The 56,116-nt window shown below is 68.5% G+C and carries 55 protein-coding genes; 18 read left to right on the top strand and 37 right to left on the bottom strand.

The features are described from left to right. Positions 1–421: 421 nt before the first annotated feature. The 3 genes from ACFTZC_RS38620 to ACFTZC_RS38610 form a co-directional block, all read right to left on the bottom strand. Positions 422–1,453 carry a DUF6292 family protein gene (locus ACFTZC_RS38620; protein ID WP_382898364.1) on the bottom strand — a complete coding sequence of 344 codons (1,032 nt, stop codon included), beginning with the start codon at positions 1,451–1,453 and terminating at the stop codon, positions 422–424. A gap of 184 nt (positions 1,454–1,637) precedes the next feature. After that, complete coding sequence (locus ACFTZC_RS38615; protein ID WP_382898363.1) at positions 1,638–2,546, bottom strand: hypothetical protein; 909 nt, start codon at positions 2,544–2,546, stop codon at positions 1,638–1,640. Between the two features lie 32 nt (positions 2,547–2,578). Further along, on the bottom strand, positions 2,579–3,385 hold the full coding sequence (locus tag ACFTZC_RS38610) for a hypothetical protein (RefSeq protein WP_382898361.1): 807 nt from the start codon (positions 3,383–3,385) through the stop codon (positions 2,579–2,581). Positions 3,386–3,493: 108 nt separating this feature from the next. Here ACFTZC_RS38610 and ACFTZC_RS38605 point away from each other — a divergent pair, with 108 nt between their 5' ends. Next, complete coding sequence (locus ACFTZC_RS38605; RefSeq protein ID WP_382898359.1) at positions 3,494–3,823, top strand: hypothetical protein; 330 nt, start codon at positions 3,494–3,496, stop codon at positions 3,821–3,823. Between the two features lie 597 nt (positions 3,824–4,420). Here the strand turns inward: ACFTZC_RS38605 and ACFTZC_RS38600 are convergent. Continuing rightward, on the bottom strand, positions 4,421–4,792 hold the full coding sequence (locus tag ACFTZC_RS38600; protein ID WP_382898357.1) for a DUF6233 domain-containing protein: 372 nt from the start codon (positions 4,790–4,792) through the stop codon (positions 4,421–4,423). Positions 4,793–4,929: 137 nt separating this feature from the next. Between ACFTZC_RS38600 and ACFTZC_RS38595 the strand changes: the two genes are divergently transcribed. Further along, a complete protein-coding gene (locus ACFTZC_RS38595) occupies positions 4,930–5,085 on the top strand; it encodes a hypothetical protein (protein ID WP_382898356.1) in 156 nt (51 codons plus the stop codon). Between the two features lie 73 nt (positions 5,086–5,158). On the opposite strand, the gene ACFTZC_RS38590 is transcribed toward ACFTZC_RS38595, so the two are convergent. The 3 genes from ACFTZC_RS38590 to ACFTZC_RS38580 all read right to left on the bottom strand — a co-directional run bounded on the left by ACFTZC_RS38590 (position 5,159) and on the right by ACFTZC_RS38580 (position 11,345). Further along, complete coding sequence (locus ACFTZC_RS38590; RefSeq protein WP_382898355.1) at positions 5,159–5,908, bottom strand: hypothetical protein; 750 nt, start codon at positions 5,906–5,908, stop codon at positions 5,159–5,161. After that, on the bottom strand, positions 5,908–10,455 hold the full coding sequence (locus tag ACFTZC_RS38585) for a hypothetical protein (RefSeq protein ID WP_382898353.1): 4,548 nt from the start codon (positions 10,453–10,455) through the stop codon (positions 5,908–5,910). The genes ACFTZC_RS38590 and ACFTZC_RS38585 overlap by 1 nt, the downstream gene beginning before the upstream one ends. Positions 10,456–11,072: 617 nt before the next feature. Further along, positions 11,073–11,345 (bottom strand): hypothetical protein, encoded by a 273-nt coding sequence (locus ACFTZC_RS38580; RefSeq protein WP_382898352.1) that lies wholly within the window; start codon positions 11,343–11,345, stop codon positions 11,073–11,075. A 230-nt stretch (positions 11,346–11,575) separates the two neighbouring features. On the opposite strand from ACFTZC_RS38580, the gene ACFTZC_RS38575 reads away from it, so the two are divergent. Beyond that, on the top strand, positions 11,576–12,283 hold the full coding sequence (locus ACFTZC_RS38575) for a hypothetical protein (RefSeq protein ID WP_382898350.1): 708 nt from the start codon (positions 11,576–11,578) through the stop codon (positions 12,281–12,283). A 70-nt stretch (positions 12,284–12,353) separates the two neighbouring features. Here ACFTZC_RS38575 and ACFTZC_RS38570 read toward each other — a convergent pair whose 3' ends face one another. The 4 genes from ACFTZC_RS38570 to ACFTZC_RS38555 form a co-directional block, all read right to left on the bottom strand. Continuing rightward, positions 12,354–12,479, bottom strand: a complete 126-nt coding sequence (locus ACFTZC_RS38570; protein ID WP_382898349.1) for a hypothetical protein — start codon at positions 12,477–12,479, stop codon at positions 12,354–12,356. A gap of 378 nt (positions 12,480–12,857) precedes the next feature. Beyond that, positions 12,858–13,166, bottom strand: coding sequence for a hypothetical protein (locus tag ACFTZC_RS38565; RefSeq protein WP_382898347.1), 309 nt, complete (start codon positions 13,164–13,166; stop codon positions 12,858–12,860). Between the two features lie 29 nt (positions 13,167–13,195). Next, entirely contained in the window at positions 13,196–13,636 is a 441-nt protein-coding gene (locus ACFTZC_RS38560; RefSeq protein ID WP_382898345.1) for a hypothetical protein, read from the bottom strand. Continuing rightward, positions 13,636–14,046, bottom strand: coding sequence for an ATP-binding protein (locus ACFTZC_RS38555; RefSeq protein WP_382898343.1), 411 nt, complete (start codon positions 14,044–14,046; stop codon positions 13,636–13,638). The genes ACFTZC_RS38560 and ACFTZC_RS38555 overlap by 1 nt, the downstream gene beginning before the upstream one ends. A 531-nt stretch (positions 14,047–14,577) precedes the next feature. Between ACFTZC_RS38555 and ACFTZC_RS38550 the strand changes: the two genes are divergently transcribed. After that, positions 14,578–15,453 carry a helix-turn-helix domain-containing protein gene (locus ACFTZC_RS38550; RefSeq protein WP_382898342.1) on the top strand — a complete coding sequence of 292 codons (876 nt, stop codon included), beginning with the start codon at positions 14,578–14,580 and terminating at the stop codon, positions 15,451–15,453. Then, positions 15,450–15,680, top strand: coding sequence for a DUF397 domain-containing protein (locus tag ACFTZC_RS38545; RefSeq protein ID WP_382898340.1), 231 nt, complete (start codon positions 15,450–15,452; stop codon positions 15,678–15,680). Before ACFTZC_RS38550 ends, ACFTZC_RS38545 begins: the two co-directional genes overlap by 4 nt. 96 nt (positions 15,681–15,776) lie before the next feature. On the opposite strand, the gene ACFTZC_RS38540 is transcribed toward ACFTZC_RS38545, so the two are convergent. The 5 genes from ACFTZC_RS38540 to ACFTZC_RS38520 form a co-directional block, all read right to left on the bottom strand. Continuing rightward, positions 15,777–16,664: a hypothetical protein gene (locus ACFTZC_RS38540; RefSeq protein WP_382898338.1), complete on the bottom strand. Its 888-nt coding sequence runs from the start codon at positions 16,662–16,664 to the stop codon at positions 15,777–15,779. 254 nt (positions 16,665–16,918) lie between these two features. Further along, positions 16,919–17,839, bottom strand: coding sequence for a hypothetical protein (locus ACFTZC_RS38535; RefSeq protein ID WP_382898337.1), 921 nt, complete (start codon positions 17,837–17,839; stop codon positions 16,919–16,921). After that, positions 17,836–18,465, bottom strand: a complete 630-nt coding sequence (locus tag ACFTZC_RS38530; RefSeq protein ID WP_382898335.1) for a plasmid partition protein — start codon at positions 18,463–18,465, stop codon at positions 17,836–17,838. Before ACFTZC_RS38530 ends, ACFTZC_RS38535 begins: the two co-directional genes overlap by 4 nt. A 25-nt stretch (positions 18,466–18,490) precedes the next feature. Beyond that, on the bottom strand, positions 18,491–19,117 hold the full coding sequence (locus tag ACFTZC_RS38525) for a hypothetical protein (protein ID WP_382898333.1): 627 nt from the start codon (positions 19,115–19,117) through the stop codon (positions 18,491–18,493). Between the two features lie 73 nt (positions 19,118–19,190). After that, complete coding sequence (locus ACFTZC_RS38520; protein ID WP_382898332.1) at positions 19,191–20,474, bottom strand: transcriptional regulator; 1,284 nt, start codon at positions 20,472–20,474, stop codon at positions 19,191–19,193. Positions 20,475–20,819: 345 nt separating this feature from the next. On the opposite strand from ACFTZC_RS38520, the gene dapF reads away from it, so the two are divergent. From dapF to ACFTZC_RS38495, 5 genes are all read left to right on the top strand, one after another. Next, the gene (gene dapF / locus ACFTZC_RS38515) at positions 20,820–21,623 is read left to right on the top strand and encodes a diaminopimelate epimerase (RefSeq protein WP_382898330.1); all 804 of its coding nucleotides are present in this window, start codon (positions 20,820–20,822) and stop codon (positions 21,621–21,623) included. A 5-nt stretch (positions 21,624–21,628) separates the two neighbouring features. After that, entirely contained in the window at positions 21,629–22,696 is a 1,068-nt protein-coding gene (locus tag ACFTZC_RS38510) for an ATP-grasp domain-containing protein (protein WP_382898328.1), read from the top strand. A 23-nt stretch (positions 22,697–22,719) separates the two neighbouring features. Next, entirely contained in the window at positions 22,720–23,265 is a 546-nt protein-coding gene (locus tag ACFTZC_RS38505) for a hypothetical protein (RefSeq protein ID WP_382898326.1), read from the top strand. A 100-nt stretch (positions 23,266–23,365) separates the two neighbouring features. After that, positions 23,366–24,751 carry a UDP-N-acetylmuramoyl-tripeptide--D-alanyl-D-alanine ligase gene (murF, locus tag ACFTZC_RS38500; RefSeq protein WP_382898324.1) on the top strand — a complete coding sequence of 462 codons (1,386 nt, stop codon included), beginning with the start codon at positions 23,366–23,368 and terminating at the stop codon, positions 24,749–24,751. Positions 24,752–24,759: 8 nt separating this feature from the next. Next, positions 24,760–25,623, top strand: coding sequence for a phosphotransferase (locus ACFTZC_RS38495; protein WP_382898322.1), 864 nt, complete (start codon positions 24,760–24,762; stop codon positions 25,621–25,623). A gap of 319 nt (positions 25,624–25,942) precedes the next feature. On the opposite strand, the gene ACFTZC_RS38490 is transcribed toward ACFTZC_RS38495, so the two are convergent. The 6 genes from ACFTZC_RS38490 to ACFTZC_RS38465 all read right to left on the bottom strand — a co-directional run bounded on the left by ACFTZC_RS38490 (position 25,943) and on the right by ACFTZC_RS38465 (position 28,963). Further along, positions 25,943–26,710, bottom strand: coding sequence for an NERD domain-containing protein (locus tag ACFTZC_RS38490; protein WP_382898320.1), 768 nt, complete (start codon positions 26,708–26,710; stop codon positions 25,943–25,945). Between the two features lie 158 nt (positions 26,711–26,868). After that, positions 26,869–27,315 (bottom strand): Pycsar system effector family protein, encoded by a 447-nt coding sequence (locus tag ACFTZC_RS38485; RefSeq protein WP_382898318.1) that lies wholly within the window; start codon positions 27,313–27,315, stop codon positions 26,869–26,871. Beyond that, positions 27,312–27,650, bottom strand: a complete 339-nt coding sequence (locus ACFTZC_RS38480) for a hypothetical protein (RefSeq protein WP_382898316.1) — start codon at positions 27,648–27,650, stop codon at positions 27,312–27,314. The genes ACFTZC_RS38485 and ACFTZC_RS38480 overlap by 4 nt, the downstream gene beginning before the upstream one ends. A gap of 11 nt (positions 27,651–27,661) precedes the next feature. After that, the gene (locus ACFTZC_RS38475; RefSeq protein WP_382898314.1) at positions 27,662–28,222 is read right to left on the bottom strand and encodes a hypothetical protein; all 561 of its coding nucleotides are present in this window, start codon (positions 28,220–28,222) and stop codon (positions 27,662–27,664) included. Between the two features lie 104 nt (positions 28,223–28,326). Then, positions 28,327–28,725 carry a hypothetical protein gene (locus ACFTZC_RS38470; protein ID WP_382898312.1) on the bottom strand — a complete coding sequence of 133 codons (399 nt, stop codon included), beginning with the start codon at positions 28,723–28,725 and terminating at the stop codon, positions 28,327–28,329. Between the two features lie 4 nt (positions 28,726–28,729). Next, positions 28,730–28,963, bottom strand: a complete 234-nt coding sequence (locus ACFTZC_RS38465; protein ID WP_382898310.1) for a hypothetical protein — start codon at positions 28,961–28,963, stop codon at positions 28,730–28,732. Positions 28,964–29,131: 168 nt separating this feature from the next. Here ACFTZC_RS38465 and ACFTZC_RS38460 point away from each other — a divergent pair, with 168 nt between their 5' ends. Then, a complete protein-coding gene (locus ACFTZC_RS38460) occupies positions 29,132–29,527 on the top strand; it encodes a hypothetical protein (RefSeq protein WP_382898308.1) in 396 nt (131 codons plus the stop codon). Between the two features lie 86 nt (positions 29,528–29,613). Here the strand turns inward: ACFTZC_RS38460 and ACFTZC_RS38455 are convergent, their stop codons facing one another. The 6 genes from ACFTZC_RS38455 to ACFTZC_RS38430 are packed head-to-tail and all read right to left on the bottom strand — an operon-like array spanning position 29,614 to position 37,241. Beyond that, complete coding sequence (locus ACFTZC_RS38455; RefSeq protein WP_382898307.1) at positions 29,614–30,654, bottom strand: C40 family peptidase; 1,041 nt, start codon at positions 30,652–30,654, stop codon at positions 29,614–29,616. Next, complete coding sequence (locus ACFTZC_RS38450; RefSeq protein ID WP_382898305.1) at positions 30,654–31,208, bottom strand: hypothetical protein; 555 nt, start codon at positions 31,206–31,208, stop codon at positions 30,654–30,656. Before ACFTZC_RS38450 ends, ACFTZC_RS38455 begins: the two co-directional genes overlap by 1 nt. Next, complete coding sequence (locus ACFTZC_RS38445; protein WP_382898303.1) at positions 31,205–33,817, bottom strand: hypothetical protein; 2,613 nt, start codon at positions 33,815–33,817, stop codon at positions 31,205–31,207. Before ACFTZC_RS38445 ends, ACFTZC_RS38450 begins: the two co-directional genes overlap by 4 nt. Beyond that, positions 33,814–36,462 carry an ATP-binding protein gene (locus tag ACFTZC_RS38440; protein ID WP_382898301.1) on the bottom strand — a complete coding sequence of 883 codons (2,649 nt, stop codon included), beginning with the start codon at positions 36,460–36,462 and terminating at the stop codon, positions 33,814–33,816. Before ACFTZC_RS38440 ends, ACFTZC_RS38445 begins: the two co-directional genes overlap by 4 nt. A gap of 48 nt (positions 36,463–36,510) precedes the next feature. After that, positions 36,511–36,873 carry a hypothetical protein gene (locus tag ACFTZC_RS38435; protein WP_382898299.1) on the bottom strand — a complete coding sequence of 121 codons (363 nt, stop codon included), beginning with the start codon at positions 36,871–36,873 and terminating at the stop codon, positions 36,511–36,513. Positions 36,874–36,875: 2 nt separating this feature from the next. Then, on the bottom strand, positions 36,876–37,241 hold the full coding sequence (locus ACFTZC_RS38430) for a hypothetical protein (protein ID WP_382898297.1): 366 nt from the start codon (positions 37,239–37,241) through the stop codon (positions 36,876–36,878). Between the two features lie 60 nt (positions 37,242–37,301). Between ACFTZC_RS38430 and ACFTZC_RS38425 the strand changes: the two genes are divergently transcribed. From ACFTZC_RS38425 to ACFTZC_RS38415, 3 genes are all read left to right on the top strand, one after another. After that, positions 37,302–38,270: a ParA family protein gene (locus tag ACFTZC_RS38425; RefSeq protein WP_382898295.1), complete on the top strand. Its 969-nt coding sequence runs from the start codon at positions 37,302–37,304 to the stop codon at positions 38,268–38,270. Continuing rightward, on the top strand, positions 38,267–39,085 hold the full coding sequence (locus tag ACFTZC_RS38420) for a hypothetical protein (RefSeq protein WP_382898293.1): 819 nt from the start codon (positions 38,267–38,269) through the stop codon (positions 39,083–39,085). Before ACFTZC_RS38425 ends, ACFTZC_RS38420 begins: the two co-directional genes overlap by 4 nt. A 154-nt stretch (positions 39,086–39,239) precedes the next feature. Then, complete coding sequence (locus ACFTZC_RS38415) at positions 39,240–41,237, top strand: FtsK/SpoIIIE domain-containing protein (protein ID WP_382898291.1); 1,998 nt, start codon at positions 39,240–39,242, stop codon at positions 41,235–41,237. Positions 41,238–41,376: 139 nt separating this feature from the next. Here the strand turns inward: ACFTZC_RS38415 and ACFTZC_RS38410 are convergent, their stop codons facing one another. The 6 genes from ACFTZC_RS38410 to ACFTZC_RS38385 form a co-directional block, all read right to left on the bottom strand. After that, complete coding sequence (locus ACFTZC_RS38410) at positions 41,377–42,552, bottom strand: hypothetical protein (protein WP_382898289.1); 1,176 nt, start codon at positions 42,550–42,552, stop codon at positions 41,377–41,379. A 976-nt stretch (positions 42,553–43,528) separates the two neighbouring features. Beyond that, entirely contained in the window at positions 43,529–43,873 is a 345-nt protein-coding gene (locus ACFTZC_RS38405; RefSeq protein ID WP_382898287.1) for a hypothetical protein, read from the bottom strand. A 77-nt stretch (positions 43,874–43,950) separates the two neighbouring features. Further along, positions 43,951–45,663 carry a dihydroxyacetone kinase subunit DhaK gene (locus ACFTZC_RS38400; RefSeq protein WP_382898285.1) on the bottom strand — a complete coding sequence of 571 codons (1,713 nt, stop codon included), beginning with the start codon at positions 45,661–45,663 and terminating at the stop codon, positions 43,951–43,953. 170 nt (positions 45,664–45,833) lie between these two features. Beyond that, entirely contained in the window at positions 45,834–46,157 is a 324-nt protein-coding gene (locus tag ACFTZC_RS38395) for a hypothetical protein (RefSeq protein WP_382898283.1), read from the bottom strand. Positions 46,158–46,190: 33 nt separating this feature from the next. Further along, on the bottom strand, positions 46,191–46,568 hold the full coding sequence (locus tag ACFTZC_RS38390; RefSeq protein WP_382898281.1) for a hypothetical protein: 378 nt from the start codon (positions 46,566–46,568) through the stop codon (positions 46,191–46,193). Positions 46,569–46,594: 26 nt separating this feature from the next. Next, complete coding sequence (locus ACFTZC_RS38385) at positions 46,595–47,008, bottom strand: ATP-binding protein (RefSeq protein ID WP_382898279.1); 414 nt, start codon at positions 47,006–47,008, stop codon at positions 46,595–46,597. A 189-nt stretch (positions 47,009–47,197) separates the two neighbouring features. Here ACFTZC_RS38385 and ACFTZC_RS38380 point away from each other — a divergent pair, with 189 nt between their 5' ends. The 3 genes from ACFTZC_RS38380 (at position 47,198) to ACFTZC_RS38370 (ending at position 50,370) form a co-directional block, all read left to right on the top strand. Then, positions 47,198–48,061 carry a helix-turn-helix domain-containing protein gene (locus ACFTZC_RS38380; protein WP_382898277.1) on the top strand — a complete coding sequence of 288 codons (864 nt, stop codon included), beginning with the start codon at positions 47,198–47,200 and terminating at the stop codon, positions 48,059–48,061. Further along, positions 48,051–48,854 carry an SAM-dependent methyltransferase gene (locus ACFTZC_RS38375; RefSeq protein WP_382898275.1) on the top strand — a complete coding sequence of 268 codons (804 nt, stop codon included), beginning with the start codon at positions 48,051–48,053 and terminating at the stop codon, positions 48,852–48,854. Before ACFTZC_RS38380 ends, ACFTZC_RS38375 begins: the two co-directional genes overlap by 11 nt. 115 nt (positions 48,855–48,969) lie before the next feature. Then, positions 48,970–50,370 carry a helix-turn-helix domain-containing protein gene (locus tag ACFTZC_RS38370; RefSeq protein WP_382898274.1) on the top strand — a complete coding sequence of 467 codons (1,401 nt, stop codon included), beginning with the start codon at positions 48,970–48,972 and terminating at the stop codon, positions 50,368–50,370. A gap of 287 nt (positions 50,371–50,657) precedes the next feature. Here ACFTZC_RS38370 and ACFTZC_RS38365 read toward each other — a convergent pair whose 3' ends face one another. The 3 genes from ACFTZC_RS38365 to ACFTZC_RS38355 form a co-directional block, all read right to left on the bottom strand. Then, positions 50,658–52,109, bottom strand: coding sequence for an exonuclease domain-containing protein (locus ACFTZC_RS38365; protein WP_382898272.1), 1,452 nt, complete (start codon positions 52,107–52,109; stop codon positions 50,658–50,660). Positions 52,110–52,270: 161 nt separating this feature from the next. Continuing rightward, complete coding sequence (locus ACFTZC_RS38360; RefSeq protein ID WP_382898270.1) at positions 52,271–52,828, bottom strand: hypothetical protein; 558 nt, start codon at positions 52,826–52,828, stop codon at positions 52,271–52,273. An 82-nt stretch (positions 52,829–52,910) separates the two neighbouring features. Further along, positions 52,911–54,230, bottom strand: a complete 1,320-nt coding sequence (locus ACFTZC_RS38355; RefSeq protein WP_382898268.1) for a hypothetical protein — start codon at positions 54,228–54,230, stop codon at positions 52,911–52,913. 512 nt (positions 54,231–54,742) lie between these two features. Between ACFTZC_RS38355 and ACFTZC_RS38350 the strand changes: the two genes are divergently transcribed. Further along, a complete protein-coding gene (locus ACFTZC_RS38350) occupies positions 54,743–55,966 on the top strand; it encodes a hypothetical protein (RefSeq protein ID WP_382898267.1) in 1,224 nt (407 codons plus the stop codon). Positions 55,967–56,116 lie beyond the last annotated feature (150 nt).

Here is a 56,116-nt window from a genome sequence, read left to right as displayed (position 1 = left end):
GCCTACTGGCCTACCGGGGGTGGCTGGGGTATGGCTGTGCCGGGGTGTCCGGGCCCCCCGGCGCGGAGCGCTGGGGGCAAGGTACCGGCTGCGCGGAGCGAGGGGTGCCCGTGCGGAGCACGGGTGGCCCGTCAGCCGGTACCGCTGCGCGTGAGGGCGCGGAGCGCCCGGTGCGGGTGGAGCGGAGCGGAGCCCGTACACGCGGCAAGGGGGTGGTGGAGCGCAGCGGAGCCACCCCCGTCGGGCGGCGCGGTGCGGCCCTACCCCAGCCACCCCCGGTAGAAAAGGCGCCGCTGCGCCCCGTTACGGCTGTGTGCGGCGGTCGCACGCGTAGGGCGCGCCAGTCACTGACTGGGGCGCCAGTGAGCGAACCGTGTTCGCCGGCTTCCGGCGAACACGGTCACGGTCGTGGGAGTGCTTCTCAGTCGGTGCGAGGGCGTTTGGTGCCGATGCGCCGGTCGCGGAGTGCGCTGACGACGTCGGCCGGCTCGGGGCGAACGCCGCGGGCCAGGTACCGGATTCCCGGGCCCGCGGGCGGCTCCGGCTCGGCGGTGATGCGGGTGTCCGGGGCAGTGCGCCAGCCGTAGCGCTCGTCCCACAGCAGGGAGTCGAGTCCCTCGTCCAGGACGACGACGAGCGCGGCGCAGACGGCACCCGGCCGTACGGTCACCTCCGCTGTGCCGGGCGTGGAGAGGCCGGCCGCGTGGAGGGCGTCGGTGATCCCTGCGACGTAGGGCGCTGCCGAGACGGCCCGCTGCTGCGCCTGAGCCGTCGCCAGCGCGCGCCTGGCGGCACGCAGGGGGTAGCCGGTTGTATCGGCCACCTCCTCTGCGGTGAGGCTGGCCCTGCTGGTGAGGAGCGTGGCGACGCGTTCGGTACGTAGCGCCATGAGCGCGCGCTGCGCGGTGTCCTCGTGCACTCCGAGGGACTCCCCGACCTGCTCGGCCGTGATGGCGGGATCGGCGGCCAGGAGCTGCGCCGTGCGCGGCTTCAGTTCTTCGCGAGGCATGAGGTCACCGGTGCCCACGGGGCGCCCGCCGCCGTGCCCCTCCCCTACTCGGTCGCGGTCCCACTCGATGATCGTTTTGCGGCGGTGGTGATCGACGCCGGCGCAGACGACCACGTGCTTGGAGAGTTTGGGGTCCGCTCTCTTGTACTCCTTCCAGGAGAGGGCCGATACGGGGCGGCGCAGGATGAGCGGTGCCTCGGACCGGTCGAGGAGGTCGTCCGGATCGTCGTGGGACGGGAGCGGTGGAATGGGCTTGCCGGCGAGATACGCGTCGTGCTGCTCGCCGTCCCAGAGCAGGACGCGGGCTGAGGGGGAGCTGATGGGCGCGGGGAATCCCGGTCGGCGGTGGAGTTTCTTGTTCTTGTACGTCCCCAGACTGACGCCTTCGGCGCGGGCTAGGTCGGCCAGGGTGCGGACGAGGTGCTGACGGCCGGCGCGGATCACGGCTTGTCCTTGAGAGTGAGGGATACGGGCATCAAAACAGTATCGCAGTTCTGTCACATGGCGCGGGGTGGCGGCGGGCACGAGGTGACCGGAGAGCTACAGTCGTCAGGGCGTCCGGGGCCGGCTCCAACGGCCGCGGACGCCCTTCGTGGTCAGCGTGCGGGGCACGCCGAGTGGCGGGTCGTCACCCGCGAGTTAGACCGGCTCGGTGGCTGTACAGGTGGGTGATCAGGGTGTCGAGCAGCTGGTAGAGGTCGGTGTGCTCGGTGATGGTCGGGTCGGCCAGGTCCAGGTGCCCGAGGGGCCGGTAGCGGGCGGTGAGGCCAGCGGAGACGAACCGGAAGCCGTAGGGCTGGTCCTCGAACGTCTCATGCTGCGGGTCGTAGGCGAAGGTGGCGAGGATGCCGATGCTGCGGCGCTGGCGCTCGGCGCGGGCCTCGATGGTGAGGTTGATGGTGTCGCGGCTGTCGCCGTGGGTCTGCATGGAGACCTGGGTGAAGCCGGGCAGGCGGGAGATGCCCTCTGCGAAGAGGCCGGCCTCGCCGGTGCTGTAGGTGCGCGTCTCGCCGTCCTTGTACTCGACGGTGATCGCGCTCTCGCCCCCGTTCCGCTCCTCGCCCATCAGGCCGGGGAAGACGAATTCGCTGTGGCTCCAGGCGCGCCACTGCGGGCGGGCGGTCTCCAGGTTGCCGTTCTCGCGGGCGCAGCGGTTGCACACGGCGTCGTGGCGGTCGATGACGACGGAGGTGAAGGCGCCGCCGCAGTAGACGCACAGGAATCCGTGGATGTCTCGCGTCCAGCCGCCCATCGGCTTGATGTTGAGGACCAGTTGGTCCCAGGCGCCGATGGACTCGGTGACGGTCTTCTGTCGTTTGGCCACGTACTCGGTGTAGACGGAGGCGGTTCGGTCGTGACCGTGTACGGCGATCAGGGTGTGGGCCCACGCCGTCTGGAGGTCCTTGGCGTCTTCCGGGAGGTCGGGGCGGCCGTTGTACGGCACGAGGGCCCCCAGTCCGGAGTCGTCGGCGAACAGTCGCCCCATCTGGGTGAGTAAGCGGGCGCGGGCGGTCTGCTGGGTCTGGGTGCTGGGCATGGTGGTGTCCTTCTGCGGGTTGGCGGTCGTGGTCACTGGGTGGCGGGCTGGGCGTGGCGCAGGGTGTGGGCGGCGAGTTCGGTCCGGCGCCGGTGGGCCTGGTCGAGGTTGGCGTGCAGCTGCTCGGCGGTCTGCGCCGACGTCCGGTCGAGGTCGGCCAGCGCCTCCTCCAGCGCGGGGTGCCCGGCCTCCTGGATCTGCCGGTAGGCGGCCTCATCCCGGGGGGAGGAGCAGAAGAACGGACGGGCGGCGGCGGTCTCGGCGCGCTCCCGCCACATGTCGATGGCGATGCCCGCCTCGTCGACCGCGAGGACGTAGGCGTGGTGGGCGGCGAGCCACGCGGGCGCGGTGCTCAGTGCCTCCCAGCGGAGTTCGACCTGGTGGAGCAGGCGGTCCCGTTCGGCGCGGGCGACCTGCTCGTGGGCCAGGCGGTCGCGGACGTCGGCGTACCGGTAGGTGGCGTCCATCAGACTCACCAGCCGCATGCCCTCCGTGTGCGCCTCGGGGCCGCGCGGGTCGACGTCGGGATGTTCAGCGGCCCAGCGCCGCAGCGCCGCGTCGTACTCGGCGTCCATGGTCTCGGCGACGCCGGTGAAGCCGTCGATATCGAGGGGGGAGAGGTTGGTGATCACGCTGGTGCCCTTCGGTCGGTGGTCGGGGTCGATGCCCCGGGATCGCAGATCCGCGTACACGGTCGGCCGGCTGATCCGCGCGGCCTCGGCGAGCGCGGCGATCGTGGTCTCGCCCGCCTGCCAGGCGCTGGCGAGCAGGTCGGCCCGGCGGCCGGGCCTTGACCAGTCCCGCAGTGCGGCCATCGCGTTGTCTCGTCTGGTACTCACCCAACGACGGTGCTGTAAAACGCTTTTACATGTCAAATAGCTTTACAGTGCTCGTCTGGAAAGCGTCACCGACCGTCCTGAATGCATCGTCCCGTGGGTCTGTGGTCAGTGAGCAGGGGTGAGGAGATCAGCGCCGATCAGCCCTGCCTCCAGGCGTCGGGATGCGGCTGCGCACAGGGCGTCAGCCATGGTGAGCACGTAACCGGCCTGGGCGGCGGTCTGGATCAGCTCCAGCGCGACGGCGGCGTCCTCCGGGAGCGTGGCGCGGTGCTTGGCCGGCCCGGGAAGGCGGACACCGAGCACCCCGAGATCGGCAAGCAGAGCGTCGGCGTGCTGGTGCGCGCCGACCTGGGCCATGGTGGTGATGAGGTCGGTGACGGCGGCCTCGGGCAGTACCGCGTACGGCAGCGCGTGCTCAACGAGATCTCCGGGGCCTGAGGTGAACCAGGCGAGTACCGCGCGGGCGGTGAGGACCAGGCGCTGGTCGTCCCTGTACGCCCGGCGGCCGGAGCCGTGCTCTCGGTCGGGCAGCGGTTGCAGGACCGGGCCGAGGTCGGACCAGCAGCGTCAGCGCGGCATCCTGGCACGAGGCGCAGCCTTCGAACGCGGCACCGGTGACGTCCTCGAACAAGGCGCTGTCCGCCTGCCATCCACCAGGCTGCGGGACGGCGTCCAGACTCCAGCCGCGGTGGGCATGAGTCTCCGGCGGGCGCGGCCGGCGCGGCTTTCCAGACTTCTCTCGGCCCATGGCAGCTCCCCTTCAGCGCACTGATAGACCTCATTGAGACCGTAGTCCGCCGTGCTCCATGGCGGGGCACAAAGCCCGAATGCTCACGCGATCGAGCTTCCATCTGGTACTGGTCCCCAGGCGGAGCCTGCTTCACCGACTTGGCCCCGGAGATCTTGCTTCTCTGCCGGCCGTGAGTGGCTACACTGTCGGGCGGTCCCTTGTTGGGGGGCCTTTGGCCGGTGCCCGTGCCACCCGCTTCGGCGGACTGAGGGCGCCGGCCTTCTTCGTGTGCTTAGTGCTGCGGCTCAGGCGGGATGGCAGGCTTCGCAGGCTGTGGCCCAGCTCTCGCGCAGGAAGACCGGCACCTGGTGGGGCGGCACCGGAGTGAGTCGGCCGCGTGCGGCCCAGCAGTCCTCCCCGGTGTGGAGCAGGAGGGCGCGGTGGCCGGGCTGGTCGTGCCGCAGGGCCTCCAGGACCGGTTGCCGGTGGGCCCGCTCGGTGGGGACCCGGCCGTAGTCTTCGCCCGCGACAGGCGTGACGGCCGAGGCCGGGACGGCGACGCAGACCCGGTAGACCCATTGGCCGTCCGCCTGCTGCCGACGGGCCTGTAGGCGGCCCTCGACGCGGCGCCCGCCGGGCAGGGTCACCTCGACAAGCGGATCCACATCATCGTTCACGCGTTCGAATATACAACCGCGCTGTCAGGCGGCGGCTCGCCGATGCGCGCCTACTTCACATCGTGACGAAAGAGCGATACTGTTTTCTTGTCGGTGGCAGTGGCAGTCACCGGCGCCCCCCAATAGAGAGGTCAGTCATGGCGAAGAAGAAGGAGTCTCCCCCGCAGAAGCCGGTGGCCTGCGGCCGTTGCTCCAACGGGCAGCGCATGGTGACGGTCAACCAGTGCGGTGCTGACGGCACGCCCTACAAGGCGGTACGGATGGAGAGGTGCGACTGCCAGAACAGCCGCTAACGCCCTCAGCCCGCTGCCCCGGTACCCGTGTCAGGGTGCCGGGGCAGCGGGCATTTCGAGCAGCTGCTGATCCCTACTCTCCGGAGTCCGGGAAGACACCGCCGTTCCCCGGGTTGAACTCCCCGAGGGTCATCGAGCGGATCTCTCCGAACTGCCAGCCGGTGCCGGGCGCGTAGTTGGTGCCGAACGCTTCTGAGAGCTTGTCCTTGGCCTCGTCGTCGTTGCCGCTGAGGAATGCGCGCGTCGGCTCGGCCATCACGTCACCCCGGAAGTTGCAGTTGATCTCACGCCACCGCTCGTCCTTACGGCGGCCGGTATCGATGATCACACGGGCGGACATCGAGACGTGCACCCCGCTGGTCGACATCCGGCTGGCCCGGCGAGAACTCATCGCGGCTTTGCGCGCGACGGGCGAGCGCAGCGTGGCCCGGTGGAGCTTCTGCTGATTTCCGTGCGGGCGCTGCTCGGCGATGTGCTTCTTCTGCGCGGCACCGGTCAGCTTGGCGATGTGCGCAGCCTGCCGCTTGCCCGGCTCCTGGCCCCGACGCTCGCGACGCATCCACTCCTTGATGGTGCGCGGCTTGACGCCCGCGGTACGGGCAGCCTCCTCCACGCCGCCCATCTTCTGGACGGCCTTGTCGACCGTACGGGGCACCGCCTTGTCCTCCTCGCGCATCCACCGGCGGACCGTGCCCGGCGTGACGCCAGCGGCGCGTGCCGCCGCGTCGGCGCCGCCCAGCAGCCCGACCCGCTCGCGGATCGTGCCCGGCAGCTTGCCGATCCACGCGCCCCAGAGGACCTCTGCCTGATCCTTGATCGCCATCAGACGCTCCACTCTTCAGCCGGGGTGAACGCGGACGCCGTGGGGAACCAGTTCTTCCCGGGGCGGAGGCTGCCGAAGACGTCTGCGGCCATGGCCGCGCCCTCCGGCTTGAAGTTGCCGAGATCGCGGGCCATCTTCAGACCCGGTACGGCGGTGTAGAAGTCGGGGTCGTCCGTGACATAGGCGAGCATGTCCGTCTTGACCGCGATCGGCCACATGCCGCTGGTCTCCCCCACGCGCATGATGGTGCGGGTCAGATTCGCCTGCTGCGCTGCCATGATGAACTGCTGCGCGTCCGGGCGGAACGTGTCGCTGTCCTTGATGCCACGGCTCGGATTGCCCTTCAGATGGTCGGAGTTGAACAGCCCGATGCTGTTGGTGTACACGTCCTTGAGCGTCTCGGCGACCGTCTCGTCGGTGTCCTGAGCCAAGGTCTTCTTGGCCGTGGCGAGCTGCCGGTACCAGCTCTCCAGCATCCGATAGTGGTCGGGCCAGATCCACGCCTCACTGACCTCGATGTCAGCCTTGAGATCGATCGCCGCGTACGCCAGCGTCGGTGTCGCGTAGAGGCGGGCGCTCCCGTCGTCCTTACGGGGCCCGAACGGGTCGAACGTCCCCCACTGTTCCCAGCCGGGCGCCCGCGCGATCCACAGGCCCGGGACGTTCGGGTCGAACGTCGGGTTCACGACGTGCTCCACGCGCCCCCGGCCCAGCCGAACGCTGCTGCACACCGACAGGTACGAGGCGCGAGCGTCGAAGAGCAGGACGAACCGCTTCTTCAGCTCCTCCTGGGTGGGCTGGCGGTCCCAGACCTTCGCCGTGTAGAGGTTGCGGCGCTGCATCAGGATCTCCGGCATCTCCGCGCGCTCCAGCGGATCGGCGCGGCGGCCCGTCTTCGGACGGGTCGCGCGCAGCAGCTCGTGCCCGGTGACACCGGCGCTGCGACGGTAGGTGATGCCGATGGTGTCGGCCAGTTGCTGGAGCCGACGGGCGAGCAGGCCGGGCGCGGGGTCGTCATCGAGGAAGCGGTCACCGAACAGCTTGGCGTGCGGGGTGAGCACGAGCTGCGCGGAGACGTTGCGGCCGCCACCGGGGCGCTGGCGCCAGATACGGGTGGGCGCTCCCCAGCCGGCCACCTCCCAGCCCTCCGTACGGGCGCGGGAGAGGAAGGGGTGGTCGCTGTGCTGAGCGAGGTAGGCGCGCCGCTCCTCCAGCGGGCCGTCCTCGGGCACCGGCAGATCGAGCGCGGCCGTCAGCTCGTCGGTGAGATAGATCTGTCCGTCGTCGGGCCGCCACCGGGCCGACGGGCCGGTGCCGCGTACGGATCCGCCGTGCCCGAGTCCGATTTCGTCGGCCAGCTCAGCGAGGCGCCCGGCGTGCAGCTCCTCCAGCGGCGGCAGGGGCAGAACCTCGCCGTCAGGCAGGTGGAGGCCGTCCGTGTGCGCGACCGCTGCCGCGGCCCTCCACGGGGTCGTCACCGTACGGGACGAGGCGGGGGTTTCGTCCTGCTCGGGTACGGCGGTGTGCTCGAAGTAGGGGCCGTCCATCTGCTCGTCGAGGGCGTCACGCACCCCGACGGCCCCAGCCTGGTCCTGGTCCTGGTCCTGGTCCTGGTCCTGGTCCTGGTCCTGGTCCTGGTCCTGGTCGGTGTTGTCTTCCGGCGGAGGAGCGGAGGCCAGCGACTGACCGTCAGGGAGGGGTTCGGCCAAGGCCTCGACGCGCGGCGCCGGGGGCGTGCTCAGCAGCCCAGCGGGCACCACGGGCGTCGCCGACGCGGCGGGGCTGGGCTTCTCGGCGGGGGCGACCGGCGGAGGCAAGAGCGCGGAGAGGTCGAAGAGCGGGTCAGCCTGCGGGGCGGGCGGCGCCGGGGGCCGCTGCGGGCTCGCGTGCTGTCCGGGATCGTCCCCCCCGCTGTCGGAGTCCATCAGCGCGGACGCGGGCATGTCCCACACCCGACGCCGGCCGCCGGGCATCGGCCGACGGGGCTTGACCCAGCGGCCGTTCTTCGTCGCTTCGTACTCGACAGCGATGACGTGTGCCTGCCGCAGCGACTCCGTCAGCACGTTGGCAGTCGCGGTGAAGGACTCTTCAAGCTCCCGCGCCATGCGCAGAGCCATGCGTGTGGCCTGCTGGTGGTCGAGCCATACCCGCTCCTCCAGGCGGCCGTCGGGGCCTGCTTCCTGGGTGACGACTCCCAACTGGACTCCCCCCGCGCGCAGTACGGGGCGGTCGCCGGGGGTCAGCGGATTCTCGGCGCTGTTGTCCGACACCGACCAGCCGTACCGCAGCGCGGTTGCCTGGTCGGCGGGGCATTTGCCGTCAGGTCCCACGAGGTGGCCGTGCTTCCCGTTGATCGCCGTGGCGAGGTAGTTCAACAGTCGCTTGTGCATGGTCTGGTTCTCCAGCAGATTCTGTTCGCGGTCCGCCGCGTCCAGCAGTGAGACCCACGCGCGTGCCCAGGCGTCCGTGACTTCCTCGGAGGTGAGGGCGCCGGTCTCGGTGAGGTAGCGGAGCATCATGTGCCAGCCGGTGGCGAACTGACCGAGGTGCTCGGCGGGGCGGTCGCCGCAGTAGGGGCGGAGGCGTGAGGCGTAGTCGGTGGCCAGGCGCCGCACGGTGGCGCAGTGCGCCTCGTAATCGTGGGCGATCCACCGGATGTACGAGGACATCAGGAACGCGCACTGGTGGGCGAAGGCGGGGTCGGACATCCGGGCGAGCTGGTCGATGTCGATCTCGGCGCGGGCCATCTGGATGGTGAGCATGCGCTGCTGGGCCGACTCGGTCGAGGCCAGGACTTCGGATGTCTGGATCAGGGAGCCGCGCGGGCCGCGCTGCTCGTCCAGCTCCAGTTCGCCGTCGACCTGCCGCAGCCGTACGCGGCCTTCGCCGTTGTACTGGGTGCGGCCCATGCGGGAGGTGCGCACGGCGGCGTCCCGGACGCTGCGGTCGGGCGCGGAGTCGTCGCCCATCACCAGGGCGTCCTTCATGCGGTAGAGGACTTCGGTGGTTCCGAGCTGGGTGGAGCCGGTGTCCGAGATGGACAGGAGCGACTCGGTACGGTCCAGCTCCGGGGCGAAGTGCCGCAGTACGAGGGTGCCGACACCGGTCTTGCCGGAGCCGGGCAGGCCGGTGAGGCAGATCGAGCTGGGGCACCGGAAGTAGGGGCTGCGGAAGGCCAGCCCCATCATCGCGACGGTCGCGTACTCGGGGGTGTGCGCGGGGATGGACAGCGAGGTCAGGGCTGCCGCGCGGATCCGCGCGGGGTCCGCCGTCGGGGCAGGCAGCCCCATGAGCGCGAGGCGGCCGGGGAAGCGCGTGCGGAGCGGCACATGGCCGGTGGCGGTGATCCCGCCGTCGGCGTGTACGTACATCCATTGGTCGTCATCGGTGCGGCGCCATCCGGTCGCGGCGTAGACCGGTACGCGAACGGCGTCGGGGCTGACCTCCCGGATGGCGCCGCAAATCTGCGCGATCGCCGTCTTGTTTCCGCGGTAGTACACGTTGGGCCAGGGCAGGTCATGCAGCCAGGTGCCGGCCTCGAAGTCTTTCTTCGCCACCCGCATCAGGACCGGCTGGTCGAGGTGCTTGGGGTGGAGGAGCTGGAGCACGTAGCCGGTGGTGGGCCGCTGGCCCCGCACGTCCTCCAGGACCCCGTCATCGAGGGCCTGGGCCGCCTCGTCGTCACCGGTGGGGCGGGCGCGGCGCGGCTTGCTCGCCTCGTCGTCCCCGACGTCGCGGGTCTCCACCCGGACGATGGTCGCCACACAGCCGAGGACGGTGTCGAAGGTGACGTCGTACTGCTTGACGCCGTCGCCGTCCTCCCTCAACGGCTTACGGATCACCCGGACGATTTCCCCGTGCCGGACCGTGTACTCGTCGCGGCGATTGGGCCGTCCGTCGTCACCGGGGATCGGCTCACCCCAGAACGCTGCCGTAGCCGTGGGGTGAGTGAGCACCTGGGCACCCTCGGCGGCTGCTGCCTCCTTGGGCTCCTCGGGCACCGGTACCAGGGCGTCGAGCGCGAGCCCTGCGGCGAGGTGGTCGTCCAGGTCGGCGCCCTTCTCCTCGATGGGCGTCTGGAGGATACGCACGGACAACGCCACATCGAGCACAGCGTCACGGGCTTCCCGCGCCGACTTGTGCCCGGTCGTGTCACGGTCGGCCAGGATGACAACGTGCTGACCCGCCAGCAGCGCCGTGTGATCCGGGTTCCACCGGCTCGACCCCGACCCCGGCTTGGTGGTGGCCAGCAGGCCCATCGTCTCGGCCGCGTGGACGACTTTCTCGCCCTCCCCCAGGTAGACGGTGGACCCCTTGGGCGCTGCCTCCAGCTCCGGGGTGCGGTAGAGCGGTACGTTGTCGGGCATGTGCAGCTCGATGCCCTTGTGGACCACCTTCGCGCAGGTCTCACAGGCGCACGGCGGATCACCGGCCGGGCGCTCCCAGGTGATCCGCTTTCCCGGCTTGATGCCCTCGGCGCGGCAGGTGGCGCAGCCGGTGCACTCCCGACGGATCTTCTCCCCGACCACCTCGCCGGCTGCCGTCACGTACAGATACCTTGCCTGCTCGGTGAACCGACCGGAGCAAGCGGGCTTCTTCGGCTTCCTCTCGGCGGGGGCGGCCACCGTGTTCTTCCCGGCACGTGCGCGCGGAAGGCGCGGGATGCGTCGGGTGGCGCGGGCAGTTTTCTTCTCCTCGGGCATCGGATCGTCGTACAGATCCCCTAGGCCCATTCCCACGGCGGTGACGACGTCCTTAGCGTGGCAACCCGCGTGGCAGAAAATCACCGTCTTGCGCTCAGCCGTTTTGTAGTCGACGGCCAGCGACGGCTCGGCATCGTCATGAGCGGGACACTGGGCTTTGACCTTGTGTGTTCTGAGCGCTACGAGCCGTGATCCATTGGTTTCAAGGGCTGAAACAAACCGGTCAAAAGACCTGGCGCCCTCGTTGTACGGGACGGACATTGCTACCCTTCGAATGTTGGGCAGACCAGCACCCGACCGGTGAGACGGTCGAATGAGCCTTACTTAGTGGTGGGCGGTCAGATCGTTCCTGGTGAAGGAGCGCTCTGGGTGTGGGGTCAGCTATTTTGCGAGGTCTCCGGGTGGTGCCGGGGGCCTCGCAGCCCTTTACGGACCCTGTGCTGTCATCTGGATCAAGGGACTCATGCGGCCATCAGCTCCCCGTTGGGTCCACGGACCCGCCGCGTTCGGCGCCTGGATGCGCGCATCTGGCGCATCTGCTCCTTCGTACGGCTGACGAGCTGCGTGTCGAGCTGCTTCTGCTCATCGTCGGTGTGTACATGCAGCTCGATCAGCGCCCGCAGGTAGTCGACCATGGAACCGCCAGTCTCGCCGACGGCCCTGGCCAGCGTTTCCTTCTGCTCGACAGTCAGATCCAGCGTGAGCCGGTGCGGGAACCCCGGACGTCCAGCCATATGCCATCCCTCCAAATGTACAGACGCTAGGACCCTATCTCCTTGATCTCGATCGAGGGAAGCCGCCCCGCACACTCCCGCCGATATGTTTGAAATGCTGTCACCATCCTCACCAGCTCCGGCAGTCACAGCGCCGGACGGGTACGGACCTTCCCGCCGGGCGGGCCACGAGGTCAGAACGCGTCCCGAAGCACGGGCACGGCGGTCAACATCGGTAAGGGGCGGTGGAGATGGGGACGCACGAGGTGATGGTCGCTCTGGCCGCAGACGGACGGGCGTGGGTCGACGGCGTCGAGGTGAACGCCGGCCACGGCACACTGGAGGAGAGCCGGGCTGCCGCCCTGGAGCAAGTCCGGCGGATCGTACGACAGCGTCGGCGCGCCGTACGGGTGGCGGCCACGGATCCGGACGGGAGCCTCTGGAGGTTCGGAGTCGTCTTGGACGGGACGGTCGTGACCCCGGAGCAAGTCCAGGAGGCGATGACCGATCCGGACGCGGTCGAGGTGCCGGCCGCATACCAGCACCGGGCGGCGGCCGTCTCGGCCGCGCTCGACGGGGGCCAGGAACACATCGCCATGCGGCTGGCGCTCCTCCTGGAGGAGGACGCGGCCCAGGAGCACGGACCAGAACACCCCTACGTCCTGCGGGCACGGGAGTTGAGAGCGCACGCCACCGCGGAGTGCGGACTGCCCAGCGCCGGAGCAGAGCTGTACCTCGACGCGGCGCGGGGATGGGCCCGCCTGCACAGTGACGCGTACTGGGGAGCGGTGCAGCGCGCGTACGCGCTGTGGCACCGGGCAGCCGAGAACGAGGCGCGCATGGTGTGGATCGGTGAGCAGCTCGTCGACGTCCTGCGGGAGGCCGGCGACCGGTCCCACATGCCCATCCGAACTGTGCTGCGGCGCGTGGATGAGCTGCGCTTCAAGTCCGCTGGCTGAGCACGGCAACGCCCCGGCTCCTGTGCAGTGTTGGGCAGACAGGGAGCCGGGGCGAACTATGTGCCGGGGGTCAGTCGGCACAACCCGCGGACGGCCAGATCACAAGGACATCGCCCTCGTAGGTGGTGAGCCGCCCGGGGTGGCTGAGACGTACGGCATCAATGTCGTCGTCGGTGAAGTAGTGGTGAGCGAGCACGGCACTGCCCACCACTTCGACCCGGAGGGGCCCGTACAGACCAGCCAGGATCCGTTCCAGGGCACACGGGCCCTTGTGCCCTGGAACTGTGCAAACAAATTCAGACGGCTGTTCCATCGGTTCCTTTTCCCTGTGCAGCCAGGGGTTTTGACGAAACACGCTCCCCTGAAATTCGCGTAAGCAAATCTATATGTTCGCGATGGAGAGGGTCAAGGGACTTCAAAGGACGACCCAAAGACCCCCGGCTCCGGGTCGGTTGTTGGGCAGACCAAGGAGCCGGGGGCCGCTGGGGCGGCGGAGGCCGGCCGGGGGGACCGGCCTCCGCCTGGGGGCTCCTGACGCCCGGTACGGGGTCAACGCGGGCTCAGGAGCGGTCTGTTAGCCGGTGGGATCGTCTGGCTCGGACTGCGAGGGCACGCTCCGTACAAGGAAACGCTGCCGGGCCCGCGAGTCGATCTGGCGAATCGCGCGCCGGGTCTCGCCGAGCCGCCGGTACATCTGATCCAGCAGCTCGTCAGCCTCCGTGAGCTGGCCCACCAGTGACGTGCTGGTGGGCTGCCACTGACCATCGGGCGCACATGCGCGCAGCGCCCCGGAGAGCGCCGTGGTGCAGTCGCTCATGACCGTCCGGAACTCCGCGGTCTCTGCCGCGGTGTAGTCGCTCTCCTGCAACGTGCTGTCGTTCACTCGCTTCTCCGGGAGGTCGGGTGTCCTGATCATGGGCGGGGGGACTCGGGCTCGATCACGGCCAGCAGATCGCGGGATGCGCCCGCCAGTCGTATGAGTGCTCGTCGGCATGACGCGGGTGTGCGGGTCTCATCCAGCAACGCCTGAGCGGCTGCCGCGAGATCTGCGGCGCCCGCGTCGCGACTCCAGGGGATGAAGACCATGAGGTAGCCGCGGAGGGTCATGGCCAGACCCTCCTGTTCGTGGTGGGTCTCTCCGTACCGTCCGGCGAGCACCAGGGAGATGGTCCGCCGGACGGGGTCCGGGTCTTCGTTGGCCAGTTCCTCGGTCAACGACCTGCGCAGCGACGAGAGCAGTGTGTGCAGCAAGACGTCGTCAGCCTGCGAGCCGAGATCTACCGTCGTCAGCGGACGCGGCCAGTGTGTTCCGGCGGTACGGACGGGCGCATCGACGGCGCTGTTGAGCTTCATCACGGCCTCCGATCAGCGTCGATCTGGGCCCAGACAGCGGTTCCGGTCTGTGTGTAGTACCAGCTCCACCGAGCGGAGGACAGGCCAACGAGGAAAAGGCCGCGCCCGGACTCGGCCTCAAGTCCAGCTTCTAGATTGACGAAACCGAGCTTCCGGCCGGCAAGCCCTCCGCGATCGGTCACGGTCACGGTGAGCGTGCTGGAGGTGCGGACCAAGACGACGCGGACGGTCGGGCCCGGCGCATGCCGCACTGCGTTGGAGGCGAGTTCGGCCACGATCAGCTCGGCGGTCTCGATCTCAGGGATGCAGACATCCCAGGAATTGAGTTCCTGGTGTACCCAGTGGCGTGCCTGTGTCGGTGTACGCCGACTGAGTCCGGGAAACGTACGCCAACTGACCGTGCCCATCATCGCGTCACCTCATCTCGGGACAGCGAGGCCAGGTGATCGGTGATTGCGTCGGCCACCGGACGAAGGGCTCTGTGAACGGCGTGTATTCCCGCAAGCGCCACCTTGGACGAGGCGAGAGCGGCCCCAGCCTGCTGGCGTGCCTTATCCATCGCTGCGGCAGCTTGACGACGTCGGCGTGTCTTCTCGGAGTTGCTCAACCGGCCGCGGTTTCCACAGCGCGAGCAGATGTGTGTCTCCTCGCCCTGGGCCTGTGTCAGCAGTGGCATGGCTGCTCCGATCACCAAGATTCCAACACCGTGCGAGCGGCTGGCTACCTCACGTATTCATCTGGCTCTAGAGTGGCCCCCGCGCACCTATCTGCGCAAGTGCGCGGACAGACGCGCATGTATTGCGCGGCACTTTTGGCAGATGCGGACGGAATATTCAGCCGAGGAGACCTCTATGTGTGCACGCTGTCCGGCTGGTACGGCAAACTGTTCTCACGCAAGTGCGCAGCCCACTGCGCACCGCAGACGACGGAAGGGGGGCCGCGTGTCCACTCCTGAGCCTGTACGTCCGACTGTGGGCCGGCGTCAGCTCGGCGCTGAACTGAATCGGCTCCGAACAGCAAAGGGCATCAAGCTGAAGGACGTTGCGGAGTACCTCGGTACCTCGCCCACTCGGGCCGGACGGCTGGAGAGCGGCAGAGGCCGCGTCATGCCGAAGGCCGAGGAGATCCGCAAGCTCTGCGCGCTGTACGACGTCACCGATGAGCGTCAGATCCAGAGGCTCATCGAGATGCTGCCCGCCCCCAAGCAGCCGGGATGGTGGGACCCGTACAGGGAGCTGTTGCCCTCCGGCCTGGAGGTCTTTCTGGAACTGGAAACGAACGCTCTGGACGAGCGTGCATGGGAGCCAGTGCTGGTTCACGGTCTTCTTCAGACGCCTGAGTACGCGCGCGCCGTCATCGAGACGGGGCCGACCAATCGGCAGACGGACGTAGAGGACTTGGTGGAGGCTCGCACAAAGCGCCGGGAGCTGCTCACCTCCGCCCGGGTTGGCAGAGACCCTTTGGCGCTCTGGGTGATCCTGGACGAGGCAGTGATCCGCAGACCGATCGGCGGCCCCACTGTGATGAGAGGGCAGCTCGAACACCTCATTGTGATGGCTGCTCTGCCGTCTGTGACGCTGCAGATCGTCCCGCAGGCAAAAGGTGCCCACCCCGGCCTCGGAGGTGCCTTCAGCCTCCTTGAGTTCGAGGACGAACCTCCGATCGCCTACGTGGATTGCCCTGCGGGGAATCTGTACCTGGAGAAGAAGACCGAGGTCAGGCGGTTCACGACGACGTTTGACCTGTTGAGGGCCGTGGCACACGACCCCCTCGAATCTGCGGCGATACTGCATAGCGCCGCAAAGGAGATGAAATGACCAATATTGATCCTCAGGTCCGTTACTACTCTGACCTCAACTGGTATAAGTCCACGGCGAGTTCCGCCACGGGCGGGTGCCTGGAGGTTGCCCACCTGCCTGACGGCCGTGTCGCTCTCCGGGACAACGAGGATCTATCCAATCCTCCCTTTGTTGTGTCCCGCCACGTCTGGGAGTGCTTCCTCGACGGCGCGGTGGCAGGGGAGTTCGCTCCCCGCACTATCTGAAATCTCTACAAGGGCCGGACCCATTTCGATCAGTTCGATGGGTCCGGCCCTCTGTGCGCACAGGCGAACTCGTTTCTCGCCGGTCGGCGAGAAACGTCAGGCATCCGCTCTGCCCAGTCGTTCGCGGATCGCGCGGCGCTCGGCCTCTTCGCGAGTGAGTGCCTGTCGGTGAACTTCGGAGTCGCGGTGGGCAGCAATGGCCTCGCGCACAATCGTTGCCAGGATGTCGGGCGGCAGTGCCTCGGCCTGAGTGGTGGCGGTGCCCGAGAACGAGCGGCGATCCGTCGCCTTCGGTGGAGCGGTCGGCAGGTTGTAGGCGGTGATCTGTTCGGGCGTGACCGCGACCCGCTCAAACTCGACCTCGGCGCCCGCGTCCTCAGCGAACGCGATCACGTCCTCGGCCAGTGAGCTGAACATGTGCACGCCGCTCTGGTCGTAGTCACCCAGGTGCAGAATCCGGGTTTTGCATCCTCCGGAGATCGCCCGACGGGCTGCGTCGTGCTTGCCGGCCAGACCGTCGAATCCGCCGCCGGAGAAGCAGGCGATGCCGAACTCATCGCCGATGCGAACCAATTGCGGGACCATGCCAGCCGTTTCGGACCACAGCTCCAGCCGTACGGGCTGGCCGGCTTGGCGGTCGACCCGGTAGTCATCGACAGATGCGGCAACGGCCGCCCAGAAGTCTTCGGGGCCGGTGAAGGAGGGCGGGGCGTCCACGGCGATCTGGGTGTCGTCGCGGATCACGTCCCAGGGAATCCTGCCGGAGCGGCGGGCCATGCCGACGTACTCGCACATCCGCTTGTAGTCGCGCTCCGACTTCTCCAGCACGCCGTTGCTCAAGAGCACGTAGAAGAGCTGGCGGAGGGAGACGGGCAGGTGGTCCCGGTAGCGATCGAGGATCGCGTCGACGGCGTCCAGTACCCGGAGGGTCTCCCGTTTGGGCCGCCAGCGTGGTTGCGGTCCGCGGGGGCGCTTGTTCGGCATCACGGCCTCCTGCTTCCAGAGTCCGCCGTGGCGTCCTTAGACTCAAGCGGCTGCTGACCTGCGATTTCCCCGTCGACGGTCCGCGATACGTGGTCACTGGAGTCTGGGCGCACCGGTACGCGTCGGGGAGCCGGTGCGCCCAGACACATGAATATCGACTTGTTCGCCCGTTGCCGGTAGGAGTCGGTGTGTCTGACGCTTATCGCCGACCGGCGATAAACGTGTCCGCCCAGAGCCCGGCAGGGAGTGGTGACTCAGGCCGGGGAGGATCGGTTGATGCGGTTGGTGACCTCGATCGCCAGCTCTTTTGCGTCGGCCAGGAGCCTGGTGGTCTCGTCCGGCGCCTCGTCCAGCGCCTGCTTGACCTTTGCCGGGGCGAGCGCGCGGTGCGCCTCTTTGAGGCGAGTGACCGCATGCCGAAGGCCAACCAGTGTGGAGGAGTCCCTGTTGTTCCCATGGCTGTCCGTGGTGTTCTGCCCGGACTGGGCCGCGAGGTTGTGGGCCCGGGTCGTCAGTTCTTCCGGGGTCAGTTCCTCCTCTGCTTTGCGGGGGAGTTGCTGGACGATTCCCGTCAGTGTTTTGACTGGCACCTTCTTGCCGGTGGCGTCTTGGATGGTCTCGATCACTGCGACCGATACTTCCGCGCCGTAGTCCTGGGTGACGGGATTCAGTGCGCTTGCGGCCTTCTTGCTGATCGAGGGGGTGTCCGCACGTGCAGACATTTCGTTCGAATTTTCTTCGAACGCTTTGTCTGCACGTGCGGACACCAGCTCCCCGACCACGTACGCGGTCATTTCCTCGTACGCCGTCGCACGGGACTTGCCCAAGGTGTCCTTGACCCACGCTTCGAAGGTCGGGTGGGTCTTGCGGTAGAGGTGCCTGGAGTTCATGTTGGCCATCGACTTGCCCAGGACCCACCACGCGGTCTTGAACTCCTGGACCCCCCGCATGCAGAGGTTGTAGAGGTCCTCTTCTTCGGCCGACAGGGGGCCGCTCGCGTCCACGTCCTCCGGCTCGGGCAGATCAGCCAGGCGCAGGGCTGGCCGCGGTCGGCCCTGCGCGATGACCGCCTGCTCGGGAACCGCGGGGATGTGGGGCGGACTGTGATCGGGAGTCTCGCCTTCTTCGAAGAGGTCGTCGTCATCGAGGTCGGCGATGCTGTTGCGGCGGCTCACGGGAGGAGGCCCCTGTCCTTCATTTCGGTAACCAGCTGGTCCAGGTGCGTTCCTGCCCCTTTCACGGGAAAGGGCATCGCCTGCGAGTACTGCTGGAGGAAGGGGACGGTGGTGGTGAACACGTTCCACTTCCTCTTGGCGAACCACTTTCGGGCGTCGGGGACGGCGCTGGCGTTCGTCTGGGTCGGTACGCGGTTCAGCAGCACCCAGGTCTCGGGCGGCTTGGAGTCCATCCGCAGCGGGGCGACGTCGTCAATGACCTTGCGCATGGGCAGATCTCGGATGCGGTGGAGGTCACCGGTCGAGGGCGAGCTGTTGACGATCGCGATGTCCGCGCAGCGCAGCACGGACGAGGTGACGTCCAGATGGTCCTCGGCGTGGCCGCAGTCGATCATGCCGTAGTGCCCGTCGGGAACCATCGCCGGCATCTTTGTGTGGAAGAGCGGCGTTGCCGCGCCGAGCACCGTGAACGGGAAGTTCGCCTTCTCGTCCCACTTCTGGAACTGGCGGGAGTGGTCGGCGTCGAAGCCGACCATCGGATAGCCGCGCTCATGCATGGCATGCGCCAGGAACGCCGCGTTGGTGGTCTTGCCCTGGGTCCTGGGACTGACGTGAGCGATAAACATGTCGCGAGCGTACCGAGACGTCCGGTCATTCAGTCCACAGAAGGTACAGCCCGATGGGTACGGGGTCCGGCTTCACTCCGGCGATCAGCCATCGGTAGTAGTCGTGGGCGGAGGTGACGTTGAGGACGATGTCGTGCTGGCTGTTCTCGTACGGCTCGCTGATCGCGCGCAGGTCCCAGGAGAAGCCCAGAGGGGTGACCTGGATGATGCGGCGGCCGTGGAGGTGGGCCACGGTCCGGGCCGGTACGGGAGTTCGTGCCCCGGGCTGCTCGGGCCGGGGGGTGAGGCGCCGCAGGAGTGCGTTGGCGTCGCCGGCGAGTACAGGCGGGTCCCCCACGGTCAGCATGTGGTCGAGGCGGTGTTCGACGTAGACGTGCTCTATGGGTACACGCCTGGGGGTCACGGTGCTACGGCTGATCTGGGTGCGCCAGTAGTCGAGTTCAGGGACAAGGTTGGCCCACGTCCCCTCGGAGTCCCGATGAGCGTCACCGAGGACCCGCAGATCGTGCAGGAGGCCGATGCCGGGAGCGGCGGCCATGGCTCGGGCACCGTGCAGGTCGGGCACGTGGGCGGCGGGCATAGGGATGGCCGGCGGGGGGATCGAGCGGTACCACTCCCCGCCATCGATCTCCATCTGCGGCAGTTCGTCCATGGACGCAGTATCCCGTGTGAGGTAGTGAAGCGGTGCCGAATCGAGCGGGCCAGCGGCGCCGTATGGCGTGCGGTCAGGCGGCGAGCACTGTGTGTGCGCGGTCGATGAAGTCGCGTGCGGCTGGGGTGGTGCGGTGGGTGCTGAGGCGGGCGGCGAGATCGAGCAGGGGCGCGGTGGTGCGGTGTGAGCTGATGGTCTCGGTCAAGTCCAGCGCAGTGCCGGCCGTGGCGCAGGCGCGTTCCAGCTCGCCCTGGGCGTACTGCGCGTCGGCCATCCGGCACAGGTAGACGGCGTGGGTGCGGACGGTGGTGGGTCCGAACAGCTCGTCGGCCTCGGCGAACGTGGCTTCGGCGCGGTCGTGCTGGCCCATGGTGTGGTGGCTGGAGGCGCGGGCGCCGAGGATCTCCGCGTGGTCGAACCAGTACGACCATGGTGGCGCCTGGTCCTGTTGCTCGTCGGCGCGGGTGAGGAGGGTTTCCGCGTGGTCGAAATCGGTCCAGCACCGGGTGTCGCCGAGGTGGGCGCGGGCGCGGCCTCGTCGGCTGTGCATCATCGCTTCGACGCGGGGGTTGGTGCGGCCGCGGACGGCGGCGAGTGCGGCGGTGGCCATGTGCTCGGCGTCGTGGAGGCGGCCGGTGTTGTAGGCCGAGGAGGACCAGAACGACAGGATGTTGGCGCCGAGGGCGTCGTCCTGGGCGATGCGGGCCGCGCGCAGGGCGGTCATGTACGTGTCGTCGGCGCAGTCGCCGCGGGTGTCGAACAGGGCGGCGGCGCGCTGGCGGGCGAGGTCGGCGGCTGCCGCGTACAGGCGTGCGCCGTGGGCGTCGCTGTAGGTCCGTTCGCGGATGATGCCGTTGACCAGGGCCAGGGCGCTGGACGCCTCGGCGAGAACGGAGCCGCCGCCGTCTTCGTCGTCGGTCTCGCGGAGCATCTGGGCGCGGGCCTCGATCTTGGCCACCCCCGCCTCCTCGATGCGCCGGCCGGCGGTGAGCTGCCCGGCGGCGACCGGATCGGCCGTGAGCCAGTTCAGCAGGGCGGCGGTCAGGGTGCCGCCGGATACCAGTACGAGTTCTCGACGCGTGACGTCCATGGCACCCCTTGCGAGTTCGGTCAGGGACTGCGAGGCGCCGAGAAGCGTCCACGGCAAGGGAGTTGGCCGTTGGGCGGGGTCCTCGGACAGCCACTCAGGCCATGGTCGCTCATCGACCACGGTCGGCGGAATACCGAGCACGGAGGCGATGACGAGTTGGGTGGGGTGGTCCGGCTCGCGGTCGTGCTCCCAGTGACAGACGCCGTCGCGGCCGGTCTGGATCGGGTGGCCGAGTTCGCGGGCACGGGCGCGGAGGCGGCGGGCCATCTCGGGCTGAGTCCACCTGCGTGCCCTCCGGGCCCGGGTCAGGAGGTAGCCGCGGTGGCGGCTGCCGGCCGGGGGACGGCGTTTGTGGGCCATCGCACCTCCGCTGTGTGCATCTCCGAACACGTGCGGTCAGCGCACTGTAACGGCGGCGGCACGGAGGCGGTAGCCGCCGCGGTGTTGCTCCCTGTTGCTCGTGGTCGCAACGCGGAGCAACAGGGCGGGCGCTTCCGGCGCGGCTGAGGGTCCGTCAGCGTGGACATCCGGCCGCCGTTGCCCGCTCACCTCGTTGGACGTGGCTCCGGTGTGCCTTGATCTCCTCAACCGTCATGGAAGAGAGGCCCTGTCGTGGTGGAGTTTCTGAAAGTCCACGGAGCCGGGAACGACTTCTTACTGTTTGCCGATCCCGGGCCGTCCCGGGACTGGCGTGCGGAGGCGCCGCGGCTGTGCGCGCGGCGTACCGGCGTCGGTGCTGACGGCCTGGTCCTGAGCACGCTGGTGGACAAGGATCCGTCGCCCGTGCTGGAAGTGATCTGTATCAACGCGGACGGGTCGCTCGCGACCATGTGCGGCAACGCGCTGCGCTGCGTGGCCTGGGCGGCGGCCGGCGCGCACGGGTTCACCTCGATGAGTCTGGTGATGGCCGGTGTCCGTCATGAGGCGACCGTGCAGGACGGGCATGTGTGGGTCACCGCGGAGGCCGGGGAGGTGGCGCCGGGGCGGGTGGAAGCCCGCTGGCAGGATGTCCGGCTGCGCTTCGATGCCGTGCATACCGGCACCGAACACGTGGTCGCCCTGGTGGACGACGTGGACGCCGTGGACGTCGAGGGCCTCGGCGCCCTGGTGCGCCGTCACCCGGAGCTCGCGCCGGTCGGGACGAACGTGAACTTCGTCCACCCGGTGGACCCGCACGCGGTGCGTATCCGCACCTATGAGCGCGGGGTGGAGGCCGAGACGCTCTCGTGCGGCTCGGGGGCCGTGGCCGCCGCGGTGGTCGCCTCCCATCACGGGGTGGTCGCCCCGGGGCCGGTGACCGTGCACAACCGGGCCGGAACGCCGCTGACCGTCTCCCACAACCCGCAGCGGCCCGGATCGTACTGGGTCGGCGGCCCCGTCGCCCTGTCCTTCCGCGGAGAGCTGGAGTTACCGTGACCACGATGTTCATCGATGCCGGCGACCGGGAAGCGGTGGACCGGGAGATCACCGGCCTGCGCGAGTGGAGCCCCCTTGGCCTGGTGGTGGCCGTGGCGTACGGGGGGCTGTCGGCCGAGGACCGGCTGTACCTGGCCAAGAGCCCCGTGGATCAGCTGTCCGTGACCGCGCTGCGGGAGGCCCTGAGTGCTCTGGGCGCCGGGGTGCGGGTCCTCGACCCGACGGCGCCCGGGTTCGTGGCGCACCTGGCCGGGCCCGGGGTGGATGTGGTGCTGCCCAACCTGCACGGCCCGTTCGGGGAGGACGGCCGCCTGCAGGGGCTCCTGGACTACCTGCGGGTCCCGTACTGCGGCAGCGGGGTGCCGGCGTGCGCGGTGGCCGCCGACAAGATCCTGTGCAAGGAGTACATGCGCGGGCTGGGGGTGCCCACCCCGGACTGGCGGGAGTGGGCGGCGACGGATCAGATCCTCGACTGGCGCGGCCCGGTCATGGTCAAACCGCCGCTCGGCGGGTCCAGCGTCGGCATGAGCCTGGTGGACGATCCGGACGACGTCGCCCGAGCCCTCGCGGAGGCCGCGGAGACCGATCCGTCCCCGGCGCCCCGGGTCCTGGTGGAAGAGGTCATTGCCGGCACGCCGGTGACGGTCGGTCTGCTGGAGCTGCCCGGCGGGGTGCTCGTCTTCCCGCCGCTGGCGACCGAGGTCGCCGGCGGGCAGTGGTACGACGCGGAGATCAAACTCGACGCGGCCGGGGAGGGCATGGTGACGGTGTCCGCGGCCGACCTGCCCGCGACGACGGTCACGGCGCTGACCGCCCACGCGCGCACGCTGTGGGAGCGGCTGGGCTGCCGGGGCATGGCCCGGGTCGATTTCATGGTCGACGGCGACGGGCACGCCTTCGGGCTGGAGGTCAACCCGACCCCGGGCATGTCGGCGGTCAGCAACTTCGCCACGGGGGCCGAGCTGTGCGGGATCAGCCACGCCGACACCGTGCGGGCCGTCCTGCATGAGGCCATCACCCGGCGCACATACGATGTGCCTCTCAGCCCCGACCCGCTGCTCATCACCCGGTGAGTGAGCGTGAGGAGTCTGCCCGCATGCCGTCTCTGCACCCCGTGCCGATGTGCCGTCAGCTCATCACCGAAGACGAGTGGGAGCGCGACGGTGGTGCCGAACTCGGCGACCGGATCGAGTGGTCCAACCGGGCCTGCGGCATGGCCGGGGTGCGGATGATCCTCCTCGCCTACGGCAAGCCGGCGCCGACCGTCACCGAGCTGCTGAAGCTCGGCGTCGCCCACGGGGCGCTGACCGAACGGGGCTGGCTGCATGCCGGTCTTGCCGAGATCGCCGCACAGCTCGGCGTCCCGGGCCGCGCGGAACCCGTGCCCGCCGGTGACCTCCTCGACCGACTGACGGCCGCGCCGCTCATCGTCTCCGTCACGGAGAAGTTCCCCGACGACGGGCGCCGCGGCGGCCACCTCGTCATCGCCCACGGCTACACCGACCCCGCCGCCGGTCCGGGCGCGGACGTCTTCATCCGCGACCCATCCCGGTGGGGACAGGACCACAACCGCGTGCCTCTGTACCGCCTGGCCGCGTCCTACACCGGACGGGCCGTCACCTTCCCCGCCCTGCAACCGTGACCCCACCCCGCCACCGGCCGGGCCCAGGCGCCCGGCCGTACAGCACCCCCATGTCCACTCCCGTCCCATGCTCTGCACCCCGTCACCCTTGGAGATCCCGTTGATTCCTCTGACTTTGCAGGAGATCGCCGACGCGACCGGCGGCCGTCTGGCCGGCGCGCACCCGGACACGGTCGTGTCGGGGCCGCTGTCCTTCGACAGCCGCGCCGTCCACTCGGGCGGTCTGTTCGCCTGTCTGCCCGGCACCCGCACCGACGGCCACGCCTTCGCCGCGGGGGCCGTCGCGGACGGCGCCGTCGCCGTCCTGGCCTCCTCGCCCGTCACGGTGCCCGCCGTGATGGTCGCGGACGTGACCGCCGCGCTCGGCGACCTCGCCCGAGCGGTCGCCGACCGCTACACCGGCCTCACCCTGGCGCTCACCGGCTCGGCCGGGAAGACCAGCACGAAAGACCTGCTGCTGCACGTTCTCCAGCTCGACGGACCCACCGTCGCCAACGTGCGCTCGTTCAACAACGAAATCGGGTTCCCGACCACCATCCTGCGCACCGAGAAGTACACGCGGTACCTGGTCCTGGAGATGGGCGCCCGCGGGAAGGGGCACATCAGCTACCTGACCGGCATCGCCCGTCCCCGGGTCAGTGCGGTGCTGAACGTGGGCACCGCCCACCTGGGCGAGTTCGGCAGCCGCGAAGGCATCGCCGAGGCCAAAGCAGAGATCGTCACTGCGCTCCCGCCGGCCGCCGAGGGCGGCGTAGCGGTCCTCAACGGTGACGATCCGCTGGTGCGGGCCATGGCCGACAAGACGGCCGCCAAGGTGCTGCTCTTCGGCACCACACCGGACTGCGACGTCCGCGCCGCGGACGTCACCCTGAACAGCGCCGGACGGCTCTCCTTCACCCTGCACGCCCGAGGGCAGTCCGCGCAGGTGAGCCCCGACGTGTTCGGCGGCCACCACATCACCAACGCCCTGGCCGCCGCCGCGCTCGCCCTGGCCGCCGATGTGCCCTTCGAGACCGTGGCCCGGGGACTGAACGGCGCCCGGATCGTCTCCGGCGCCCGCATGGAGGTCACCGACCGGCCCGACGGGGTGACCATCGTCAACGACGCGTTCAACGCCAGCCCCGAAGCCACCAGGGCCGCACTGGACAGCCTCGCCCACCTCGCCGGCGACCGGCCCGTGGTCGCCGTCCTCGGCGAAATGATGGAACTCGGCGACCAGGCCGAGGAGATCCACCGCGAAATCGGCGCGCTCGCCGCAGCCCGCGGCGTCCGGCGCCTGATCACCGTGGGCGGCCCGAACACCGCCGCCATGGCCGCCGCCGCCCGCGAGGCGGGCGTGAGCACCGTGGAACACGTCACCGGCCGCGAAGACGTCCTCCCGCTCCTCGACGGCCCCCTGCCCCCCAAAGCGGTGATCCTCGTCAAAGGGGCGCACTCCCTCGCCCTGGACGAGATCGCCGCCACCCTCGCCACCGCCGGGAAGTGACGCGCACCATGCAGACCTCCGAAATCACCGCCCTCGCCCAACAGGCATGCCACCAGGCCCGGTTACCCGCCGACGGAATCGAACCGATCCGGTTACGCGACAACCTCATGCTGCGCACCGCCGGGGGGACCGTGATCCGCATCCACCCGCCCGGCACGTACGACGTGGCGGTCCGAGAGCTGCGGGTGGCGGACTGGCTGCGGTCGCACCGCATCCCCAGCGCCGAACCGCTCGTTCCCGATCCGGTCACGGTCGCCGGACGGCCGGTGACCTTCTGGGAAGACCTCGGGGACCAGGTGCCAGCCGAACCCGCACACACCGCCCGCGCGCTCCTGCGGCTGCACTCCACCCGCGTCCCCTCCCACCTCGCACTCCCCCGCTTCACCCTGCCCGACTACCCCAAGCGCATCCGCGAGGCACAGACCTCCCACAGCGCCCGCCACTGGCTCACCCGGCACGCCGCACAGCTCGTCACCCGCTGGGACGCGATGCCGTGGCCGGACGAGTGGTGCGTGATCCACGCCGACCCGAGTCCGCACAACACCATGCGGACCCCGGAGGGCACCTATCTGGTGGACCTGGAAGGCGTCGCGGTCGGGCCGCGGCAATGGGACCAGGCCACCATCGCGTTCCAGAGCGACACCCTGGCCGAACCGCCCTCCTACTGGGAGGAATTCCGCGACGCCTACGGCACCGACGTGACCGCCTGGGCCGGATACACCCTGATCAGGGACATACGCAGCCTGGGTCTCGCGCTGTTCGCGCTCCGCCACGCCGACACCAGCGACCATGCCCGCAGTCAGGCCGACTACCGGTTGGCGTGCCTGATGGGCCGCCACGGCGAACGCCCCTGGAAATGGGTAGCGCCGTAGCGCCACCCGGTAACGCCAGCGGCCCGCCACTCCGTCCAGAAGACCGAGAGGCGGGCCGCCGTACGCTCGTGAACGCCTGGGAGCCGGACGTGTCAGCCTTGGTCGGCGCGTCGGCTCTGGCCTTTTGTCTGGGTGGCGATGAGCCGGACGGCGCGGACGGCGTTTGGCTCGTGGACCGCGACGGCGCGCAGCGCGAATGCGCGTTCTCGGCGGTAGTGCTCGATGTGGTCATGCTCTGTGCTCTCCCTCGGGTGCGGGCTGACGGTCCATGACGATGACCGCCCCCGTCGGGACCGGAGGCGGTCATCATTAAGCGCCGTCAGCGCGTGGGCCTGCTGCGCAGGTAAGGGGGAAGAGCGCTCTCCGCGCGGGAAGCAAGGAGTAGGGCGCTCTCGGGCATCCGCTGGTGGGAGATGCGGCGGAGGATGTGGTGCAGCCGCGGAGCGGCTACGACGAGGACACCGTCAGGGGTGCGGAGGCCGGAGCGGGGGACCTGTGCGCCGTGGAGGGCGATGACGGGACAGACCGGTACGCAGAGTGCTTTCGATGCCTGGCCGGCTTCCCAGATGACGGTCGAGACCTCTTTGGCGAGTGAGCGCCGTCCGACGTAGAGGGTGCCTCGGTGGAGGCGTGCGTGGCCCCGGCTCCGTGTGTTCTTGCTGTCGATGTAGAGGGCGCCGAGGCCGTCGGGCAGCAGCGCGAGGGTGTCGAGGTTGGCACGGCTGCCCGGGATGGCACGGTCGTGCAGGAAGATCCATCCGGAGCGGGTCGCCGGGTGGAGGATCTTGGCCGTCTGGAGTTCGCCTTCGGCGCCCAGCCGCCAGTTCTGTACGTCGCGGCCGGGCTCGTAGAGACGGCGCGCGGTGTAGAGCGGGACGAGGAGCCCGAGCACGAGGGAGAGTCCGGCCGCTTCGGCGGGCAGCACGGTGTCGACGGTGGTGGTGAGGAGGTAGCCGCCGAGCGCGGCTGCCGGCAGCCGCCAGGCGGCGCGGCGGTGCTGAAGGGCGAGTTCGGCATGGCGCAGCTCGGCGGCGCGGCGGCGTGCGGACGCGCCCGCGTCCTGGATGCGGTGAGGGTAGGTGGTCACGGTGGTGTCCTCCGTGAGTCGGGGTTGGGTGTGCCCCGAACGGCGCGGTCGGTGTTGGGCAGACGCGTCCGGCCGGGGAGTGCAGAGGCAGAGAGGGACGGTCGGCCGGCGCATACGCGACGTTCCGGCCGACCGTCCCTTGCCACTTCGTCAGGCGATTACCTGACTGCGCCGATGGCTGCGGCCAGCGCGATGAACGCGCCCGCGGTGAGGAAGATGGCCCGGCGGAGAAGGGTGTACTTCGTAGTCGCGATCTTGGACAGCCGGATGATCTGCTCGGCTCGGTGACTGCTGCGCAGATCCTCGACGAGCTGCTCCGGGGTGCAGTGCGCCCAGTACAGGTAGGACCCTCGTGGGGCTCCCGAGATACGGGGAAGGATCACGAGGAGGACCAGGAGGACGGCCCCGATCAGACCGATTGTGCCGACGCTGACGAGGATCGTGCCGACCGTTGTCAGATGGCCTCCGGGGACCTTGTCGACCAGGATCGCGAGCGGCAGGGCCAGCGCGGCCAGCAGCGTGCCGCCCTTGGTGTCGGTGCGGGCGATCTCCGCCACGATCTGGGCGATCTGCGCGTCGAGCTGCGTGTCCGGTGCGGCACTCATGAGTCCGCCTCACCGCCGCCGCAGTGCCTGCTGAGCTCGGCCGGGAGCACGCCCCACAGCTCGACCGGCCGACCTCGGTAGGTCAGCCGCGCGACGAGTTCGCGGTGGCCGATGCGGTTCCGTACGGCGACCGTGCCGCCGTACGTCTGGTGGACCGTACGGAGGTCGCCGGTGACCGCGTCCTCGTCGGCGGCCAGGAGGCCGCGGACCACGTGGCCGCTGGTGATCTCCCAACTCGCCACGGGCGGCACGCCGTTCACCAGCAGCATGCCGATGAGCTGGGCTGCTTCGTACTGACCTGCCGGCCTGGACTGCACGGAGGGGTAGGTGGTCATCTCGGTCCCCTTCACCGTGCGCCGGGCTGGTCGGTCGTCAGAGTGGCCAGCCGCAGCCTCAGCAGGCACTGCGCGAGGTCCGCGTACTCGTGCCACGCCGCGGCTGGCACGTGCCAGAGGTCGGGGCGGCACGCGCGGACGGCCCAGGCGGTCTCCCGCTCGGCGGCGTCCGCCGCCTCACGCATGCGGGTCAGACCCGGCATGTCGAGGTCGGGCACGGGCGTGCGGTACGTCGCAGAGGTCGCGACCGTCGGGGTGAGTCCTGCGGCGGTGTCCAGCAGCGCGCGGGTGGTGCCCTGCGCGTAGGACCACGCGGCCCGGTACCAGACGCGGCTCAGGGAGGTGATGAGGCTGCTGTAGCAGTCACCGATCTCGCCCGTCGCGGCGGTGTACGGGCTGTAGAGCGGTCCGTCGGGGCTCTCCATCGCCTGGGCCGTCGTGGGGAGTTCTGCTTTCACGGCGTGTTCGGCTGCGGTCTTGCTCTCGTCGTACGTGGCACGCGCGAGCAGCGCGGCGTGTTTGAGGCTGTAGATCGATTCGGACAGTTGCTTGGGCCATGCCTGTGTGGACACGGTGTCTCCCTGGGTGTTGGGCAGGGTGTGCGGTCAGATGTGGTGACCGTGGCGGGGCCGCCCGTTGGTGGCGGGCGGGGTGTGTCCCCGTCAGGGCCGTGTTTCTACGACTTCGTCATGCTGGAGACCAGCGCGGCGCTGACGCTGAGCAGGGTGCCGGCATCGCGCTGGGAGACTCCCGCCTGTACGAGCCGCTGCGCAAGCGGAGCGGCCTTGGTGCGGGCTTGCTCGGCCAGTTCGTCGGCTCGGTGGCGCAGCGTGCGCGCCTCGGCCAGCGCCTGGTCGAACGAGGCGTCTCCGGTACTTGTGATCACCTCCAGGGTGAGTTCCTCGGGGTTGAGGTTCTCACCCTGGAGCGCGATCGCCTTCCGGATTTTGGCGTTGAGCTTCGACAGTGAGCGGTCGTGCTCACTCACCTCGGGCAGCGTCTCCACGCTGGCGTTCCAGAGGCCGCCTGATGTCAGCACGGCGTGTACGCGGTAGCTGCTCGGGGTGGTCTTCATGGGATCAGTGGGCCCTCTCGGTCAATACGCCCACGCTGCGCGCCACGGCGAGCAGGTCGTCGTCCTCGGTGCCGGGAGTGGCGGTGAGGCGGCGGACCTTGTCACCGAGGCCGGGGAGGATCTCTGCGGCGGCCCGGAGTACCGACTGCTCGCCAGGGTTGACGGCCAGTTCGGCAAGGACGGACGACGCGTCCATCGCTTCCTGGGGAGCAACGCGGACGGGGGTGATGATGGACAATGTATGCCTCCGTGCTGATCGGAGAGAGGGGCGCGGCAAGTCGTTGGGAAGCGGCGCCGCGCCCCTCGCATATGCGGTGCGCCGAGTGGCTACCCGACCCCTCTATAGTGTTCAGACACTGAACACTTGTCAAGGCGCTGTGCAGCGTGTTGCAGGGAGATCGAGACTGTGAGAGACGACTCGACAACGCACCGGGTAGAGGCGGCAGTGCAGAGTCACGCTCGCCCACGCAGAGAGTGGGATGCCGAGAGAGCCATCGAGGCTGTAACGGCCGACCCGCAGGTCCGGCGCCTGAGCGACGAGATCCAGCGGGAAGAGGAACGGCTGGGGCTCGAACTGCGCCCCCGCTACCAGGCTCTCCAAGACGCTTACGACCGAGCCGAACAGGGCCTCGACGGCGACATCGACGTCACCGTCCTCACTCGGACGTGTCACGGGAAGCATGGCCGGTGGGGTCGCATCTGCGTACTGCTCACGGGCCACGAGGCGACGGACCCGCATTGGGGGACCACCAAAGACGGCCGGCCCGTTGCCTGGCTAGGAAGCGCCCCCGACGACGACTGAGGGGGAGGTCATGCCGATGGCCCATCACCCGAAAGAGGTGATGGGCCATCGGCATGACCGGGGTCAGTCAGCGCGGGCTTGACTCATCAGGCCTGCGTGCTGATGGTCGTCATCTGTGACTCGGGCAGGCGCCCGAATCGCATGTTCTCCGTCTTCGGGTCGTACTTCCGCACCCGTACATCAAGACCAGTGCGCGGAGCCTCCACGGCGAGCCCGGGGCCGACCACGATCAGCACGTGTGCGGGGCCGGCCATGCCGTCCTGCTGTCCGAACTCGGTGAAGATCAGGTCGCCGGACTGCTCGGAGCCGGCCGGTACGGGGACAGACACGTCGTACATCTGCTGCGAGGTGCGGACCTTGAGCTGCTTGCCCATCTGCCGCCAGGCGTAGACGATCAGCCCGGAGCAGTCGAACGAGTCCGGGCCGGTGGCGCCCCACACATACGGCTTGCCGGTCTGCTGGAGCGCGACCGCCACATAGCCCTTGACGTTCGACGAGGCGGGACTGCTCAACGGGGTGCAGCCGGTAGCGGCGTTGATCTGCTCCACGCCGCCCGACGACATCCCTGCCACCACGCTGACGGCCCGTGCCTCGTGCTTGGCGTACGCCTCGGGGAAGCCACTGTTCTGCACGGCCTGGGCGGCGTCGGTGACCGCCATTTTCTGCCAGCCGGGTACGGCGAGCAGATGCCGGTAGAACTGCGTGGAGGCGTACACCGGGTTCATGATCTGAGCCACAGTGCCCCAGCCCTGCGAAGGACGCTGCTGGAACAGACCGACGCTGTCGCGGTCACCGCCGTCGAGGTTGCGCAGGCTGCTCTCCTGCATCGCGGTCGCGATCGCGATCACCTGACCGCGGACCGGAACACCCATGTTCGCCCCGGTACTCACGATCGTCTCCGAGTTGCGGGTCTGCTCCGCAGTCAGGTTCAGCCCGGACGCGCCCAACTTCATGTCGCTCATCGCGCAGGTGACGTTGTTCATGTCGATATCGCTGGCCGGGCTCATCAGAGTACCGATGAGCGCGAGGGGGACCAGCGCGGCGCCGACCACCGCAGTCCCTATGGCCAGACCAGCCCTGCGGCCCCAGGGCGAACGCACCGCGGCTACCGCGAGAGGCGCGCCCATCACTCCACCGCCTGTGCGCCGGGCCGCAGCTCGTCCACCTGCCAGCCGCCTTTACCGTCGGCGACCAGGACCACGGAGACCATCCCTGCATCGGTCGGCACGGCGACCTCGGTCCGCCCATCGCTCCCGGACCCGGTATCGGTCAGGCGCAGCGTCCCAGAGACCTTCGTCGCGTCGATGTTGCGGTGGTCGACGCTCAACAATTTCCGCGCCATACGGTCGGTGGCGAACCGGGCCGTTCCGACGTACCAGGCCTTCGGGCCGGTGGGATGGCTCGCCCAGGCGCTGACGAACTCCCTCGCCAGATCCAGGGCCGAGGCGAGATCCGACTGAGCGACCGAGGGCGCGACGCTCGGGGAAGGGGAGGCGCTCGGGGCAGGGGAGTAGGCGGGCGCGGGCGCGGGGCCCGCGTCCGGCTCCCGCTCCTGGGCGGATCCGCTGCCCAGGAACGTGCTGAGCGCCACCACGATGACGGCGAGAACGGCGATGGTGCCCAGGAACCGCCGCATGTTCTCCAGCGGCCACCGCCACAGCTGACTCGGCGTGAGGTTCATCGCTGCTCACCGCCCCGGTCATCCTGAACGCCGTAGCTCTCGGAGGACGGATCGAAGATCACATACACGGAATTGCCGTCCGGCTCGATGGTCGGCTGGACCACCCTGGGGCCGTCATCCTCCGGCTGGACGTAAGGAAGGTCGCCCTCCGTGGGTGTCGGCGTCTGGGCACCGTCGCCAGCGGGCAGTTCCGGGTACTTCGTCGTGGTGGGCAGGGCGGGGCGGCGCGGTGAGGGAACCTCGGTGCCAGCAGCAGCGGCCGGCACCGCCGTGGTGGAGTCGCGGACTGCGGGGTCGAGGTCTTCCACTCCCCAGTTGTCCGGGTCGGAGCCGGCCCGGGTGGGGGACTGCTCCGCAGCCGTCCAGCCCGCGGAGCCCGGCCAGGTGTCCCACTGAAAGGCGTTGGACTCGGGCTCGTCGTACGCCGAGTGCAAAGGCTCCTGCACATCCCCGCTCGTGGCCGTGCCGCCTGCGGGTGAGCTGGGGCCGGAGGGCGGCTGGTTGTCCCACAGGTCCGGATTCTGGTGGTCGTCCCACCAGGTGCCGGGGTCGTCCACACCACCGTTCCAGGGGCCGGGTGCTCCTCCGGGGCCGGGCCGGTCGGCCAGCGTGCCGTCGGGCGCGTCCCGTTCGTCATGCTCGGTGGCGATGACGTCCTCGGCCGCGGTGCCCCTGCCCTGTTGTCCCCTGCCCTGTCCGCCCAGGTAGCGGCGCATGGCGGAGTGGCCCACGTACGCCTTCGCGGCTGTCTTGGCGACCTTGGCGGGGGCACCCATCGGAGCGCCCCCGTCCTGCATCCAGTTGCGGGTGGGGGAGACCATGCCGGACATCCGTGTGTACGGTTTCGCGATCTTCCACAGGACCAGGCTGATGATCAGCATGAGCACGATCTTCAGCCACTCGGCCATACCGTTGTCGGCCGCCAGGATCTCTCGTACGCACAGCACGTCGATGGCGCCGGCCGTCGCGAAGAGCGGCACGTTGATGCAGGCGGCGGCCACTGCGTTGAGACCGGTTTTCACGACGCCCTGAAACCGTCGGTGCAGTCCGATGACCGCGAGCGCGGGAAACAGGATCGCGACGAACCTGATGACGATCCGGCCGCCGATGATGACGAGGTCCGAGGCGAGGCTGAACATGTTGCTGGCGAAGGAAGCGAAGTTGGATGTGAACGCGGAGCTGATCCGCCCATCCGCTTTGCCGGTCAGGTGCTGGTACGCGGTCGGGTCCTCCTTGCTGATGGTCTCGGCAAGCTCTTTGAACCTCTCCTTCTTCGCCTTGATCACCTTCGCCCTGTCGCTGGAACTCAGTGCGTTCTCGGACCAGGTCAGGGCCTGCGCGTCGAAGAGCTGGAATCCGTACTTCCGGGCGACGTCGCTGGTGGAACTGCCGAGGGCACCCCGCAGCCAGTGCTCATACAGCACGCTGTGAACCAGCATGTTGCCGTGTGCCGTGGACGCGTCGGGCCGTTCGGGCTCGGTCTTGCCGGGAGGGCTGACGGGCCCTTTCGGGTCGTCGGGGTCGTAGGCCGGTGTGGCGCGGGCAGTGCCGCCGCTGTAAGCGGACTGGCTGGCCGTAGTGCCGAGGTCGACGCCGGCGAATGCCTGGTCGACGGTGGAGACGACGCTGTTCATCGTCTCGTCGGCGAACTTGCTCGCTTCCACCGGGTAGCTGGCCACGCCGGTGGCGAGCGTCATCACGATCAGGGCCCATACCGCCTGCTGCATGATGTCGGAGACGTTGCGTCGTTTGGCCTGGAAGATGACGACGATGCCCAGGATCAGCAGCGAGGTGCCGATCCAGGGGGAGTAGACGGCGTCCCGTACGGCCCGGGTGGCGTTCTCGACCACCGGGTCGAGGCTGTCGAGGAAGCCTGCGCCCATGGCCTCCTGCCGCAGGACGACGGTCAGCGCGGTCCATGCCTTGGACCAGGTGAAGATCCAGTTGCTGACGGTGTTCCCGGTGGCGGCGGCCGGATCGCGCAGCGATCCGCCGCACCCGAGGTCGTAGGTGTTCCAGTGCAGACCCGCGTATCCGTACTGCTCGAAGATGTACGCGTCGGCGTTCTGGGCCAGAGCGTTCCGTGCCAGCGGGGGTGTTCCAGGGCCTGCGTCGATCCAGCCGAGGAGTCCGTCACCGGGTGTCTCCAGGTCCGGCGCCGCTTTGCAGTCGCCGGTGATGCTGTCCAGCGGACCGCTGCTGTCGCCGTTGTTCAGGCTGGTGCAGTGGTCGTAGGTCGGCGTGTCCTTCAGGATCTCGCAGGGGTCCTTCCCCTCGGTCTTCTCCTTGTCCCGCCCGCTGACGCAGTACTGGTGGGACAGAGACCCCGGATCGAGCTTCTCGCAGAGGTCTTTGTCCTCCGGCTTGTCTGCGGGCTTCTCGTCCTTGTCATCCTTCTCGCCGGCCGTGCAGTAGTCGTAGGCGGGCGTCCCCTTCAGCGGCGCACACGGGTCTTCGGCCGGCGCGGCGGGAGCGGTCACGGAGAGCGCGGTGGCGGGCACCGCCTGGGCGATGCTCACCACCGGCACCAGGAGCATGAGCATCATGCCCACGAGAGGGGCGAAGCGTCCGGCCCAGCGCAGCCGTACGCGCTGCATGAGGCTGGTCATACCCGCGCCTCCTTGGTGAGGTCCAGCGACGACCACGGGTTCTGCCGGGTGGCCGCGCTGTGAGGGTCGGCCGTCGAGTTCAGCGCGTTCAGCAGCGCGGGACGGTGCCGCAGAGGCACGGTGATCCGCTCGATGCCGCCCGCACCGTCGGAGAAAATGAACTCGCGGTCGCCACGGCGCTGTTCGGCACCGTGGGCCAGGGACGAGAGCCCTTCGAGCATCTGCTCATAGCCGTTGCCCGGCTCGATCTTCAGCAGCTCCAGGGCCGCGCGCTGAGCCGCGCGGCCCGTCGTCCGGCCGACGAAGACGGAGTCGATCCAGTTCTCCAACCCCGCCTTGATGACGTCCTGCCCGTCCTGCGTGGACAACAGGAACCGCGCGTTGTGCTTCCGGCTGTCACGCCCGGACTTGCGCAGCAGCTCACGGCCCGACGAGACACGCTGCATCACGTGCCCCTCGTCCAGCCACAGCCCCTTGCGCTCGTTGAGGTCACGGGCGTACATGCTGCGCTGCGCGTACCAGCCGGCCAGGTAGAGCAGCGGCATGGCGTAGCGCTCCTCCACCGACCATTCCTGACGAGGTGTGTCGGTGTTGGGCAGTGTGAGGCCGCGCAGGTTGAGGACCACCAGGCGCCAGTGACGGGTCTGGTAGCCGTCGTCCCCGCCGTCCGTGCTGGGGAAGATCAGCTGTCCCTGCGGCAGCTCGGCCACGCCCTCTAGGAGGTCCGCGATGTCGCGGGCGTGCTCGGAGTGGCTCCCGTCCAGGGTCCGCAGTGCCCGGATCACCTCCCGGGGCGACCCGTGCACCGTGGTGTCCGCCTGCCCGGCGGCCTTGAGCATCACCAGGTTCGTCTCGGCGGTCTTGGCGATCTCGGGAGGCAGCATGCCCATCAGCACGTCGGTGGCCAGCGTGCGCCGGTGGCCGGCCGCCTGCTGCATCGCCTGCTGGTAGGCGATCTCAGCCGCCTTCCGCGGGTCCTCCTCCCCCTGGAAGAGGCCCAGGCCCGGGTGATAGTGGTCGGGGTCGGGGTCCGGAACGATCCGGTAGGGATTGAGGGTGCCCGGCTCGGCCGCCATCAGGTCGATCGCCTTGCTGTAGGGCCGCAGCTCGGGCAGTTCGCACATGCGGCGCACCGGGCCGGAGGGGTCCAGGACAACCCAGGGCACACCCATCTGCGCGGTGTGCCAGACGGTGGCGCCGCCCAGCGCAGTTTTTCCGGATCCGAGGGTCCCGGTGATCACGCTCAGGCCGGACGACTCGCGCGTCTCCATGGAGTGCCAGGGGTGCCACATCACGGGCCTGCGGGCAGTCCCGGAGGTGTAGGCCAGGTTGAAGCCTTTGCGGTCACCGACGGCCGCGGAGACGGCGGGGAGGCTGCCGCCCAGGGTGAGCACGGGCATCCGCCGTACGTAGCTCGGTGACGACAGCGGCTCACCGGGGATGAACTCGCGGGCCAGCGCGTACTGCCCCTTGGGGTGCTCGACGCGGACGGCAGTGCCGTACTTCTCCTTGACCTTGGTGATCCGCTCGTGCAGCAGCTCCTCCGTGGGCGCGGAGATCGCGATCCGGTACCAGCCCCGGGTCCGTGTGCTCAGGCCGTTCGACCCTGAGCGGATGTCGTCCTCGATGTGCTTTCCGGCCTCCGCCTGCCGGGCGAGGGAGAGCGGTACCTCGACCTGGTGCTCACGGTGGTGCCTGACCTGGTGCCGGACGGCATCGAGCTGGGAGAGGATTTCGTTGCTCGCGTCGGTGCTCTCCCGGATATCGATCGTGGCGGACAGCTCGTACCCGAAAGGCAGTTGATCCAGGCGTTGCAACCAGGGGCCGGTCTGCTCGGGGATAGCGGGCAGCTCCATACGGCCCAGCGTCAGCACGGCCACGTACCGGCTGACGCGCTGCCCGGCGCGGTTGCCCGAGACGACGATGTGCGGCGTGTAAGGGCTCGGTGACGTCCACTCGATGCCATCGGTCCACTCGGCCAGGTCGGAGGCGTTCCACACGTCGACGGGCTGGGGCCGGACCGAGAGGGGAGGGGGCAGGCACAGACCGAGCGAGCGCGTCATGAGCCAGTCCATGTCAGCGGACAGCGCGGGCGCGGCATCCATGCCGGGGCCCGCCATGATCCGGTCAACCCCGACGATGTCCCGCTGAAGGCCCTTGATCTGGTTGTCGATCGACGTACGCAGGAACTTCTGGGCCGTGCGGCCCAGGGTGGTGATCCGACCGACACTCACCCCGTAATAGACGATCTTGTCGTCGAGGGGGAGACGGGCCACCTTGGTCTGCTCCTCGGCCAGGTACTTCTCCCAGCCGGGCAGGGGGTTGATCACCGAGCGGTGCAGCTCGGCGGCCCACCGGGCCACCGGATACGGCCGGTGCGTGACGCGGATGTTCAGGCGCCTGCCGGTCAGCTCGGCCAGGCGCTGCGCGTGGGAGACGATCAGGGCGTTGGAGTCCGCGTGAGTGCGGAAGCTCCATCGCATGGGGGCCGCTACGTACCAGGCGGTGACCTGCCCCGTGCGGGTGATCGTCAGGTTGCCGATCACGTCCGTCAGCTGGAGCCCGGACCGCTCGTTGCGAGGTTCAGCAGGGGCGGCGGCTGTGGTGAACAGCCCGCGGCGCTTGGGTGCGTTGGTGTGTTTCAAGGTGAGTTCCTTCGTGTTGGGCAGAAGGTGTGCGGGGCAGGTCCGCGGTCAGAGCTGGTGACGCCGTTGGATGCCGGAGACCGACATCTCTGTGGTGACGGCGGTGCTCTTGTGTGACCGTGGTGCGCGGACCTCGTTGATGACCGTCTTGAGCAGGGCCTTGACCGAGTGCTCGTGAGTCACGTGCGGCATGATCTTCCGGGTCAGGAAGATGACGGCGAGCATGCCGTAGGCGATCCCCCAGAGGCCGATTACGCCCAGCTTGTTCTCGATGATCAGCATGATCACCGTCAGGGCGCTGGCGACGCCGTACGCCTGGTAGCGGGCGCGCCAGGGGAAGGACGTCCCCCGGGGACCGAGGAAGATGTTGTCGACCTGGTACACGTCATCGTCGGTGTGCATCGCGGCCATCGCTACGCCTTCCCGTTGATGCCGATCAGGCCGATCAGGAAGGTGCCGACCTCCATAGGCGTGCCGCCGGTGCTCATGCCGACGATGGCGAGCCCGAAGAGGGAGATTCCGCCCATGGTGAGGGCGCTCGCCATGTCCTTCTTGCGGCTGCTGAAGACGATCAGGATGCCGACCACCAGAATGCCGATGTTCAGCGCGTTGTCCTGGAGCCAGGTGTTGAGCCCGGTGGTGTTCGCGTCGACGGCGACCGTGGTGGCCGCGTTCGCGGTGCCGGCCTGGGACCCGAGGACCAGGGCCCCGGTCAGGGCGGCGGTCGCCGCAGCCCTGACGGGGAGTCGGCGCCGCTTCGTCGTTGAGTGCGTGCTCATTGGGCAGTTACCTCCGCTTTTGTGGTGATGTCCAGTCAAGTCGCATGTGACTAGCGGGACATGGTCAGTTACACGATAGGCCGTTCGGCCCCCGATGTGCACGCGAAATGGGGCTGTCTTCAACGCATCTCTCCAGGTGGGGACCTGAGCCCTACTCTGTTACATGTAACTCCATGGGGGGAGCTACGGATACGGCTCCATGAGGGGAGTCACGGGTGCGGGGAGAGAGCAGGTCATGGGATGTGGATTGCCGTTGGTAAGGGCAAGGGAGGCGCCGGGTGCACCACTGCGGTGCTGGAACTCGCGTACGCGGCAGCACGGCGGCGTCGAGGCCGCCGGCCGCGCCGGGTCGGCGTCATCGACCTCGACCCGCAGGGCAACGCGACGGACGTCCTGGAACCGGAGAGCCGGAGCCTGGGCATCAAGGACGTCCTGAACCCGCACAGCCCCCTGAGCCTGCGCGACGTCCTGGTCCCGGCCTCGTGGGAGCGAATCCTCGTTGCACCGGCGGACCGATTCCTCGCTAACCGCGAGGTCGACATCACCGCACGCGGAATCACGGCGCTGCGCCGGGCACGTCTCTCAGGAGAAATTGACGACCTGGTGGACGACGTCATAATCGATCTCCCGAGAGACGTCGGAAAACTGGCGGCGACCGGACTGCTCGGTGCCGAGACCCTATTTATCGCCGCGCAGGCGACTATGTGGGGAGCCCAGGGCGCGGAAGAGATGAGATACACCGCGGAAAGAATCTCCGCCAAAGGGAATCCCGATCTGAGAATCGCCGGTTTCATTATCTCAGCATATGACGACGCACGAGATTCCAAAAGAGTCCTGAATGAAATGAAAGAAAATTTCGGAGAGAAAGTCATTCTCCCTCCGATTCCGCGAAGAGTTCGCGTGAGAGAAGCAATCGAAAGTTACCACACGCCATGCAGAGAATACGGCGGCGAGGATTTGGTGGAGGTTTCCGATATTTATCAGTCCGTGTACGACCGGAGTCAAGAGGCGAGGGAAAACCTGAAATGACAAACCGGCGCAGGAATAAGCAGCGGAAGGCGCCTGCCGTAATCCGCCGACGAGTGGAGCCGGACCCGGTCGACGTCGTGCTCGACCCTGTCGCGACACCGGAGGCGACGCCGCGTCACGACGCGACGGCCCCCCGCGACACGACACCGACGGCTGACGCGTCACTCCCGGAGGGCGACACCGACAGCGCCGACGACGGTCCGGCCCGTCGCGACACAGCGACACGTGACGCCGACAGAGCGGCGAGCGACAGCGACAGCACGACACGTGACAGCAGCGACAAGGCGACAGAGCGACAGGACGACAGGGCGACCCGCGTCACTCCCGGCTCCGGTGACGCGACACCCGGGCGCGACACCCGGGCCGACGACACGGAAGAGAGCAGGGGCGACATGGCGCCGACAGCGACAGCAGGGGCTGGCGCGACAGCAGCGTCGGCAGCGTCGGCAGCGTCGGCGGGTGAGGAAGGGAATGGAGCGAAGCCAGGGGAGGTGATCAAGGAAGCGGTGAAGTCGACGTCCTTCTCGCTGCCCCCCAGCCTCATCGCCCGGCTGCGCTCGGCCCAGTGGCACACACAGGTCCAGCCAGACGGCTACTACAACATCTCGGAACTCGTCCGACACGTGATCAACAACGAGGTCACGCGACTGGAGAGGGCCTACAACGGCGGCCAGCCGTTCCCCGCGGTCGGCCGGCTCAGCACGGGCCCCAGTCCCCGCGGGGCCGTACGCGGTGCTGAGATCCGTGCCCTCAACCGGCAGCGCAAGACCGCCGCCCGATCCATCCAGGAGCAGGAGGAGGCCGGGGGGGAGTAAACGGAAAAACCCGCCACGGAGGGCGGGCGGTGGGGAGAAGCTGAGTCCTCAGATCCTCCTTTGTGCGGTTCAGTTCTCAGCTTAGCACCACTGTCAAGCCCGTAGGAGAGGGTGGCAGCCCGCCACCCGACCCCAGCCCCAGAAAGGAGACCCCATGGCCCAGCCCAGCACCACCGCCGACACCGAGCGCTCCCCACTGAGCGCCGCGATCACGTACGGCGTGGGAATCGCCATGATCACCATCGCAGCGTCCCGCCTGCTCGACATCCCCCAGCTCCTCCCGTACGGTCTCGGCGCCGCAGTCCTCACGGCTCTCCTGGTCGCGGTTCTCGGCTCCCTCGTCCGCCGGCGAACCCGACCGGTGCGCGATCTGTACGCTGCGCTCGCTCCCGTCTTCGGACCGGATTTCACCCGCGAGCACATCAAGGCGGACAGGCGCCGGCACGGCATCCCCACCCGGGTAAGACTCACCTACCCGACGACATACGACGAGAGCGACGAGAAGGGCCGCGCCCGTGTCCGCGACATCATCGCCAAGCGACTGGGCGGCAGCGTCGAAGCGACATGGCAGCCACCGCGACGTCGCCTTGTCGCCCGGGTCGAGCTGACGCCTGACGCGACAGACATTGTCGACAGCGACGCGCCCGTCGTCGCCGACAACGCCGACGACACCCCGGAGCGCGCCAGGCTCCGCGGCCGCACGACAGATGTCGTCCAGTCGATCATGGGCCCGACAGCCCGCGTCGCCGACGTCGCCTTCGACGGCGACAGGCCCAACATGATCGAGGTCCGGTACCTGACGACCAGCCGCGACCTGTCGCAGAACTTCCGGCAGCGCGTCATCATGCAACTCGACACGAAGCTGCCGGGTGAATGGCGCGACACGTGGGACATGGAGAACGACACGGTACGTTTCGAACTCCGTCCGCCATTCCCCACGAATGTCCGCTACCCCATTCTGCACAAACACCAGGGGTACGAGCTTCCCTATTCGGTAACAGAGAACCACTGCATCGAGTCGTGGAAGCTAGGCAGCAAGGATCCCCACTGTCTCGTCGTCGGTCCCACCGGCAGTGGGAAGACGGTGTTCATCCGGAATCTCGTGGTGGGCGCCCGGATGTTCGGGATCCCCGTAGTCCTCTGCGATCCGAAGATGACCGAGTACCTCGACTTCGTCGGTCTGCCCGGTGTACGGGTGATCACTGACCCCGAAGAGATCGCGGCCGCCATCACGCACACGCATGACGAAATGATGCGCCGCTACAACGAAATCAAGGATCGGAAAATCAAGAAGGGAAAGCACAGTAAAATCCTGTTCGTCCTGGATGAATTCTTCGTATTCCGGGAGGCGATTCAGGAGGCATGGGATGAAAAGAGGGCCGTCAATAAGAAACTCAAGCGGATCCCTCCCTGCTTCTCGCACTGGCGCAAGATGATCGTGCTGGCCCGCACAGCCGGCATCCATCTCGTCGTGGGGATCCAGCGTCCCGACGCCGAATTCCTCAGCGGGCTGGCCCGCGACTCCCTCCGCAAGCGCATCAGCCTGGACCGTACGACCGCGGAGGCGGCACGCATGATGTGGGGAGACAGCCGCGTCGGAGCAGACCTCCCCAGCGTCCAGGGCCGCGCCATCGCCTCCACGGACCGAGGACCCGAGCAGGTCCAGGTCCTCCGCCTCCTCACCCCGGAGGACGATGACGCCTACGACTCCGACGACGCAAACGTATGGGACCACCTCGTACGGCAGATGAACCCAGCTGGCCGGCTCGGTCCCGCACGAGGCGAACCCGAGCTGGCCTATCTCGGAGCCCTGGGCGAGTGGACGATCCCGCAGAGCAGCTCGGGCGTGGCGCTCCCTGCCGCACCCGCCCCGGTGGCCGTCGCGGCGTACGAGCAGAGCGAAGACGAGAACCCGCACGAGGAGAGTGCGGACCCCGATGACGACTGCCAGCCGGTGGGCGTCTACGAGCTGGACGTCGAAGACGAGATCCAGCTACCCGACGAAGACGACTTCGTGGAGATTGCCGATCTCCACTTCGGAGAGACCGACGATGAAGAGTGGGTCGAGATCGAGTATCGGTATTCCGACGGTGGTACCGGAGTCCATCGCCTGACCGTCGAGGACGTCGTCAACCGCCGCGTCACCCAGTAACCCGAGGAGGGCCGGACAGAGTCCGGCCCTCCTGTCTTGCGTTCGGGGCGCAGGGGAAACGGGGTCGTGGTTTGCTCATGCCGACGGCGGTCGGAGCCAGCTCCAATGGCTCCGACCGCCGCGGCGTTGGGGCGCTAGGTCACGACTGTCCGTCGTTGGTGCGCATCTTGTTCACGGCCTGTCGGGACATCCGGGCGCGGCTGGCGATGGCGGAGTCGTCGCGGCCCCAGCCGATCGCTCGGCGGACGAGCAGGGATCGCTCTGCGCGCAGCGTCTCCAGCCGGGCGACCTCGGCCCCGACGACGGCGAGACGGTCCCAGTCCTGCTCGCGCAGGTTCGCTCGGTGGCTGTGAGCGGCTTCCTTCGCGCCGAGGAGGCGTAGTCCCTGTTGGGCGGCGAGGAGGTCTTGGCGTTCGGCCCAGGTGTCCAGAGCCGTGTCGGGGCAGTCCGAGGTGATGCCGCTGCCGGCCAGACTGCCGTGCTCGGCGTTCCAGTCACTGAAGTCGCGCGGCGGCCGGGGGTCTCCCTCCAGCCGTGCGGTTCGGTACCAGGAGCGCACGCCCAGCACGCCCAGGCTCACGCCGCTGCCGTCGCTGTGCGGGGCGCCGAAGACCTTCTTGATCTCGGGGTGCCAGTGTTCGTTGTTGCCGAGAAACCGGGTCTGGTACTCACAGGCTTCGGCCAGCTTGTCGCTGGTCAGCCGGAGCAGATCGGGGCGGTAGACCGCGGGGAAGCGCTGGACGATGGCCGCGTAGTCGACCAGCTCGCTGTCGACGTCGAGGGGAGCGGCCTCCCGGTAGCGCGAGGTCAGGCGGCAGATGTTGCGGGCCGTGTGGGCGGCGGCGGCCGACCAGTCCAGCTCGCCACCGGCCTCGAAGAAGCTGTCGAGCAGCTCTTGTGCGGTCGGCGCCACCAGTTCCAGCAGGGCATTGGCGGCCTCGACGTCGAGGTACGGATGGCCCGTGAAGCCCGAGTCGATGACCCAGCAGAGCAGCTCGGGCACCGGCTCGAACCACGTGTGCGGACCGCCCCCACCGGTGAACAGCGTGCCGGGGTGCCAGCGCTTCCAGGTCTCGCGCGGGACGTCGTTGATGGCTGTCCAACTCGGGTCCCAGCGTTCAAGGTGCTCGGTGCCCTCGTGGAAGCTCAGCACGCCGGTGGTGGTGTCCAGCAGGACGTGCTGGTAGGCACCCGGTGTGCGGCCGGGCTCGATGTGCTCCGTTGAGATCACCGCGGTCACGGGTGTGACGGTGATCTGCGGCGCCTGGTAGGTGGCCACCTTGATCTGCGGCACGGGGGCGTCTCCGGTCTTCATACAAGGCTCCTTGGGGAGTTGGGACTTTGACTGTCAACTAGTTGACGTTAAGTCAGAGAGTATGTCAATTAGTTGACGTCGTTTGAGTGGTGCATCCCGCTGGACGAGGTGACCGCGCGCCGATGCCGGTCGTTACGCCTGGCATGGACCTCACCCCTGATCGTCTTCCTGTCCCCGCCCGAGTCGGTCCGCAGCAGCACCGGCGCCGTCTGGGCCTTGGTCCCCTTCCCTCGTCGGAGTTGAAGGTGCGTGGGCAGGGCGGTCGTACGGCGGCGGAGCGTGCGAATCGGCAGGCCGCGCCGGCTCGTACTCCTGGCGGGCGGAGCGGTGCTGAGCCGGGTCGTCGCGCTCTGGGCACGGGCCACGGTGACGAGCGGTGAGTGAGCGGCGGCGCGGGTCGGCCGCGCTCCTGGGATTCGTCGGGACACTGCTGGCGGTGAGCGGATGCGTCTCCGTGGCGCCGAAGGAGATGCCCCTGGTGCCCAGCCTCTCGCCGGCAGGAGGGGCAGCGCTCTCTCCTATCGCTCCCAGGCCTGAGCAGGCACCGGCGCGCGAAGAACTCGCGAGGATGGAGGAGCCGGCGCCCGGCGTCCGCGTGGGGGCGAGAAGTTCGCGGCCGGTTGCGGCCCAGACGCCTCGTGCCGTACGGGAGCGGCCGACCGGCCCGGCGCCGGCCGCGGCCCCTGCCCGCCCGGCGGCGGAACCGGCGAAACCGCGGATGCGGGTACGGCCCCCCAGGGCGAGGGTTCCCACGACTGCTGTCCGGCCCACGTACGACATGCGCAGTCTGTGCGACGCGGCTGACGGGGTCGCACCGGCCGGGGTCGGGGCATTGTGCCGCGGCACCTACGGCCGGTGAGAGCACTGGCCCGGACACTGTGGTGAGCAGCGCCGGGCCAGTGTGAAGGCGTCTGATCCGCTGGGGCCGCGTTGTTGGGCAGGGCGACGGACCGGACACCTGGCTGATGGGAGCGGATCAGGTCATGAGGTTGCCGCCCCAGACCCAACCGGTCGTGTACCGGCCGCCGTTGGTGTCGAGGCTCGCTTTGCCGTAGTACCAGCGGTTGCCCGCCTTGCTCGTCGCGCTGCAATAGACGCGCAGCAGACCGAGAGGGGCGAGCCGCGCTTTCGCGCTGTACTGGCTGCCGGGCCCGGTGCGTACGGGGACGGAGCTGTCGCGGCTGTCGTTCTGCCGCCAGTGGTCTTTGTCGTTGCGCGTGCAGGCCGATGAGTCCAGCGTGTAGTCGGCTCGGGCCTCGGGGACGGTGGCGGGCACGAGGAGAGCGGCGGCGGCCACGAAGAGGATCAGAGTTCGTTTCATGCGTGGTCCAACTGGTCGGTATGCGGGCACGGTTACGGGTCCGCGGTGTGCTGAGAGCGCGGGCACGGGGCGCGAGGTCATGCCGATGCGGTCCAGTCCGTGAGCGAGGTCATGTGGTGGGCCGGTGTGAGGCGCGCCGCGTGCTGCGGCTCGAAGACCTGCGCGAGGACGGAGAAGATGATGGCCACCGCGACGGCGCCGGGATCCGGTACGCCGCGTGCGTGCTCTCCCACGTAGCTGGAGCGTCCGGCGCGCCCGAGCATGTCGGCGGTCGCGCGGGCGCCGTCGAAGGCGGCGGCCGCCGCTTCGGTGAGAGCGTCCGCGCGGCCGGCGGATGCCCTCAGGGCTGTGCTGGCAGGGGTGAGGGCATCCACGAGGGTGCGGTCCTTCGGGCGGGCGCCGCCGACGCGGCGGATCGTGTCGAGGGCGGCTGCGGTCGCGTGAGCGAGGTTCTCGGTGTCGAGGTCCGCTGCGTCGGTCACGGGCGCGAGGTGCTCGAAGAGCAGACCGAAGAGGGGGCCACTCGTGCCGCCCACGGTGTCGAGGAACGTCGTGGCGAGGGCGTGCATGCCCGCGCTGCCGTCCTGTGTGGAGAGGGCGAGGGCGCGGCGGACGCCGCCGGTGAAGGAGTCACCGAAGTCGCCGTCGCCGCTGCGCTCGTCGAGCAGCGTGAGATCAGCGTGTACGCGGTCGCAGGTGACGCTCAGCAGGTCCAGGACCACCCGCGGCCCCCTCGTCGGCGGCGCCGGGGTCACGGGGGTGAGGGTGCTCGTCACCGGCAGGACGTCGATGGTGGATGCGGTGGTCGAGCTGGCCATGCGCAGAGGGGTCTGGGTGGCGTTCTGCCACAGGTCGAGCCAGCCGGCTTCCAGGCTGGTGAGGGTCAGGGAGAAGCCCGCCATGTCGAGGGCGGCGGTGTAGGTGCCCGTGGTGAGCGCGGCGACGCGCACACCACGCTCGGCCAGGTATCCGTGGGCGATCGTGGTGATGATGTGCAGTTCCAGACTCGACGTGCCGCCGAGCCCGTTGACCACCAGGAGCATGCCGTCGACCGGATCCGACGGCACGGCGTCCAGCAGTCCGGTGAGCATGCGGCGCACCAGGAGCTGGAGCGGCATGTCAGCGTCGACGGTCGTGGCCGCGCGTTCGCCGTGGATCCCTACACCGAACTCCAGCCGGTCCGTGTCATAGACGGGCCGGCGGGTGACGGGGGAGGTCTGCGCGCGGGCGGCCACCGAGAGGCTGCGCGTCCGCGAACTGATCCGTGCTCCGAGATCGGTGAGCGAGTCGAGGTCGGCGCCCCGGTCGGCCGCCGCGCCGAGCAGCTGCTCCACGACGACAACACCGGCGGTGCCCCGGGCGCCCGTACCGGACGAGGATGTCGCGAGGTCGTCGTCCACGAGAACGCGAGCGCAGCGGATCCCCTCCTGGTTGAGGCGTTCGGCGGCGATGCCGAAGTTGATCCGGTCACCGGTGTAGTTCTTGACGATGTGGAGGACGCCGCCCCTGCCCGCAGCCGTACGGCTGGCCGCGATGATCTGCCGGTGGTGTGGCGAGGCGAAGATATGGCCTGGAGCGACCGCGTCCAGCCCGCCGGGTCCCAGGAGGCCGATGTGCAGCGGCTCGTGCCCGGAACCGCCCCCAGAGACGAGACCCACTTGTCGGCCGACGTTGCGGGTGCGGGACCACAGGTACAGCGGTTCGTCCACCAGACCGATGTGGGGATGGGTGAGGACCAGGCCGCGGGAGGCGGCGAGTACGGCGCCGTCGGCGGGCAGGAAGTAGCTCATCAACAGTGCTCCGGTGTACGGGTGTTGGGTGGGGTACAGCTCCACGCGTCCGGGAGCGGGACTCTGACTCCCGGACGCGTGGTCTCCCGTCGTCCGCCCGGCCTACGGGGGGCGGCCGGCTCGCCTGCGGCGGCGGGAGGATCGTGTCCGCTGTGGTGAGCGGAGCGGGATCAGAGGCGCGGGTCCGAGTGGCCGCAGAGCGCGCGTCCCGCTGTGTCGGTGGCCAGGGTGCTGTGCCCGGTGACGACCAGGCCCAGCTCGACGGCGCGCTGCGCGATGTCGGCTCCGTCGGACTCGGCCACGAGCAGGGCGAGGGCCAGGCCCTCATCCATCCGGTACGGCGGGAAGCTGAGATCGTCGGCGTGCGCGGGTGCCGCGCGTGTGGCCCTCCAGCCCTGAAGTGCGAGCAGGCCGGGGTCGTTTACGGCGATGTGCCAGGTGTCGGTCAGGGTCGCGAGCGGCCGACGGGCACAGGGGGCGTCGGTCATGGACATGAGATCTCCTGCGGGTGTGGGGGGAGGCGGGTGTCAGGCGTCGTCGCACGAGATTTCGTCCTCGTACAGCGTGCTGTCGTCCGTCGCGTTGCTCGCGAGAGTGGAGACCGATCTGACCCGCAGGCCGTACTGGCCAGCGCGCTCCGCGATCTCTACCGGGTCGCTGTCAGCGAGGAGCAGCCGGAAGGCCAACACAGCGTTCATGCGGGTGGCGGGGTTCCACCCGTGCTGCCGCGCCGTGCCCGGATCGCTCTTGGCGAGCTTCTTGCCGCAGCGGATCAGGCAGGCTGCGTTCTCGATCACGAAGTGGTGCGTCTCCGTCACGATGACGAAATTCAGAGGACTGGTCCCCGCAGGGGTGAGGAGGGTGGACTCCGGCGCGCGTCGGGGGAGGGGGATCGTGTGCGGCATGGTGTCTGTCCTGTCGGTCGAGCTGTTCAGGCGGCGCTGAGCGTCGCCCAGTGCCGGGCGGTGTAGGGGCTGGAGACATCAGCGCTCCGCCCGAACTCGTCGGCCAGGGCGGCGACGAGGACCAGGCCTCGACCGTGTTCCTCAGGGTCCGGCGCCGACGTGGTGAGGGAGGGGCCGCCGTCGTCCACGGCTACCTGGAGGCTGCCATCAGCGCGGTGGTCCAGATGGGCGCGGATGGGACCGCAGGCGTGGATGAGCGCGTTGGCGACCAACTCGGAGACGACCATCAGCACGTCGCTGCGCGGGACCGCCGAGTACGCCCAGTCGGTGAGCGCTGAATGAGCCCACTGCCGTGCATGGCCACACGAGCGGGCGCAGCGCGCGAGATCGACGGACGTGTGGCGGGCGGTCACGTGGCTGAGTACGGATGCGCTGGTCATCGGTTCTCCGCGGGGGGTGAGTGCGTGGTCCGTTCCGGACCGGTATGTCGTGCTCGGCCCCAGTCAGAGGGTGGGGAGCGACGAACTCGGACATACTCACTTTGGAGCAGTGAACAGAGATTGCAAGGTGCAGAGTGTGCAGTTTGCTCAACCTGAGCAAACTGCCGGACCCGGGGTTGGGAGGGTTTGGTGGCGAGGCAGAGGTCTGGCCGTACGGTGCAGCACGCCGTACTGGCCGCGCGTCTCCAGACGCTCCGGGAGAGTGCCGGCCTGTCCCAGAAGGAGGCCGCGGAAGCGCTCGGCGCGCATCCGGCGACGGTCCGCCGGATCGAGCTGGCGCAGACGTCGCTCAACGCCGGCCAGGTGCACGTTCTCCTCACCCGTTACGGCGCGGGCCCCGCGGAGATCGATGAGTTCCTGTCGAAGCTGGCGGCGGCTAACCTGCCGGGCTGGTGGCATCCGTGGCGCGACGTCATGGATCCCTGGCAGCTCGATCTGATGTCGGTGGAGTCCGCGGCGAGAATCATCCGAGTCTGGGACCCGGCCCTGGTGCCCCTGTTGCTGCGGACCCCCGCGTACGCACGCGCAGTCGATGACGTGCTGCGCCCCGAGCTGGCGGCGGCCGACCGGATCCGGCGCGCGGAACTGCTCGCTGAACGCCAGAAGCGGCTGAACGACCAGCAGACCCGGGTCTGGGCCCTGATGCCGGCCGCGGCACTGCATACCTCCGTCGGCAGCCCAAGCGTGATGGCCGAACAGATCGACGCCCTGCGCAGCGCAGCCGAGGACCGGCCAGACATCACCCTTCAGATTCACCGGCTGACCGGCCCACCCCACGCCCTGACCGGCATACCGGCCCTGAGCATGTACCGCGTGGACGTCGGAGAGATCCCCGACCACGTGGTCAAGGAAGGGGGACTGCCCGGAACCGCCGACGTCTGGGACGCTCAGGCCACGATCACCCGCTACAGGCTGCTGCTCGACCTGTCATGCGCTGCCGCCCCCCACCCCAACAAAGCCGTAGAGGAACTGGAGATTCACCGTGACGTATGAAAAGCGGCGTGAGCTCCCGCCGGAGATTGACACCACTGTGGCCCACAGTGCACGGGTCTGGAACTACTGGCTCGGCGGAAAAGACAATTTCCCGGCGGACCAGGCGGCGGGTGACGCCTACCGCTCCAAATACCCGCTGATCAGCCAGTTCGCGCGGGAATCCCGCGACTTCCTGCGGCGCACGGTCACCTATCTGGCCAGGGACGCGGGCATGAGGCAGTTCCTCGACCTGGGCGCGGGGCTGCCGACGGTCAACAACACGCACGAGGTCGCCCAGCGCATCGCGCCCGACTGCCGGATCGTCTACGTCGATCACGACCCGCTCGTCCTGCTCCATGTCCACGCCCTGCTGACCAGCACACCCGAGGGTGCGACCGCTTACGTCCAGGCCGACATGCGCGACACGGACGACGTCCTCGACGGCGCGGCGCAGACGCTGGATCTGTCGCAGCCGGTCGCGCTCGTGATCAGTGACGTCCTCGGGCACATCGTGGACTGGGAGGAGGCTCTGGCCCTGGTGAGGCGGCTCACCGACCGGCTGCCCTCAGGCAGTTACCTCTCCCTGAGCCACTCCACTGCCTCCGACGAGGCACACCGCGCCGTACAGGAGACCTACAACAACAGCGGAGCGATTCCGTACATCTTCCGGGAGCCGTCCGTCACCGTGCAGTTCTTCGACGGGCTGGAGATGGTCGAACCCGGGCTGGTGTCGTGGCCGAACTGGCACCCCGACGCCAACACAGGAAAAACGACGGATCGGGCGGGCTGGGGTGCGGTCGCACGTATCCCCTGACCCTCCCCGACGGAAGCACGGCCAGGACACCCCGTACGTCCCGCCCCTCCCGGCGGGACGTACAACGGTGTGGTCTCCGGATGCGGGCGGCATGACCCGGCCCGAGGCTGGTGCCATGTACAGCAACGCGCTGGTGGTGCGGCGCTTGATGCAGGCGGCTACCCGCTCCGGCGCGCTGCTGATCAAAGAGGCCGCCGCCCTCGTGGACGGCTGGGCCGTACTGGCCGATCCCCTCGCTGGAGCGGTCTACAGCACCCCCGAAACCGCCGCCCCTGACGGCATCCGCGCTGCCGCATACCCTCAAACCCACCCTGATCTCGTAGTCCGGCAGACCGCCGGCGCGGTACTCGTGATCGGGCCCGGCCCGGACACCAGCGCATGCCGGGCCTCCCTCGTCGCCCGAACCACAGCCGGTCTCCTGGAGGTCCGCGCCCGCCGCGCGGAAGAGATGCGCGTCGCGGAGATGCGTCTGCACACCGTGGTGCTGCGCCTCCTCCTGCGTGGCGAGACGAGTCTGGCCGCGGACGTCCTCGGTGACACCGTCACGCACGCCATCGTCTACCGTCTGTCAGGCTGCCCCGACCTGCACGCCGCCCACCAGACACTGTGGCGCGCGGTGCTGCCCACCGCGGCCCGCACCGGCATCCACACCCTCGTCGCGCGCCTGGACGACGAACTGGCCGTGGTCACCCTGCACGGCTCACCCGCCCACGACACCGGGCCCGCCCTGCGGCTCATCGCCCGAGCAGCAGAGCGCCACCGCCTACTCGCCGGTGTCTCCGACCCGATGCCGCTGGACATGCTGACCACCGCATGGGCCGAGGCCGGCCAGGCCCGGAGCGGCGCGACGGCCGGCCACCTCGTCCCCGCGACCGGACTGGGCGAGCGCGCACTGCTGCGGATCATCCCCTCCGACCGGCTCACTGCCTGGGCAGCCGCGGTACTCCAACCCCTGGACACATCCCAGCGCCACGTACTGGAGGCGTGGCTGCGCCAGGGATCCGTCCAGAGCGTCGCCCCCGCGCTCGGCACTTCCCAGGGCACCGTCCGCACCCGGCTGCGCGACATCGCCAAGACACTGGACGTGGACCTGCGACGGCCCACGGTCCAAGCCCAACTGCTCCTCGCGCTGCGGGCGCCCGACGACGGCGCGCCGGACAGAAGGACCATTACGCCCGTGGCGCTTCCCGCCCTGGCCGTGCCCACCGAACTGGTCAGTGAGACGACGGCCCACCAGTGGGCGACCGGCCTGGTGGGCGTACTGGACAAGAGGCTGAGAATCACCCTGCGCTGCTGGCTGGCCCATCGGGGCTGCACCGCACCGGCCGCCGCCGAACTAGGGCTGCACCGGACCACGTTGGGGCTCTGGCTGGAGCAGATCGCCGGGCAACTGGGCGTGGACCTGTCCGTACCGGGCATCCGGGCTGAACTGCATCTCGCGGTGGAGACGGTGGCCGATCCGGCAGACGTGCCGCGCGCGCTGCCGCGTCGAGGGGGCCGTACGTACCCGCAGTAGAACGGCGATGTGGCAGCCGACCCGGAAGGCCTCCGGAGCCACGCACGTCAGCGCATCACGGCAACTGATCATCTGAACGCGTGCGGAAGGAGAGGGAAGCCCGCGAAGCAGCCAAGACGGTGCTGCGGGACAACGGGAAGCGGTCCCGCACTGGCTGGCGCGGGACCGCTTCCCCTAAGGGCTGGGTGATGATGGACTGTGTGGCGGGTCGCCCCCAGGTCGTATGGGGGCGACCCGCCACACAGGGGACCGCGGGCGTACCGTCGAGATCGGTACGCCCCGGGCGCTCACGTCTGGGTGCTCACGGGGGCGGGGTCGGTAGAAGAGCGGCTTCCGGGGACCTCGGCGTTATGTCCCATGGCGCGGAGGCAGTCCAGTACCGCCCGGCAGTCCCCGGCGGCCCGGTGGCCGCCGTCCAGGGGCTGCCAGCGGTTGTTCCCGTGGTACCCCGACCATTCACCCACCCAGTCGCTGTAGGGCACCATCACGTCCTCGACGGTCAGCGAGTCGAGCCAGACGGCCCCCTGCTTCCGGGCGTCCGCCACTGGCCCCGTGACGTCCATCGAGCCATACCAGGCTGCCACCAGTTCCCGGTGCTCTGCCGTCGGCCCGCTGCTCTCCCCTGCGGCGCGGGCAAGGTGGTGCAGGGTCAGTTCGTGGCGCAGCCGGTTCATGTCGTACGCGTCGTTGTAGATCAGACAGCGCCTGCCCTCCAGGAGCCGCACCAGCTGGGGCAGCACGTCCGCGAACGTCGGTGCGCCCGCGACATCGGCGTTCGTGATGCGGTGGATCTTCGACGCCTGCGCAGGGATCGGCTCGCCCGGGTCGATGAGCGTGTCCAGGAGGACATCGCCGGCCGACGAGAGCACTGCGATTTCCACGATCCGTGCCGTGGGATGCAGACCGGTCGTCTCGGTGTCGAGCACGACCACATCCGGGTCGAGCAGCGCAGCGGCGGCCCAGCGCTCGCGCTCCTCGGCCCGCCTCTGCTCGGCCTCCCGCCGCTCAGCGTCCCGCCGTTCGGCGGCCTCCCGCCGCGCCTGCGCCTGGCGCTCGTACTCCGCACGCTCCACGGCCTGGCGCTGCTCCTCGGCCACCGCACACGGCGGGCATCGCCGCGCCCAGTCCGGAGACCGCATCCACCACCCCCGCTCCGCCCCGCCCTGACCCTTCTGGGTGGCACGCGCCGCCTTCTTCGTCACGACCCTGGCCGTACAGCCGTCCCCTGCGCACACCGTGACGTCCTCGACCCACGCGACCGCCTTCGCCCGCAGCGCGGTGAGCTGCTCCCGGCGACACCGCGCGCAGCGGTGATGCGCCGGCGGAAGGGGCCGTTCGGAGACCTCCCGGCAGTCCCAGCACGTCCGGGCCGCCCGGCGCTGCTGCGCCTGGTAGGCCTTGTGCTCGCAGACGGTGCACTGCGTGCCGTGCACGACGTGCTGGCGCACCTGGTTGCACTTCGGGCAGGTCCTGCGCTTGGCCATCTTCGCTTTGGTCGCGGAGGGCAGCGGGCGCATCTTCACCGCCGACTCCGGGTCGTACAGGGCGATGTCGCCGTACTTCCGGCTGCGGCAGTACGCGACGACCGTCTGGCCCTCGGTCAGCTTGAGGCGTGCCTCGCCGAGTTGCGTCTGAGTACGTAGGTGCGCGGGAGCCTGTCCCCAGCGATAGACCGGTACCCCGCCGACTTTGCCCACGGGCTCGTTCATCGCGACATCCGCCGCTGAGCGGTCAGTCATTGGTTTCCCTTCCACTTCTTCTTTCCCCAATCGGATCGAATACGTAATGTCAATATGTAGCGCACTATCCACAGCATTATCAATTCCTTTGAGAGATTCACTCACACGGGTTCGCACGGCTCTTTTTGCTTTTATTTTCTACAAAGGAGGTCCTTTAAAAATCACGACTCGGAAGGCTGAGGTCCGTACCGGTCGAGGGCTTCCCGCACGATACGAGGCGGCGAGTACACGCGATCGACGAGGATCCTGCGCCGCTCCCGTTCGACAGGCCCCAGGCTCGTGCTGTTGCGGACCAGGCCGAGCGCGTCGAGTTCCGCGAGTGGTCCCTCGCTCACACGCCAGGCGGCTGTACGCAGTGCGGTCAGCAAATCGGTGGGCAGCTCGTAGTTCCTCTGTGCCAGGCCCCTTTCGTTGGCTCCGGGCCACCGGCCGGCCAGGGCCAGGCGGGCAGCCTCGTCGGCCGACAGCGCCCGCCACGGCCCCCGCAGATCGGGTTCCGCGAGCCGCCGGGTCAAAGCGCCGGCCACCACCGTGTTCAAGGCGGGCCACCGCTCCGCACGAGCGCGCTGAGCGGCCACACGGGCCTCGGTGCGCGACAGCCCCTCCGCCACCAGTTCCTCCACGTACGCGGCCTCACCCCGGCGGTTCTTCTTGTAGAGGGCCCGCAGCCGCGCCGCATGCTGCGCGCTGATCCACACCGTGTACTTCTCTGATTTCACATCAACCTCATGGTGGCTATTTACGTCTGGAACGCGGTAGGCCCCGGCTTTTCACCGGGGCCTACCGCGAAGTGCTGGCGTATCACGGCTGCTGGATGTCGTCCATCGTGATGATGCCGTCCGCGGTCATCTTCTTGAAGTAGCGCTGCACGCTGCGCGGCCCCACGGGCACCCGCTCATCGTCGGCGACGCGGGGGCCGGACACCTTCTCACCGAGGGCCACAAGTTCCTTCACCACCTCGACCGCCTTCTGATAGTTCGCGGCAGTGCGGTTCGAAAGGTCCTGCTCTTCGCGTGCCTCGCGCTCGATCCTGGTCTCGATGTGGTGGGAGCCCACTGTGGCGTCCAAGGGCGCAGCGGCGGCCTCCGCGACGTCCGGGGAGGCGTAGCGGTGCTGAGCGGGAACCTCGCTGACTGTGGTGGTGCTGGCGTACGGCGCGTCACCCTCGATGGCTGTTGCAGCCGTTGACCCGACCGGCAGCGCGGCGGGCTCCTCTGTCTGCTCCAGTTCACGAGGGGCGGGACCAGGCCCGGGGAGTTCGGGCTGCCAGAACGACTCGTCTGACTGGATCTTTCCGAGAGACGGGGCCTGCTGCCAGGTCTTCACCTCACTAAGGAGGGCCGCCTTCAGCTCTTCATCGTTGGCCACGCCTGCGGCCCGCAGCTGCTTGCGAAGTGCAGTCAGTACCCTGGCACGCCGCCAGGCCCAAGCTCCGTTCATCTCCTCGTACTTGCCTGAGAGCGCCGCCGCCCTCACCAGGGCGCGTTCGCGGGCAAGCTCTTCGGCCGTCACGTCCTGGGACAGGACGCCGATCCGGGACAGCACGCGCGTCTGATAGTGGCGGAAGATCTTGGCCGCTACACCCTGGTTCTGCCCGGCCTTCTCTGTCCGCAGCTCGATGCCCATGACGAAGTGCCACAGCAGCGCAGCCGCGAACGGGCCGAGAAGGACGCGGATCGCGCCCTCCGAGAAGCCTTGGGACAGGGAGATCGCGGGAATCGCCAGCACGCAGGACATCACCCACACCAGGATGCCGGGCGTTCCGGCCGCCTGCTTCTCCTTGTCGAGGACGTTGGCGCGAGCCATCAAGGCCATGGCGAAGAGGATGGTCTCTCCCACGAGGAAGATGCCTGCCCGCTCGACTGGGTTGTCGATGTTGAGGTTTGTGCCTGCGAACCGCCAGGCTGTATCTGCTCCGAGGAGCGTGGCGAGCAGCGCGCCGAGAGTGCCTGTAAGGACAGCAGCGCTCGGGCTCCACTTCACGTAGACGCGGCGGAGCTGGCGGTAGACCAGGTAGCAGAGGCCGGCCAGGGCCATCGCTCCGGCCAGAACCGCGGCGAGCATCACCGCCGCCGCGTCGGGGTGCTCGATCACCCACGACGGGATCTTTCGTACCTGCATCCTCTGCTCCCTCTCGTGCCGCTGTCCGTGACGAGCGCTCAGTACCATACCGCGACAGTTCCGCTAGTCGCATGTAACTTGAACCATCCCGAGAACAGTATGGCCTTTGAGTCATACAGTCAAGGGCAACGCTCACTATCGCTGAAGCTTAGGCGCAGCAATTTATTTCGGGGGTGGCGGCTCCGTCCGACGCCCCGCGCCGGTCCGCTGCGCTCCCCGGCCAGCGCACAACGCTGCGCGTCATGCGCGTCCTGACCGCTGCGCGCCCAGGACAGGAATTCGGATGCATTCTGCGTTTCACTCCGAATAGCGCTGCGCGCTTCCGAATCCCTGGGCCCTTTAGCGCTGCGCGCTTTCGGGCGCGGAGCGACGAACAGAACCGCCACCCCCGAAATAGAGAGACTTGGCCACGCGCGCCTACTTCCCTTAATGACTAAAGAGCGATACTGTTATTCCTGTTGGGAGGGAGTGGCACTCTCCCAACAGGAATACCCCCCAACCAGGAGGAAAAAGTGACTTTCATCGAGAACGCTCAGCAGACCGCAGAATTCATGCTCCCTTACCGTGATCTCCGCGAAGCGCTCGACATCGTCGGCTTGGCTGTGCCGCCGAGGCCGGCACTTCCGGTTCTCGGCGGAGTGATTGTTGAATCAAAGGATTCAATTGTTCAATTCACTGCCTATGACTACGAGACGACGATCTCGGTTGCTCTCCCCGCAGCCACCCGGCCCGCGAAGAATCTGTGGGATCACAGCGAACTGAGCAAACTTCTCTCCGCGAGTGCACAAGGTGAGAAGAAGGCAGTGGTCGACCAAATGACAGTTTCATTTGGAGCTGGCACGCTGACCACCCCGTACATCTCGGCGCCTGTAAGCGCCCGCCCACTGGATGAGTACCCGGAAGTTCTCTCCGCAGCACCTATCGCGGCCACGGTCGATGGACAGGAATTCTTCCGGCAGGTTGCGCGCGTTCTGTCGGCTGCGTGCAACGACGACACGCTGCCCGCCCTCAATGGCCTACAGGTCATGCTGTCCGACGACAAACTGATGCTCGTAGGCACTGATCGGTACCGCCTGGCCTACGCCGAAATTAAGAATGAGTCGACTCCCCCATTCGAAAAGATGGGGGCAATGATTTCGGCTCGCGTTATCGCTGGCCTACTGAAGAGCATGAAGAACTACGAGGGACCGATTCACGTGGGAATCATTCCGTCCAAAGAGGAAAGTATTGGATACGTAACGCTGACAATGGGAGGCGTTGAGGTCACCTCAGGGTATTTTGGAGGGCAGTTGGTTCCATTCACCAAGCTCATTCCCAAGAAGTACAGTGAGGCAGTCAGCATCGATCGAGAGACCCTGGCGCGCGGCGTGAAAAAGGCTGTAGGGGTCATCAAGGCCAAGGGAATGAAAAACTGCCCGTGCGATCTCCAGTGGAGTAGTTCCGGGGTCCTGACAGTTGTTCCTCAGATCTCCATGGAAGACCAGGCGAAGGTGAGGGGAATGGAAGTCCCCTACAGTATCGCCAGCGGCTCAGATCTCTGTGAAATGGGAGCTGCTTTCAATCCGTCTTTCCTCTTGGATGCACTCTCCACCTTCACCACAAAGTACGTTACATTGCATCTGAGCCGACCCGACGACGGGTCTAGGATCGTAAAGCCGAGCTTGATCACCGAGACGCACAATCTCACGGAGAATGACTATCGTCACCTCCTGATGCCGGTAAGGCTCCAAAACTAAGCGCAAAGCGCTTAGAGCGAATAGGTGTGGAGTTTATCTCCGCACCTATTCTTGTTTTTCTATCCGCAAAGCGGATAGAAATGTTTGGGAAATCCCGCTTTAGCGGGATTCTGTTTTTTAGTGTTCTGCGCAACGCGCAGAATTAAAGCC

The sequence above is a fragment of the Streptomyces sp. NPDC056987 genome (assembly GCF_042673865.1).
Classification (GTDB): domain Bacteria; phylum Actinomycetota; class Actinomycetes; order Streptomycetales; family Streptomycetaceae; genus Streptomyces.
This window is presented reverse-complemented; position numbering and strand designations above follow the sequence as displayed.

Excerpts from the sequence above, each read along its gene's own strand:
- ACFTZC_RS38435 (WP_382898299.1), bottom strand. The coding sequence starts at position 36,873 with ATGGCCGCGATGCACACCGACGATGACGTGTACCAGGTCGACAACATC.
- ACFTZC_RS38560 (WP_382898345.1), bottom strand. The coding sequence starts at position 13,636 with ATGAAGCTCAACAGCGCCGTCGATGCGCCCGTCCGTACCGCCGGAACA.
- ACFTZC_RS38415 (WP_382898291.1), top strand. The coding sequence starts at position 39,240 with ATGGCCCAGCCCAGCACCACCGCCGACACCGAGCGCTCCCCACTGAGC.
- ACFTZC_RS38395 (WP_382898283.1), bottom strand. The coding sequence starts at position 46,157 with ATGTCCATGACCGACGCCCCCTGTGCCCGTCGGCCGCTCGCGACCCTG.
- ACFTZC_RS38405 (WP_382898287.1), bottom strand. The coding sequence starts at position 43,873 with ATGAAACGAACTCTGATCCTCTTCGTGGCCGCCGCCGCTCTCCTCGTG.
- ACFTZC_RS38530 (WP_382898335.1), bottom strand. The coding sequence starts at position 18,465 with ATGTTTATCGCTCACGTCAGTCCCAGGACCCAGGGCAAGACCACCAAC.
- ACFTZC_RS38520 (WP_382898332.1), bottom strand. The coding sequence starts at position 20,474 with ATGGCCCGCCGCCTCCGCGCCCGTGCCCGCGAACTCGGCCACCCGATC.
- ACFTZC_RS38445 (WP_382898303.1), bottom strand. The coding sequence starts at position 33,817 with ATGACCAGCCTCATGCAGCGCGTACGGCTGCGCTGGGCCGGACGCTTC.
- ACFTZC_RS38485 (WP_382898318.1), bottom strand. The coding sequence starts at position 27,315 with ATGAGTGCCGCACCGGACACGCAGCTCGACGCGCAGATCGCCCAGATC.
- ACFTZC_RS38470 (WP_382898312.1), bottom strand. The coding sequence starts at position 28,725 with ATGAAGACCACCCCGAGCAGCTACCGCGTACACGCCGTGCTGACATCA.
- ACFTZC_RS38370 (WP_382898274.1), top strand. The coding sequence starts at position 48,970 with ATGTACAGCAACGCGCTGGTGGTGCGGCGCTTGATGCAGGCGGCTACC.
- ACFTZC_RS38545 (WP_382898340.1), top strand. The coding sequence starts at position 15,450 with ATGACCAATATTGATCCTCAGGTCCGTTACTACTCTGACCTCAACTGG.
- ACFTZC_RS38425 (WP_382898295.1), top strand. The coding sequence starts at position 37,302 with ATGGTCAGTTACACGATAGGCCGTTCGGCCCCCGATGTGCACGCGAAA.
- ACFTZC_RS38365 (WP_382898272.1), bottom strand. The coding sequence starts at position 52,109 with ATGACTGACCGCTCAGCGGCGGATGTCGCGATGAACGAGCCCGTGGGC.
- ACFTZC_RS38430 (WP_382898297.1), bottom strand. The coding sequence starts at position 37,241 with ATGAGCACGCACTCAACGACGAAGCGGCGCCGACTCCCCGTCAGGGCT.
- ACFTZC_RS38400 (WP_382898285.1), bottom strand. The coding sequence starts at position 45,663 with ATGAGCTACTTCCTGCCCGCCGACGGCGCCGTACTCGCCGCCTCCCGC.
- ACFTZC_RS38390 (WP_382898281.1), bottom strand. The coding sequence starts at position 46,568 with ATGCCGCACACGATCCCCCTCCCCCGACGCGCGCCGGAGTCCACCCTC.
- ACFTZC_RS38495 (WP_382898322.1), top strand. The coding sequence starts at position 24,760 with ATGCAGACCTCCGAAATCACCGCCCTCGCCCAACAGGCATGCCACCAG.
- ACFTZC_RS38455 (WP_382898307.1), bottom strand. The coding sequence starts at position 30,654 with ATGGGCGCGCCTCTCGCGGTAGCCGCGGTGCGTTCGCCCTGGGGCCGC.
- ACFTZC_RS38595 (WP_382898356.1), top strand. The coding sequence starts at position 4,930 with ATGGCGAAGAAGAAGGAGTCTCCCCCGCAGAAGCCGGTGGCCTGCGGC.
- ACFTZC_RS38420 (WP_382898293.1), top strand. The coding sequence starts at position 38,267 with ATGACAAACCGGCGCAGGAATAAGCAGCGGAAGGCGCCTGCCGTAATC.
- ACFTZC_RS38575 (WP_382898350.1), top strand. The coding sequence starts at position 11,576 with ATGGGGACGCACGAGGTGATGGTCGCTCTGGCCGCAGACGGACGGGCG.
- ACFTZC_RS38510 (WP_382898328.1), top strand. The coding sequence starts at position 21,629 with ATGTTCATCGATGCCGGCGACCGGGAAGCGGTGGACCGGGAGATCACC.
- ACFTZC_RS38410 (WP_382898289.1), bottom strand. The coding sequence starts at position 42,552 with ATGAAGACCGGAGACGCCCCCGTGCCGCAGATCAAGGTGGCCACCTAC.
- ACFTZC_RS38590 (WP_382898355.1), bottom strand. The coding sequence starts at position 5,908 with ATGGCGATCAAGGATCAGGCAGAGGTCCTCTGGGGCGCGTGGATCGGC.
- ACFTZC_RS38385 (WP_382898279.1), bottom strand. The coding sequence starts at position 47,008 with ATGACCAGCGCATCCGTACTCAGCCACGTGACCGCCCGCCACACGTCC.
- ACFTZC_RS38505 (WP_382898326.1), top strand. The coding sequence starts at position 22,720 with ATGCCGTCTCTGCACCCCGTGCCGATGTGCCGTCAGCTCATCACCGAA.
- ACFTZC_RS38480 (WP_382898316.1), bottom strand. The coding sequence starts at position 27,650 with ATGACCACCTACCCCTCCGTGCAGTCCAGGCCGGCAGGTCAGTACGAA.
- ACFTZC_RS38540 (WP_382898338.1), bottom strand. The coding sequence starts at position 16,664 with ATGCCGAACAAGCGCCCCCGCGGACCGCAACCACGCTGGCGGCCCAAA.
- ACFTZC_RS38615 (WP_382898363.1), bottom strand. The coding sequence starts at position 2,546 with ATGCCCAGCACCCAGACCCAGCAGACCGCCCGCGCCCGCTTACTCACC.
- ACFTZC_RS38450 (WP_382898305.1), bottom strand. The coding sequence starts at position 31,208 with ATGAACCTCACGCCGAGTCAGCTGTGGCGGTGGCCGCTGGAGAACATG.
- ACFTZC_RS38525 (WP_382898333.1), bottom strand. The coding sequence starts at position 19,117 with ATGGACGAACTGCCGCAGATGGAGATCGATGGCGGGGAGTGGTACCGC.
- ACFTZC_RS38355 (WP_382898268.1), bottom strand. The coding sequence starts at position 54,230 with ATGCAGGTACGAAAGATCCCGTCGTGGGTGATCGAGCACCCCGACGCG.
- ACFTZC_RS38555 (WP_382898343.1), bottom strand. The coding sequence starts at position 14,046 with ATGATGGGCACGGTCAGTTGGCGTACGTTTCCCGGACTCAGTCGGCGT.
- ACFTZC_RS38580 (WP_382898352.1), bottom strand. The coding sequence starts at position 11,345 with ATGGCTGGACGTCCGGGGTTCCCGCACCGGCTCACGCTGGATCTGACT.